General features: G+C 63.6%; 61 protein-coding genes (2 of these 61 only partly in view). 34 read left to right on the forward strand and 27 right to left on the reverse strand.

From position 1 onward, the window contains the following. The 4 genes from ABIB99_RS15120 to ABIB99_RS15135 form a co-directional block, all read left to right on the forward strand. Positions 1-350, forward strand: the final stretch of a protein-coding gene (locus tag ABIB99_RS15120) for an NAD(P)/FAD-dependent oxidoreductase (RefSeq protein ID WP_354176385.1). It extends 979 nt beyond the left edge of the window; 350 of the gene's 1,329 nt are visible here — the last part of the coding sequence; the start codon falls outside the window, past its left edge; it ends in the stop codon at positions 348-350. Between the two features lie 13 nt (positions 351-363). Next, a complete protein-coding gene (locus ABIB99_RS15125; protein WP_354176386.1) occupies positions 364-1,290 on the forward strand; it encodes a 2-hydroxyacid dehydrogenase in 927 nt (308 codons plus the stop codon). 9 nt (positions 1,291-1,299) lie between these two features. Beyond that, positions 1,300-3,168 carry an ABC transporter ATP-binding protein gene (locus ABIB99_RS15130; protein ID WP_175618144.1) on the forward strand — a complete coding sequence of 623 codons (1,869 nt, stop codon included), beginning with the start codon at positions 1,300-1,302 and terminating at the stop codon, positions 3,166-3,168. A 273-nt stretch (positions 3,169-3,441) separates the two neighbouring features. Continuing rightward, a complete protein-coding gene (locus tag ABIB99_RS15135) occupies positions 3,442-4,365 on the forward strand; it encodes a helix-turn-helix domain-containing protein (RefSeq protein WP_354176388.1) in 924 nt (307 codons plus the stop codon). 120 nt (positions 4,366-4,485) lie between these two features. Here ABIB99_RS15135 and ABIB99_RS15140 read toward each other — a convergent pair whose 3' ends face one another. Then, entirely contained in the window at positions 4,486-4,725 is a 240-nt protein-coding gene (locus tag ABIB99_RS15140; RefSeq protein WP_354176389.1) for a hypothetical protein, read from the reverse strand. Between the two features lie 254 nt (positions 4,726-4,979). Between ABIB99_RS15140 and ABIB99_RS15145 the strand changes: the two genes are divergently transcribed. Together ABIB99_RS15145 and ABIB99_RS15150 are read left to right on the forward strand one after the other, a co-directional pair. After that, a complete protein-coding gene (locus tag ABIB99_RS15145) occupies positions 4,980-5,495 on the forward strand; it encodes a hypothetical protein (RefSeq protein ID WP_071910227.1) in 516 nt (171 codons plus the stop codon). Positions 5,496-5,809: 314 nt separating this feature from the next. Further along, positions 5,810-9,139: an adenylate/guanylate cyclase domain-containing protein gene (locus ABIB99_RS15150; protein ID WP_354176391.1), complete on the forward strand. Its 3,330-nt coding sequence runs from the start codon at positions 5,810-5,812 to the stop codon at positions 9,137-9,139. A gap of 42 nt (positions 9,140-9,181) precedes the next feature. On the opposite strand, the gene ABIB99_RS15155 is transcribed toward ABIB99_RS15150, so the two are convergent. Next, a complete protein-coding gene (locus tag ABIB99_RS15155; protein ID WP_187387949.1) occupies positions 9,182-10,405 on the reverse strand; it encodes a polyhydroxyalkanoate depolymerase in 1,224 nt (407 codons plus the stop codon). A gap of 171 nt (positions 10,406-10,576) precedes the next feature. Between ABIB99_RS15155 and ABIB99_RS15160 the strand changes: the two genes are divergently transcribed. Beyond that, on the forward strand, positions 10,577-11,233 hold the full coding sequence (locus tag ABIB99_RS15160; RefSeq protein ID WP_354176392.1) for a glutathione S-transferase family protein: 657 nt from the start codon (positions 10,577-10,579) through the stop codon (positions 11,231-11,233). A 280-nt stretch (positions 11,234-11,513) separates the two neighbouring features. Here the strand turns inward: ABIB99_RS15160 and ABIB99_RS15165 are convergent, their stop codons facing one another. Further along, on the reverse strand, positions 11,514-11,738 hold the full coding sequence (locus ABIB99_RS15165) for a hypothetical protein (protein ID WP_014492853.1): 225 nt from the start codon (positions 11,736-11,738) through the stop codon (positions 11,514-11,516). Positions 11,739-11,925: 187 nt separating this feature from the next. Between ABIB99_RS15165 and ABIB99_RS15170 the strand changes: the two genes are divergently transcribed. Continuing rightward, positions 11,926-12,282 carry a hypothetical protein gene (locus ABIB99_RS15170; protein WP_354176393.1) on the forward strand — a complete coding sequence of 119 codons (357 nt, stop codon included), beginning with the start codon at positions 11,926-11,928 and terminating at the stop codon, positions 12,280-12,282. Positions 12,283-12,291: 9 nt separating this feature from the next. Here ABIB99_RS15170 and ABIB99_RS15175 read toward each other — a convergent pair whose 3' ends face one another. Continuing rightward, the gene (locus ABIB99_RS15175; RefSeq protein ID WP_354176395.1) at positions 12,292-13,395 is read right to left on the reverse strand and encodes a mandelate racemase/muconate lactonizing enzyme family protein; all 1,104 of its coding nucleotides are present in this window, start codon (positions 13,393-13,395) and stop codon (positions 12,292-12,294) included. A 170-nt stretch (positions 13,396-13,565) separates the two neighbouring features. On the opposite strand from ABIB99_RS15175, the gene ABIB99_RS15180 reads away from it, so the two are divergent. The 9 genes from ABIB99_RS15180 (at position 13,566) to ABIB99_RS15220 (ending at position 22,897) form a co-directional block, all read left to right on the forward strand. Continuing rightward, on the forward strand, positions 13,566-14,411 hold the full coding sequence (locus tag ABIB99_RS15180) for a GyrI-like domain-containing protein (RefSeq protein ID WP_354176397.1): 846 nt from the start codon (positions 13,566-13,568) through the stop codon (positions 14,409-14,411). A 239-nt stretch (positions 14,412-14,650) separates the two neighbouring features. Beyond that, positions 14,651-15,577 (forward strand): SMP-30/gluconolactonase/LRE family protein, encoded by a 927-nt coding sequence (locus ABIB99_RS15185; RefSeq protein ID WP_354176398.1) that lies wholly within the window; start codon positions 14,651-14,653, stop codon positions 15,575-15,577. 157 nt (positions 15,578-15,734) lie between these two features. Continuing rightward, entirely contained in the window at positions 15,735-16,328 is a 594-nt protein-coding gene (locus ABIB99_RS15190; protein WP_028147003.1) for a GNAT family N-acetyltransferase, read from the forward strand. Between the two features lie 14 nt (positions 16,329-16,342). Then, positions 16,343-17,989, forward strand: a complete 1,647-nt coding sequence (locus tag ABIB99_RS15195; protein ID WP_063981461.1) for a GMC family oxidoreductase — start codon at positions 16,343-16,345, stop codon at positions 17,987-17,989. A 126-nt stretch (positions 17,990-18,115) separates the two neighbouring features. Next, on the forward strand, positions 18,116-18,397 hold the full coding sequence (locus ABIB99_RS15200) for a YrhB domain-containing protein (protein WP_084794987.1): 282 nt from the start codon (positions 18,116-18,118) through the stop codon (positions 18,395-18,397). A gap of 325 nt (positions 18,398-18,722) precedes the next feature. Next, a complete protein-coding gene (locus tag ABIB99_RS15205) occupies positions 18,723-19,100 on the forward strand; it encodes a hypothetical protein (protein WP_084794989.1) in 378 nt (125 codons plus the stop codon). 28 nt (positions 19,101-19,128) lie between these two features. Then, on the forward strand, positions 19,129-19,539 hold the full coding sequence (locus ABIB99_RS15210; protein ID WP_063981463.1) for a hypothetical protein: 411 nt from the start codon (positions 19,129-19,131) through the stop codon (positions 19,537-19,539). Beyond that, positions 19,521-19,970: a DUF5958 family protein gene (locus ABIB99_RS15215; protein ID WP_283017515.1), complete on the forward strand. Its 450-nt coding sequence runs from the start codon at positions 19,521-19,523 to the stop codon at positions 19,968-19,970. The genes ABIB99_RS15210 and ABIB99_RS15215 overlap by 19 nt, the downstream gene beginning before the upstream one ends. A gap of 836 nt (positions 19,971-20,806) precedes the next feature. Further along, the gene (locus ABIB99_RS15220) at positions 20,807-22,897 is read left to right on the forward strand and encodes a hypothetical protein (protein ID WP_354176401.1); all 2,091 of its coding nucleotides are present in this window, start codon (positions 20,807-20,809) and stop codon (positions 22,895-22,897) included. Between the two features lie 66 nt (positions 22,898-22,963). On the opposite strand, the gene ABIB99_RS15225 is transcribed toward ABIB99_RS15220, so the two are convergent. Both ABIB99_RS15225 and ABIB99_RS15230 read right to left on the reverse strand, forming a co-directional pair. Next, the gene (locus ABIB99_RS15225) at positions 22,964-23,806 is read right to left on the reverse strand and encodes an AAA family ATPase (protein WP_063981465.1); all 843 of its coding nucleotides are present in this window, start codon (positions 23,804-23,806) and stop codon (positions 22,964-22,966) included. 92 nt (positions 23,807-23,898) lie between these two features. Next, on the reverse strand, positions 23,899-24,144 hold the full coding sequence (locus ABIB99_RS15230) for a GlsB/YeaQ/YmgE family stress response membrane protein (RefSeq protein ID WP_063981466.1): 246 nt from the start codon (positions 24,142-24,144) through the stop codon (positions 23,899-23,901). A 123-nt stretch (positions 24,145-24,267) separates the two neighbouring features. On the opposite strand from ABIB99_RS15230, the gene ABIB99_RS15235 reads away from it, so the two are divergent. The 3 genes from ABIB99_RS15235 (at position 24,268) to sseA (ending at position 26,953) form a co-directional block, all read left to right on the forward strand. Then, positions 24,268-25,443, forward strand: a complete 1,176-nt coding sequence (locus ABIB99_RS15235; protein ID WP_028156289.1) for a vWA domain-containing protein — start codon at positions 24,268-24,270, stop codon at positions 25,441-25,443. A gap of 56 nt (positions 25,444-25,499) precedes the next feature. Next, positions 25,500-25,913, forward strand: coding sequence for a rhodanese-like domain-containing protein (locus ABIB99_RS15240; protein ID WP_028152329.1), 414 nt, complete (start codon positions 25,500-25,502; stop codon positions 25,911-25,913). Between the two features lie 185 nt (positions 25,914-26,098). Next, on the forward strand, positions 26,099-26,953 hold the full coding sequence (sseA, locus tag ABIB99_RS15245) for a 3-mercaptopyruvate sulfurtransferase (protein ID WP_354176404.1): 855 nt from the start codon (positions 26,099-26,101) through the stop codon (positions 26,951-26,953). Between the two features lie 2 nt (positions 26,954-26,955). On the opposite strand, the gene ABIB99_RS15250 is transcribed toward sseA, so the two are convergent. Continuing rightward, positions 26,956-27,744, reverse strand: a complete 789-nt coding sequence (locus tag ABIB99_RS15250; RefSeq protein WP_354176405.1) for a hypothetical protein — start codon at positions 27,742-27,744, stop codon at positions 26,956-26,958. A 366-nt stretch (positions 27,745-28,110) separates the two neighbouring features. Here ABIB99_RS15250 and ABIB99_RS15255 point away from each other — a divergent pair, with 366 nt between their 5' ends. Continuing rightward, a complete protein-coding gene (locus tag ABIB99_RS15255) occupies positions 28,111-29,307 on the forward strand; it encodes a L,D-transpeptidase family protein (protein ID WP_354176407.1) in 1,197 nt (398 codons plus the stop codon). A gap of 56 nt (positions 29,308-29,363) precedes the next feature. On the opposite strand, the gene ABIB99_RS15260 is transcribed toward ABIB99_RS15255, so the two are convergent. Together ABIB99_RS15260 and ABIB99_RS15265 are read right to left on the reverse strand one after the other, a co-directional pair. Beyond that, positions 29,364-30,326 carry a D-2-hydroxyacid dehydrogenase family protein gene (locus ABIB99_RS15260; protein WP_354176408.1) on the reverse strand — a complete coding sequence of 321 codons (963 nt, stop codon included), beginning with the start codon at positions 30,324-30,326 and terminating at the stop codon, positions 29,364-29,366. A 145-nt stretch (positions 30,327-30,471) separates the two neighbouring features. Next, positions 30,472-30,687, reverse strand: a complete 216-nt coding sequence (locus tag ABIB99_RS15265) for a hypothetical protein (RefSeq protein ID WP_028152324.1) — start codon at positions 30,685-30,687, stop codon at positions 30,472-30,474. Between the two features lie 236 nt (positions 30,688-30,923). On the opposite strand from ABIB99_RS15265, the gene ettA reads away from it, so the two are divergent. Further along, a complete protein-coding gene (ettA, locus tag ABIB99_RS15270; RefSeq protein ID WP_354176411.1) occupies positions 30,924-32,573 on the forward strand; it encodes an energy-dependent translational throttle protein EttA in 1,650 nt (549 codons plus the stop codon). Between the two features lie 7 nt (positions 32,574-32,580). After that, entirely contained in the window at positions 32,581-33,807 is a 1,227-nt protein-coding gene (locus tag ABIB99_RS15275; RefSeq protein WP_354176413.1) for a lytic murein transglycosylase, read from the forward strand. Between the two features lie 101 nt (positions 33,808-33,908). On the opposite strand, the gene ABIB99_RS15280 is transcribed toward ABIB99_RS15275, so the two are convergent. Both ABIB99_RS15280 and ABIB99_RS15285 read right to left on the reverse strand, forming a co-directional pair. Beyond that, a complete protein-coding gene (locus tag ABIB99_RS15280) occupies positions 33,909-34,190 on the reverse strand; it encodes a hypothetical protein (RefSeq protein WP_063981472.1) in 282 nt (93 codons plus the stop codon). Positions 34,191-34,401: 211 nt separating this feature from the next. Continuing rightward, a complete protein-coding gene (locus tag ABIB99_RS15285; protein WP_063981473.1) occupies positions 34,402-34,728 on the reverse strand; it encodes a hypothetical protein in 327 nt (108 codons plus the stop codon). A 135-nt stretch (positions 34,729-34,863) separates the two neighbouring features. On the opposite strand from ABIB99_RS15285, the gene ABIB99_RS44505 reads away from it, so the two are divergent. From ABIB99_RS44505 to bfr, 3 genes are all read left to right on the forward strand, one after another. Continuing rightward, positions 34,864-35,160 carry a hypothetical protein gene (locus tag ABIB99_RS44505; protein ID WP_224517455.1) on the forward strand — a complete coding sequence of 99 codons (297 nt, stop codon included), beginning with the start codon at positions 34,864-34,866 and terminating at the stop codon, positions 35,158-35,160. A gap of 161 nt (positions 35,161-35,321) precedes the next feature. Next, positions 35,322-35,594 (forward strand): (2Fe-2S)-binding protein, encoded by a 273-nt coding sequence (locus tag ABIB99_RS15290; RefSeq protein WP_166102202.1) that lies wholly within the window; start codon positions 35,322-35,324, stop codon positions 35,592-35,594. A gap of 131 nt (positions 35,595-35,725) precedes the next feature. After that, the gene (gene bfr, locus ABIB99_RS15295) at positions 35,726-36,214 is read left to right on the forward strand and encodes a bacterioferritin (RefSeq protein ID WP_014492874.1); all 489 of its coding nucleotides are present in this window, start codon (positions 35,726-35,728) and stop codon (positions 36,212-36,214) included. 177 nt (positions 36,215-36,391) lie between these two features. On the opposite strand, the gene ABIB99_RS15300 is transcribed toward bfr, so the two are convergent. Next, positions 36,392-36,994 (reverse strand): MSMEG_1061 family FMN-dependent PPOX-type flavoprotein, encoded by a 603-nt coding sequence (locus ABIB99_RS15300; RefSeq protein ID WP_354176415.1) that lies wholly within the window; start codon positions 36,992-36,994, stop codon positions 36,392-36,394. A 170-nt stretch (positions 36,995-37,164) separates the two neighbouring features. Between ABIB99_RS15300 and ABIB99_RS15305 the strand changes: the two genes are divergently transcribed. Together ABIB99_RS15305 and ABIB99_RS15310 are read left to right on the forward strand one after the other, a co-directional pair. Beyond that, positions 37,165-38,601: a S8 family peptidase gene (locus ABIB99_RS15305; protein WP_354176417.1), complete on the forward strand. Its 1,437-nt coding sequence runs from the start codon at positions 37,165-37,167 to the stop codon at positions 38,599-38,601. 45 nt (positions 38,602-38,646) lie between these two features. Beyond that, positions 38,647-38,889, forward strand: a complete 243-nt coding sequence (locus ABIB99_RS15310) for a hypothetical protein (RefSeq protein ID WP_085405162.1) — start codon at positions 38,647-38,649, stop codon at positions 38,887-38,889. Between the two features lie 5 nt (positions 38,890-38,894). Here the strand turns inward: ABIB99_RS15310 and ABIB99_RS15315 are convergent, their stop codons facing one another. From ABIB99_RS15315 to ABIB99_RS15325, 3 genes are all read right to left on the reverse strand, one after another. Continuing rightward, the gene (locus tag ABIB99_RS15315) at positions 38,895-39,248 is read right to left on the reverse strand and encodes a hypothetical protein (RefSeq protein WP_028152315.1); all 354 of its coding nucleotides are present in this window, start codon (positions 39,246-39,248) and stop codon (positions 38,895-38,897) included. Positions 39,249-39,413: 165 nt separating this feature from the next. After that, positions 39,414-39,755, reverse strand: coding sequence for an MmcQ/YjbR family DNA-binding protein (locus ABIB99_RS15320; RefSeq protein ID WP_354176419.1), 342 nt, complete (start codon positions 39,753-39,755; stop codon positions 39,414-39,416). Between the two features lie 18 nt (positions 39,756-39,773). Then, a complete protein-coding gene (locus tag ABIB99_RS15325; protein WP_354176421.1) occupies positions 39,774-40,835 on the reverse strand; it encodes an alpha/beta fold hydrolase in 1,062 nt (353 codons plus the stop codon). A 246-nt stretch (positions 40,836-41,081) separates the two neighbouring features. Here ABIB99_RS15325 and ABIB99_RS15330 point away from each other — a divergent pair, with 246 nt between their 5' ends. Both ABIB99_RS15330 and ABIB99_RS15335 read left to right on the forward strand, forming a co-directional pair. Next, positions 41,082-41,348: a DUF2277 domain-containing protein gene (locus ABIB99_RS15330; protein WP_354176422.1), complete on the forward strand. Its 267-nt coding sequence runs from the start codon at positions 41,082-41,084 to the stop codon at positions 41,346-41,348. A 95-nt stretch (positions 41,349-41,443) separates the two neighbouring features. Beyond that, positions 41,444-41,683 (forward strand): hypothetical protein, encoded by a 240-nt coding sequence (locus tag ABIB99_RS15335; RefSeq protein WP_354176424.1) that lies wholly within the window; start codon positions 41,444-41,446, stop codon positions 41,681-41,683. On the opposite strand, the gene ABIB99_RS15340 is transcribed toward ABIB99_RS15335, so the two are convergent. The 3 genes from ABIB99_RS15340 to ABIB99_RS15350 form a co-directional block, all read right to left on the reverse strand. After that, positions 41,680-42,186 (reverse strand): collagen-like domain-containing protein, encoded by a 507-nt coding sequence (locus tag ABIB99_RS15340; protein ID WP_354176425.1) that lies wholly within the window; start codon positions 42,184-42,186, stop codon positions 41,680-41,682. The two genes, ABIB99_RS15335 and ABIB99_RS15340, sit on opposite strands and share 4 nt — an antisense overlap. A gap of 108 nt (positions 42,187-42,294) precedes the next feature. Beyond that, positions 42,295-42,543 (reverse strand): helix-turn-helix domain-containing protein, encoded by a 249-nt coding sequence (locus ABIB99_RS15345; protein ID WP_071910270.1) that lies wholly within the window; start codon positions 42,541-42,543, stop codon positions 42,295-42,297. A 204-nt stretch (positions 42,544-42,747) separates the two neighbouring features. Next, positions 42,748-43,515, reverse strand: coding sequence for an SDR family NAD(P)-dependent oxidoreductase (locus ABIB99_RS15350; protein ID WP_354176426.1), 768 nt, complete (start codon positions 43,513-43,515; stop codon positions 42,748-42,750). A 111-nt stretch (positions 43,516-43,626) separates the two neighbouring features. Between ABIB99_RS15350 and ABIB99_RS15355 the strand changes: the two genes are divergently transcribed. Continuing rightward, positions 43,627-44,112 carry a molecular chaperone DnaJ gene (locus ABIB99_RS15355; protein ID WP_028156308.1) on the forward strand — a complete coding sequence of 162 codons (486 nt, stop codon included), beginning with the start codon at positions 43,627-43,629 and terminating at the stop codon, positions 44,110-44,112. Between the two features lie 104 nt (positions 44,113-44,216). On the opposite strand, the gene ABIB99_RS15360 is transcribed toward ABIB99_RS15355, so the two are convergent. The 3 genes from ABIB99_RS15360 to ABIB99_RS15370 all read right to left on the reverse strand — a co-directional run bounded on the left by ABIB99_RS15360 (position 44,217) and on the right by ABIB99_RS15370 (position 45,550). Further along, positions 44,217-44,468, reverse strand: a complete 252-nt coding sequence (locus ABIB99_RS15360; protein ID WP_354176427.1) for a hypothetical protein — start codon at positions 44,466-44,468, stop codon at positions 44,217-44,219. A gap of 240 nt (positions 44,469-44,708) precedes the next feature. Then, the gene (locus tag ABIB99_RS15365; RefSeq protein ID WP_085405154.1) at positions 44,709-44,969 is read right to left on the reverse strand and encodes a hypothetical protein; all 261 of its coding nucleotides are present in this window, start codon (positions 44,967-44,969) and stop codon (positions 44,709-44,711) included. A gap of 197 nt (positions 44,970-45,166) precedes the next feature. Further along, entirely contained in the window at positions 45,167-45,550 is a 384-nt protein-coding gene (locus tag ABIB99_RS15370; RefSeq protein ID WP_038941868.1) for a RidA family protein, read from the reverse strand. A gap of 503 nt (positions 45,551-46,053) precedes the next feature. On the opposite strand from ABIB99_RS15370, the gene ABIB99_RS15375 reads away from it, so the two are divergent. Then, positions 46,054-46,488, forward strand: coding sequence for a hypothetical protein (locus ABIB99_RS15375; RefSeq protein ID WP_354176428.1), 435 nt, complete (start codon positions 46,054-46,056; stop codon positions 46,486-46,488). A gap of 109 nt (positions 46,489-46,597) precedes the next feature. On the opposite strand, the gene ABIB99_RS15380 is transcribed toward ABIB99_RS15375, so the two are convergent. From ABIB99_RS15380 to ABIB99_RS15390, 3 genes are all read right to left on the reverse strand, one after another. Beyond that, the gene (locus ABIB99_RS15380; protein WP_354176430.1) at positions 46,598-47,290 is read right to left on the reverse strand and encodes a glutathione S-transferase family protein; all 693 of its coding nucleotides are present in this window, start codon (positions 47,288-47,290) and stop codon (positions 46,598-46,600) included. Positions 47,291-47,301: 11 nt separating this feature from the next. Next, a complete protein-coding gene (locus tag ABIB99_RS15385) occupies positions 47,302-47,694 on the reverse strand; it encodes a hypothetical protein (RefSeq protein WP_354176431.1) in 393 nt (130 codons plus the stop codon). A gap of 190 nt (positions 47,695-47,884) precedes the next feature. After that, positions 47,885-48,535, reverse strand: a complete 651-nt coding sequence (locus tag ABIB99_RS15390) for a glutathione S-transferase family protein (protein WP_354176433.1) — start codon at positions 48,533-48,535, stop codon at positions 47,885-47,887. A 166-nt stretch (positions 48,536-48,701) separates the two neighbouring features. On the opposite strand from ABIB99_RS15390, the gene ABIB99_RS15395 reads away from it, so the two are divergent. Both ABIB99_RS15395 and ABIB99_RS15400 read left to right on the forward strand, forming a co-directional pair. Beyond that, entirely contained in the window at positions 48,702-49,139 is a 438-nt protein-coding gene (locus ABIB99_RS15395; RefSeq protein ID WP_354176435.1) for a VOC family protein, read from the forward strand. A 179-nt stretch (positions 49,140-49,318) separates the two neighbouring features. Next, positions 49,319-50,047 carry an SDR family oxidoreductase gene (locus ABIB99_RS15400; RefSeq protein ID WP_354176436.1) on the forward strand — a complete coding sequence of 243 codons (729 nt, stop codon included), beginning with the start codon at positions 49,319-49,321 and terminating at the stop codon, positions 50,045-50,047. Positions 50,048-50,150: 103 nt separating this feature from the next. Here the strand turns inward: ABIB99_RS15400 and ABIB99_RS15405 are convergent, their stop codons facing one another. From ABIB99_RS15405 to thiC, 3 genes are all read right to left on the reverse strand, one after another. Continuing rightward, positions 50,151-50,663, reverse strand: a complete 513-nt coding sequence (locus tag ABIB99_RS15405) for a mismatch-specific DNA-glycosylase (RefSeq protein WP_354176437.1) — start codon at positions 50,661-50,663, stop codon at positions 50,151-50,153. A gap of 117 nt (positions 50,664-50,780) precedes the next feature. Further along, positions 50,781-51,581, reverse strand: a complete 801-nt coding sequence (locus ABIB99_RS15410) for a Shedu anti-phage system protein SduA domain-containing protein (protein WP_354176438.1) — start codon at positions 51,579-51,581, stop codon at positions 50,781-50,783. 24 nt (positions 51,582-51,605) lie between these two features. Continuing rightward, positions 51,606-53,265: the 3' portion of a phosphomethylpyrimidine synthase ThiC gene (gene thiC, locus ABIB99_RS15415; RefSeq protein ID WP_354176440.1), read on the reverse strand. The gene runs 239 nt beyond the window's last position; 1,660 of the gene's 1,899 nt are visible here — the last part of the coding sequence; its start codon lies off the right edge, out of view — the gene reads right to left on this strand; the stop codon is at positions 51,606-51,608.

Below are 53,265 nucleotides of genomic sequence, written 5' to 3' on the forward strand. Positions count from 1 at the left end.
TCGAGACCGAGCGTGTGCGCGATCCGGCGCCTGACATGTCGCTGGTCAACGCGGCGCTGGCTTCGCTGATCAAGTCGAATCCCGAATTGAAGGACATCGAGATCGCGGAAGCCTGGGGCGGCACGATCGACTGCACGCCGGACACCATTCCTGTGATCTCGCCGGTCGATGCCTTGCCCGGCTTCTTCCTCGCGACGGGCTTCTCCGGCCATGGCTTTGGCATCGGTCCTGCGGCCGGCAAGCTCGCCGCCGACATCGTGACCGGCGCGACGCCGCTGGTCGATCCCGCGGCCTACAGCCACAAGCGCATGATCGACGGCCGGCGTCTCGCGCCGGTCAGCCCGTTCTGAGAGTGCTGGTGGCATGACGGTTCTCTACAAGGCCAACATGGTTCGCGGCGCCGAATGGGCGCGCTTCTTCGCGGAGCGCGCGCCCGATGTGCCGTTCCGGCTCTGGCCCGACATCGGCGATCCCGCCGACGTGCGCTACCTGGTGGCGTGGGTGCCGCCTGATAACATCGCGACGACCTTTCCCAATCTCGAGCTGGTCTTTTCGGTCGGTGCGGGCGTGGATCAGTTCGATGCCACAAAAGTTCCGGCGCACATTCCGCTCGTCCGCATGCTGGAACCCGGCATCGCCGAGACCATGGTGGAGTACGTCACCATGGCCGTGCTCGCGCTGCATCGCGATCTCCTGCACTTCATCAGCCAGCAGAAGGAACAGGTCTGGCGCGAGATTCGGATCACGCCGGCCAAACGTCGTCGTGTCGGCGTGATGGGGCTCGGCCAGCTCGGCCAGGCCGTGCTCGACCGGCTCAAGGCGTTCGACTTTCCGCTTCTCGGCTGGAATCGTTCGCCGCGCGAGATTGAAGGCGTCACCTGTTACGCCGGTACGGACACCTTGCCAGAGTTTCTCGCGCAGGCCGACATTCTCGTCTGCCTGCTGCCGCTGACCGACGAGACCCGCGGCATCCTCAATGCCGATCTGTTCGCGCGCCTGCCGCGCGGAGCAGGGCTCGTCAATGTCGGGCGTGGCCCGCATCTCGTCCAAGCCGATTTTCTCGCGGCGCTCGACAGCGGCGCGCTGTCCGGTGCGGTGCTCGACGTCGCCGATCCCGAGCCGCTGCCCGCCGGCCACCCGTTCTGGAGCCATCCGCGCATCTTGCTGACGCCGCACAATGCCAGCATGACGACGCCTGATACGGCCGTCGCTTTCGTGCTCGACGTCATCGCACGCCACCGCCGCGGCGAAGATCTGCCGGGGCGCGTCGATCGTAGTCGCGGCTATTAGGGCAATCGCATGAGCACCGGCGCAAGCAGGCCTGATCCGATCGTTGCCGAAGCGAAGGCGCCCGTGTTGTCGGTCGCGGGCCTGACCACGTCCTTTCTGCGCGAGCGGCAATGGATTCCCGTCGTCCGCGACGTGTCGTTCGATATCGCGGCCAAAGAAACCGTGGCGATCGTCGGCGAGTCCGGTTCGGGCAAGAGCGTCACCGCGCTTTCCATCATGCGGCTCATTCCGAAGGAGAGCGGCCGCGTCGAGGGGCGCGTCACGCTCGCGGGCCGCGATCTGCTGACGCTGTCCGAAGCGAGCATGACGGATGTCCGTGGCAACGATGTCGCCATGATCTTCCAGGAACCGATGACGAGCCTCAATCCGGTGCTCACCATCGGATTCCAGATCGCCGAAGCGCTGATCCAGCATCGCGGCCTGTCGCGCGCGGCGGCGGAGGCCGAGACCATCCGTCTGCTCGATCGTGTCCGCATTCCCGCGGCGGCATCACGCTTCCACGAGCATCCGCATCGTTTCTCCGGCGGCATGCGCCAGCGCGTGATGATCGCGATGGCGCTCGCCTGCAAGCCGAAGCTGCTGATCGCCGACGAGCCGACGACCGCACTCGACGTCACCATCCAGGCGCAGATCCTGGAGCTTCTGAAGGAGCTCCAGCAGGAGGAGGGGATGTCGATCCTCTTCATCACCCACGACATGGGCGTGGTCGCCGAGATCGCGGACCGTACCGTGGTGATGTATGGCGGGCAGGCCGTCGAGACCGATGCGACCGCGCGCATCTTCGCAGCACCCTCGCATCCCTATACAAGCGCGCTGCTCGCGGCCGTACCGCGTCTGGGCTCGATGGGTGGGCGGACGCGGCCGATGCGTTTTCCGATCGTCGACAAGGTGACGGGCACCTCGGACGAGCCAACGGAGACACCTGAGACGGTCTCAACCGCGGAGCGGCCGCTGCTCGAAGTCGCCAATCTTACCACGCGCTTTCCGATCCGCTCCGGCTTGTTCGGCAAGGTTTCGGGCCGCGTCCACGCGGTCGAGAACATCTCCTTCACCCTGCGCGCCGGCGAGACGCTGGCGCTGGTTGGCGAATCCGGTTGCGGCAAGTCCACGACAGGCCGTTCCATCCTCAAGCTGACGGAGCCGGACAGCGGCACCGTCCTCGTCGACGGCCAGGACGTCCTCGCCATGAACGCCCGGACCTTGCGCGACTTCCGCAAGCAGATGCAGATCGTATTCCAGGATCCGTTTGCGAGTCTCAATCCGCGCATGTCGGTGGGGACGGCGATCGCAGCACCGCTGCTCGCCAACGGGCTCGCCACGGCATCGCAGGCGCGCGACAAGGTCGCCGACCTCCTCGTGCGCGTCGGCCTGACCGCGGATATGGCCGCGCGCTTTCCACACGAATTCTCCGGCGGCCAGCGCCAGCGCATCTGCATTGCGCGCGCGCTCGCGCTCGGGCCGAAGCTGATCGTTGCGGACGAAGCGGTCTCCGCCCTCGACGTCTCGGTCAAAGCGCAGGTCGTCAACCTGATGCTCGACCTCCAGGCCGGCATGGGCCTTGCCTATCTCTTCATTTCCCACGACATCGCGGTGGTCGAGCGCATGAGCCATCGCGTCGCGGTGATGTATCTCGGCGAGATCGTCGAGACCGGCCCGCGCGCAGCCTTGTTCGGCAATCCGCAGCATCCCTACACGAAGAAGCTGATGGCCGCGGTGCCGGTGCCCGATCCATCGCGCCGCGGCACGAAGCGCGAGACCTCGAACGACGAGATCAGAAGCCCGGTGCGCGCACCGGATTATCAGCCGCCGGTCCGGCAGTATCGCGAAGTCTCGCCCGGCCACGTCGTCCAGGTCTGGGGCGAGGAATGGTCGGCCTAGCGGCGCAAAGGCGCGCAGCGGATGTTTTCCAGAACGCACGATAAAATCGTGCCCTGATCAGCCGCACACGTTAACGCTGTTGTCCTTCGCGATGCCAAGCCTGTGAAATCGTGCTGAAATCACAATGAATTCACCTCGTCGCGACGGAGTGCGACCGCCTGCCACAATCTATGTGCTAATCCGGCGAAGCTGGACCGTCGGCCGTCGATCTCTGATAATGCATCGACTCGGAAAGGCCGACGCAGACGTGCCTTTCACGGATGGAATATTGAAATGACACAAGCAGGCGTCTACGGGCAGAGGCTCGGGCGGGGCCTTCACGTGAAGGAAGCTCCGGTTCTGATCACGCGCTCGCTGCGCAGCGCGGAGCTCGCGGTCACCGAAGTCCGCAATGACAAGCCGACGTCCGAACTTTCCGGCTCGTTGCCGGCTGAAGATGCTTACCTCGTCAGCCTGAAGCTCCGCGACTATCCCGCTTGCGAATGTTGGGAGGAAGGCCGCTACGTCACCAGGGAGGATATTCGTGCGGGCGCGACCTATCTGTACGACCTCAAGCGCGACCCGCGCTATGTGATCGACAAGCCGTTTCACTCGCTCTTCTTCTATTTGCCGCGCTCGGCCCTTCACGACATGGCGAGGCAACCCGGCGCGCCGCGCATTGGCGAGCTCAGTTACGAGCCCGGTGTGGGCCATGACGACGGGGTCATCCGTCATATCGGCGCCACGTTGCAGGAAGCACTGCGTCGGCCTGACGAGACCAACCAGCTTTTCGTCGATCATATGATGCTCGCGCTCACCGCGCACGTCGCCCAGACCTATGGCGGGCTGAAGCCTGTCGCAGAGCCTAACCGCGGCGGCCTCGCGCCATGGCAGGTGAAGCGCGCCTGCGACCGGCTCGAATCCGATCTCCCAGGCAAGGTCGCGTTGGAGCAGATCGCGACCGAGCTCGGCCTTTCGGTCAGCCACTTTTCACGCGGATTCCGGATCTCCACCGGCCTGCCGCCGCATCAATGGCTGCTGCGCCAGCGCGTGAAGGCGGCCACGCAGCTGATGACGGTCCGCAACCTGCCGTTGTCCGAGATTGCGATCTCGGCCGGATTTGCCAATCAAAGCCATTTCACGCGGGTGTTCACGCAGATGGTCGGCGTCAGTCCGGGCGCATGGCGCCGCGAAACCCATGGCGGGCCGGACGCGTAGAGCGTTTTTCCGTCAAAATCAGAATCCAAATCTGGGCCGCTTCGCCAGCGAGATCGCCTGCTTCGTGCCCGTGAAATTCGTGAGGCGCTGCGCTTCAGGGCAAGCATCCCGGCCATTCCTTCAGCAGGCGGCTACATCACGCTGAGGGAGGCCGAAGCCAGGGTGAAGTCCACCGATTTCCTGCACGAGGATTTCGCGCGGCGCATCCCAGCCGGCGATATCCACCTCAACGGGATGGCCCTGCTCGACCTTCCCGGCGATCCGCTCCCGAGTATGCAACGATGCAAACTTAGTCCTCCTGAGATCGTGACTGGATGGAGCGACAGGGAACAGGAGTATGTGAACAGTCTCATAGTCCATCACTCTCTTTTCGAGCTAACTCTCCCCCAAGAAATTGCTGCACCCGGAGCTGACTGACAGACACGGGTGAGATGCAATGCCTGCGAAGCCGCGAGCTCGCAGCTTTGGACTGGCTCTCGTCTTGGTTACGAGCAAGCCAGCCCCATCACTCAGCCACATCTTTTGGAAATTGGAATCAAGGGCATCGCGAAGCGCGTCCACGCAGCTTCTAATCGGGGTCGGCCGGTAGGCTGCTACTTATTGAGGAGCCCCCAATGAAGATAGGCAACGCAGTTTCCAGCGCATTTTCCCTAACGAGGTACGCCGGTAATCTTGGGATCGCCCGTTCCAGTCTTATCAAGTCGGCCCATCTCCTCGAAAGAATTGGGCTAGCAGCCGTTGGGGCCTCTTGCGGCCTCTATGTGGGTGCGACCCTGTTGCGTCAGAAAGGCGGGCTTTTTGAAAGCGGCTGGATCGTGCTGCTAACAATGCTCTACGGAGCTCTCAGCTATTATGTTGGAATTGATTTGTCCCGGTCTGTCGCTCGGAGGTCGATTTCGAGCACCTCGGAAGAATACAACGGCTCTGAGGTTGCTGAGATCATGAGTGCGGCCGGTACGTTCGGCGCGGCGATTGCAGCAACTCTGTCCGTCAGCATCCTTGTCCTTGATCAAAGCCTACCCAATGCGCTGATAGCGTTTCTCGCCGGCTGTTGGGTCGTTGGGTCTTCGCTTCAAGTTGCGGCGGGAACGATGGCGCGCAACTACGAAGTGCCCAAGGACGAAGAATGAAGACAATTGTGCTCACGGAAAAACGTCTGCTTGGCGTCGTGATGTGGGCACCAGTGCCAGTGCTGACGTCAGGTCTGAAGGCGAGTGGTTGACGGCTCATCGCAACTTCTGTCGTTCAACGCTGCGTGCAGACGATTTTTAGTAGCGCGACCGTTTGCATCGAGCAATGTCCTTGCTTGGAAGCGGCATCGGTACTGAGCAACCTAAGTTATCGCGCAACAAACAAGACGTGCCATCATGGTGGCGTTGGGATATTGTCCCCGCGCCGTGGTCCAAAATTCTGCTAACCGCCAACCGCACGATCGGTGGAGCCAATGCAGATTGCGGAGTGGCTCGAGAAGCTGGGGCTTGGACAATACGCAGAGCGTTTTGTCCAAAATGGGATCGACATGGGCGTCCTTCCCGAACTGATGGCCGAGGACTTCGATAAGCTCGGAGTCCTGCTTGGCCATCGCCGCAAAATGCTGCGTGCGATTGCCGATCTCGATCCAGCCGCGTTGATCGCATCGCCGGCTCCTCCTCACGACGCCGAGCGGCGTCACCTGACCGTTATGTTTTGCGACCTGGTCGGCTCGACTGCGCTCTCCGCGCGTCTCGACCCCGAGGATATGTGGGAAGTGATCCGGGCCTACCGCGCCGCCTGTGCGAGCGTCATCACTGCTTATGACGGCAGGATCGCCAGGTTCGTCGGTGACGGAATACTGGTCTATTTCGGCTATCCCCGCGCCCACGAGGACGATGCGGAGCGCGCAGTGCGAGCGGGCCTCGACACCATCGCTGCGGTCGGGCGACTCAGGACGGGCGCCACTGAACGGGTTGAACTGCGGATCGCAATCGCGACCGGGCTTGTGGTGATCGGCGACCTCATCAGCGGCGATGCGTCGGAGGAGCACGCAACGGTCGGCGATACACCAAACCTTGCTGCCAGGCTTCAGAGCCTGGCCGAACCGGGAGTGGTCGTCGTCGCCTCGTCGACGCGCCGGCTGCTTGGCGATCTCTTCACTTTTCGCAATCTCGGCCGCCGCGAGGTCAAGGGGATAGCCGAACCCATCGCGGTCTGGGCGGTCGAGGGGGCGGCCGCGTCGGAGAGTCGCTTCGAGGCGGTCCGCGCCACGCGTTCGATCGGCTTTGTCGGTCGCAAGGAGGAGATCGAATTCACGCTCTCGCGCCAGCAGTTGGCATGGCAGGGGCAGGGCCAGATGGTGTTGATCTCCGGCGAAGCAGGCATCGGCAAGTCGCGCATTGTTGCAACGCTGTCCGAAAACCCCGCGTTGGGGGCGCACCGCCGGGTGCGATATCAGTGTTCGCCCTACCACACCAACAGCGCGCTTCATCCCTTTGTCGCGCAGCTGGAGCGCGCGGCCGGTATCCGCTCGCACGACATGCCGGAGCAAAAGCTCGACAAGCTTGAGGCAATGCTGGCGCTTGGAACGCAACAGGTCGCCCGGGCAACACCGTTCATTGCGGCTCTCCTTTCGATTCCAACCGGCGACCATTATCCGCCGCTTGGTTTGAGCCCGGCGCAGCAGCGGCGACAGACATTTGCCTCGCTTCTCGATCAGCTTGAGGGGTTGGCGCGAGAGCAGCCCCTGCTGGTAATCTGCGAGGATATGCATTGGGCCGATGCCACGACACTTGAACTGTTCGATCTCGGCGTCGACCGGATCAGGGGACTGCCGATACTCATGCTCATGACATCCCGGCCAGAGTTCGAGCCCTCCTGGTCGGGGCTCGCCAACGTCAGCCTGTTGCGGCTCGACCGGCTCGACCGGCAGGACACGCGTGCGCTGGTCGAGCAGGTGACCGTTGGCCGCCAGCTGCCGCGGGAGATGATGGAGCAGATCATCGACAAGACGGACGGCATCCCGTTATTCGTCGAGGAACTAACCAAGATGGTGCTGGAGTCCGGACTGCTCGTCGAAGATTCCGGACGCTACCGCCTCGATAGCCCGCTCCCGCCGCTCGCTATTCCCGCGACGCTGCAGGATTCGCTGATGGCGCGGCTCGACCGGCTGGCTCCCGTCAAGGAGGTGGCGCAGATAGGCGCCGCCATCGGCCGCGACTTTTCATACGCGCTGCTAAGATATGTGACAGGACGCGATGATCTGACGCTGAGCGCTGCGCTGGGGCAACTCGAAGAGGCGGAACTGCTGGTGCGTCGCGGGACACCGCCCGACGCAAACTATAGCTTCAGGCACGCTCTCGTTCAGGAAGCGGCCTATGAAGGCCTGCTCAAGAGCAAACGGCAGGTGCTTCACAAGCGCATCGGCGATGTCCTGCGCGAGAAGTTTCCCGTCGTTGCCGAGACTGAGCCGGAAGTTCTGGCACACCACTTCACCGAGGCGGGGTTGAGCGAGATCGCCCTCGAATGGTGGCGCAAGGCGGGCCAGCAAGCGCTGAAGCGCTCGGCCTATTCCGAGGCGATCGCGCATCTCGGCAAGGCGATTGCGTCCGCCGATGAGGTGCCGGATGATCCCCGCCGGATAATGAGCAGGCTGCATCTTCAAATCGAGTATGGCCGTGCATTGCGAGGCAGCCTCGGCCACAGCGCTCCCGAAACGGTAGCCGCATGGACGCGTGCCCGACAGTTCGCTGCCGACATCAATGATCCCGTTGAACTCGCGCCGGTCCATTCGGGTCTCTTCAATGCTTGCCTGACACACGGCGAACTCGCTCCGATGCTGGAGCTGGCGGATGCCATCAGGAGCGCTGCTGACCGACGACCGGACTCACCGGTGGCCGCCGTCGTTGCACATTGGACGGGCGGGGTTACCTGCTGGTTCGGCGGTGACTACTTGAACGCGAGGATGCATCTCGAGCAGGCACTCGAGATCTATGGTGCCGAGCCGGATCCCGCGACGTTCAGGGCTTCGGCACTGGATCTCCCGTTCGTGATCATGAGGTTTCTTGCCCTGGTGCTTTGGCCGCTTGGCAAGATCGCGCGCGCACGCCGCCTCGCCGCCGAAGCGGTGAGTGCTTCGGGAGAAAAGCGGGCGCTGTCCCAGGCCAACGCGCTGGTTCATCGCGCTGTGTTCGACGGACTATGCGGAGGCATGTTGCAGCAAACGGAGACGATCCTGGCGCTCGGTCTCGCGCGCGACCACACGATGCCGTTGTACGTGGCCGCCGGCACCTACCTGAATGGCCTCGCCAAGTGGCGTGCAGGCGACCAAATGACCGGACTGAGGGAAATGCGTCGCGGCTGGACCTTGCTGCACGAGAATGACTGCTATCTCTGTGAGCCGTTTTGGGGGATGCATGTCGCCTTGGCGAACGCAGCGTCGGGTCAACTCGAAACCGGGCTGGAAATCTTGAGCGAATTGATCGCATGGACCGGGCAATCCGGCCAGCATTGGCTTGATGCCGAGCTGCATCGCGCCCGCGGCGAGCTTTTGTCGCGTCTTGATCCTTCGGACGAAGCCAGTGCCGAAGCGTCCCTCAACCGAGCGCTTGAGATCGCACGACACCAGCAGACGAAGACTTTCGAGCTGCGCAGCGCCCTTGGACTTGCACGCCTGCACAAGAGAAATGGCCGAGCAGGCGGGGTATCCGAAATGCTCGCTCCCGTGCTGGCCGAATTCGATGTGGAGCGAAATCTTTCTGAAGTCGTGGAAGCGAAAGAGCTGCTCGAGCAAGTGCATTAGGCACGAGCCGTTTTCCCCCAGTCTGGGGGCGGGGAATGACAGTCAGGAATTCACGTGCACGAAATCCCGCAAGAGCGGATAGATCTCGTTATTCCACCGCTTGCCCGAGAACACGCCGTAATGGCCGACGCCGGCCTGCATGTGGTGGACGCGACGATAGGCGCGCACACCGGTGCAGAGGTCTTGCGCGGCGAGCGTCTGGCCGATCGAGCAGATGTCGTCCTTCTCGCCTTCGACCGTCATCAATCCCATGCGGCTGACGGCCTTGGTGTTCACGGGACGGCCACGGTGCATCAACTTGCCTTGCGGCAACAGGTGCTCCTGGAACACGTCGCGCACGGTCTCGATGTAGAACTCGGCCGGCAGGTCCATCACGGCAAAGTATTCGTCGTAGAAGGTCTTGATGCTCGCGGCCTTCTCCTTCTCGCCCTTGGCGATATGGTTGGCGAGATCCATGTGCTGCTTGATGTGGCGCTCGAGATTCATCGAGACGAACGCCGTGAGCTGCACGAAGCCGGGATAGACCTTGCGGAGCGCGCCGCGGCATTGCACCGGCACGTAGTTGATCAGGTTCTGCTCGAACCAGTCGATCGGCCTGCTCTTGGCGAACTCGTTGACCCTGGTCGGCTGGATGCGCGTGTCGATCGGACCCGCCATCAGCGTCAGCGTCGCAGGCCGCGAGGGGTGGTTGCCCTCGCACATGACCGCGGCGGCCGCGAGTGCCGAGACCGAGGGCTGGCAGATCGCGACCATGTGCGGACGCGGGCCCAATTGGCCGAGGAAGTCGATGAGATGATCGGTGTAATCGTCGAGCCCGAAGCGGCCTTCGCGGCGTGGAATGTCGCGCGGATTGTGCCAGTCGGTGATGTAGACGTCGTGGTCCTGCAGCAGCGTTTTCACGGTGCCGCGCAGCAGCGTGGCGAAATGGCCCGACATCGGCGCCACCAGCAGCATGCGCGGCTGCTCCGGCACGCCGTCCTTCCTGAAGTGCAGCAACGAGCCGAACGGCGTCGCGTAGGCGACCTCCTCGGTGACGCCGACCTCACGGTTGCCCACCATCACGCTGTCGATGCCGTAGGCCGGACGGTGATAGGTGAGGGTGGAGCGGGAGATCAGCTCCAGCGCGGCGGAGAGCCGGCCGACGACCTGATCCGATAGGCCCTGCGGCACCAGATTGAGGAATCTGAGCGCGGACGAAGCTCCCGCCCGCCAAGGCGCGGTGAGGTCCATATGGTTCTGAAAGGCCTGATAATACATCGACATCATACTGAAACGCCCACCTTCCCGTGCTGTCATGCAATATCGAAGCCAAACGGGAGCCCTACCGCCCTCAAAACTGGCACATCGCTTGCTCCTCCTTTTGCGGGAAGCACAGGTCATGAGCACTCCCGCGGGCCGGGCGGGCGTGCAAGTCACAGGCGTAGGGGAATGGGCCATATGGCGAAGGCGACACTGACGATCAGCAGCAAGAACTATTCGTCCTGGTCGCTGCGCGGCTGGCTGCTGACGAAATTTTCCGGGCTCGATTTCGAGGAGATCGTCACCGCGCCGGACGACGCGTCGGCGCGCGCCGAAATCCTGCTGCTGTCGTCGTCGATCCTGGTGCCGTGCCTGCGCCATGAGGGCGCCGTGGTCTGGGATACGCTGGCGATCGCCGAATATCTCAACGAGGCGATGCCGGATGCCGGTCTGTTGCCTGATGACCGCGTCCAGCGGGCGCATTGCCGCTCGATCTGCGGCGAAATCCATTCCGGCTTCGCGACGCTGCGCGCTTCGCTGCCGGTCAATCTGAAGGGGCACTTCCCCGGCTTCAAGATCTGGTCGCGCGCGCAGGCCGACATCGACCGCGTCTGTTCCATCTGGCGCGACTGCCTGGAGAAATCAGGCGGACCCTTCCTGTTCGGCGCGAGGCGCACCATGGCGGATGCGATGTATGCCCCCGTGGTGACGCGCTTCGTGACCTATGACGTCAAGCTCGAGCCGCTGCTGAAGGCCTATGCCGATACCATCATGGCCATGCCCGAGATGAAGGAATGGATCGCGGCGGCCAAGGATGAGCCGGCCGAGATCGAGGAGCTCGAGGTCGAATATTAGGCAGGCCTGGCGCCCGCCTGCCTGTTTTGGGAGCGAGACCCGGGCTGCCGCAGCCGGCCGCCATGTCTTTGAAGCCGTTAACTTTTAGCACCCGCAGCCGGCTCGGGCCGGCCCACGTGCTGCGCAGATATTGTATACGCGTGCGGGCTTGTTGCGACATCTAGCCGTGAACAGCCGCGTACACGGCGTTCCGGCTGATTCGGACGTGATTCGTTCGGGCCGCGTTCCGTTCGTTAAGGCAGAGCGCGGCCCCGTTGCATTTTGAGACAGACGCCGCTCGTCAGGCGAAGCCCGAGTGCTTGACGCGCGGCACGCGCCAGCCGATGACGGTGGCTTCCACCGGGACGCCGGCCGCATCGTTCTGCCAGCGGCCCTCGACATAGCGGCAGGCGAACGGCAGCTGATACGTTCCGCTATGGTCCTCACACAGCACCTCCACCGGCAGGCCAGGTGGCGGTTCGCCGGCGCCATCGAATTCCGCCAGACGTCTATCGCGCGTTGCCATTCCAAAAATCTCCCCTAATCAAAGTCGCGGAAACAGCGCCCACTTCTTCTTCCGCGCACGGTTCACTGCTCCCCGTCCAAGGGAACAAGCCAAGCTCAACGCGAGAATGCGGTACGAGTGTGGTAGCCTCCGGCGTCGGCGAGCAAAAAGCGCACATTGCCGTGATTGATTTGGACGAGGAACCTGCATGTCGCTTCGAAGTGCCGGCGTTTGTTTCGCGATGTTGTTGCTCGCCCCGCTGGCGATTGCGCCGGTCCGCGCGCAAGACGTGCCCGGCATCGAGATCTGTACCGTCGAGAAGACCATGGAGCGGCGCACGAGCTGCCTGCAGAGCAACGTCGACTTCCTGCAGAAGACGATCACCAAGCTGACGCTCGATCATCAGCAGAAGCTCGATGCCGCCAACCGCCAGATCGACGCGCTGAAGACGCTTGTGGCCGGCCTGCAGAAGACGCTGGGCGATCTCCAGGCTGCACAGGTGAAGATCGCGGACGATCTGAAGAAGAAGCAGGACGCGCCGCCACCGAAGGACGCGGCGAAATAGGCGTCGCCGTCACGCCACGCGATAGCGCTCCATCACGCCGCGATCGGGCTCATAGCCGAGCCCGGGTCCCGAGGGCACTGCGACGTGGCCGGTGGCATCGACATCGGCGCGGCCGCCCCAGAGGCACGCTTCGCGTTTCAGATAGAACATCTCGACCAACCCGTCGTCGCGCGTCGCCAGCAGGTGCAGTGTCGCCAGGAGGCCCGGACCGAAATACGGGGAGTGCGGGACGATCTTGACGCCGAGCTGATCGGCGAGTGCGGTGACCTTCAGAAATTCCGTGATGCCGCCGACCTTGGTCACCGACGGCTGGGCATGGCTGACCGCGCCTGCATTCATCATCTGGCGGAATTGATACTCCGTGCAGGCGTTCTCGCCGGCGGCGACGCCGAGCCCGCCCTTGCGGCGGACCTCGGCGAGCGCGGCAAAATCCTCCGGCGGCCAGACCGGCTCTTCCAGAAACATAGGCTGCGCGTCCTCGCACGCCTTCGCGAATGCGATCGCCTGCTCGCCTGTGAGCGGGCAGTTCATGTCGACCATCAGCGGGATGCCGGGCCCGATGGCCTCGCGCGCGGCAAACACCGCCGGCGTCGTGGTCTCGTGCAGCTTGATGGCGCCATAGCCGAGCGCGAGCGCCTTCTTGCATTCGCCGGTGATGTTCTCAGGCGAGCCAATTCGCAACAGGCTCGCATAGGCGGGAATGGACGAGCGCCTGGTCTCGCCGAGCAGGCGATGCAGCGGCGCGCCCTCGATCTTCGCAGCCAGGTCCCACAGCGCGATGTCGAGCCCTGATATCGCGAACATCGTGATGCCGTAGCGGCCGAACAGATGCAGGTTGCGCTGGATCTGTTCCATCACCGCGGGAATGCCGGCGGTATCGGGAACCTTCAGCCCGCGGGCCTGCGGCGCGATCATCTCCTCGACGGCGCTTCGCGTGGTGCGCGGGGAGACATAGGCAAACGCATCGCCCCAGCCGGTCTGTCCGGCATCGGTCGTGACCTCGACCAGCACCATGTCGAGCGCGGAGATTGCGGACGCGCCCTGGCGAAAGCTCGCGACACCGGCGTCATAGGGGATGCGGATATGGTGCGCCCGCACGTCGGTGATTTCCATGACGCGGTTCCTCTTTCTGGTGAGCGGTTGCAACGAGTGTAGCTGCGAATGCCGGGGCGTTGCCAGTGGCTATTCCGGAACTATTCTCAGGCGAGGACAGCAATGCCGATCAAGCGAGGCGGTGGCCGTCAGCGCATCATCGCCAGGCTTCGAACGAGGGCCCTTGACGCATGAACCCAGCCCAGCGCGCGCTCTGGTATATCGAGAGCCATCTGGCCGAGCCGATGACGCTCGACGAGATTGCGGCGATATCTGGCGTGTCGCGGTTCCACATTGTGCGGGCGTTTGCCGCGGCCACCGGACTTCCGGTGATGCGCTACGTGCGCGCGCGGCGGTTGACGGAAGCGGCGCGCAGTCTTGCGAACGGCGCGCCGGACATCCTGTCGCTGGCGCTGGAGGCGGATTACGGCTCGCACGAAGCGTTCACCCGCGCGTTCCGCGACCAGTTTGGCACCACACCCGAAGCGGTGCGGGCGGCAACGTGCCTCGATAAACTCAAGCTTCAGGAGCCGATCCTCATGGATTCCACCATGCTCGACCATCTGGTCCCGCCGCGTTTCGAAGCCGCGAAGGCCTTCCTCGTCGCCGGCCCCGCCGAGCGCATCTCCTGCGACAACGGCGCCGCCATTCCGGGACTGTGGCACCGCTTCCATCAGGAAGTCGCCGACATTCCCGCGCGCGTCGGCCAAGGAAAATCTCAAGTCGCCTATGGCGTCTGCTGCAACGGCGATGATTCCGGCAATTTCGACTACATCGCCGGCGTCGAGGTCGCCGATTTCTCCGACCTGCCGCGCCGCTTCGGTCGCATCCGCATTCCCGAGCAGCGCTACGCGGTGTTCACCCACACCGAGCACGTCGCCTCGATCCGCCGCACCGTCAACACGATCTGGAATCAGTGGCTGCCGGCGTCCGGCCTGAAGGCCGCGGATGCGCCGAACTTCGAGCGCTATGACGAGAAATTCGATCCCGCGACCGGCAATGGCGGCTTCGAGATTTGGATACCAGTGCGGGGGTAAGCACGATCCGGACCCGAAGGGCCGCGGTCGCGCAAGTGCGCGGCGGTTTTCCGAAGAGATCATGCTCGAACAAGACCTAAGGCGCGATATGTCATCGCGCTTTACGTTGCAACGCTGGCATACCATCCCGCTTGCTTGGCAAGCCCCGGCGACTTTGTCATAACCGGAGGCAAATCTTGCGTGTGGGGCCCGTGCCGGACATCCCGTGCAAGCCATAACAAGCAGCCGGGAGGGTCCCCATGTCCAACGTTCGCGTTCTCGCCACCGACCTCGAATTTCCCGAAGGGCCGGTGGTGATGCCGGACGGCTCGGTGGTGCTGGTGGAAATTCGCGGCCAGCGCCTGACCCGAATCCATCCCGACGGCCGCAAGGAGGTCGTCGCCAAGGTGTCGGGCGGCCCGAACGGCGCAGCCCTCGGCCCCGACGGCAAGATCTACATCTGCAACAATGGCGGCTTCTCCTGGATTCCGACCGGCAAGATGATCATGCCCGGCCCGCAGCCGGACGGCTATCTCGGCGGCTCGATCCAGCGCGTCGATCTGCAATCGGGCAAGGTCGAGACCGTCGTGACCAAATGCGGCGAGCACGATCTGCGCGGGCCGAACGACCTCGTCTTCGACAAGCACGGCGGCCTCTGGTTCTCCGATCTCGGCAAGCGCCGCGCCCGCGAGATGGATGTCGGCGGCATGTATTATCTCAAGCCCGGCATGACCGAGATCGTCGAGGTCGTGCATGGCGTTCTGCCGGCCAACGGCATCGGCCTGTCGCCGGACGAGAACACCGTCTACATCGCGGAGACGCCGACGGGGCGGCTCTGGGCCTACGAGCTCTCCGCGCCCGGCACGCTCAAGCCGCGCGAGGTGATCTATCGCGGCGAGCGCGGCAAGCCGATCTGCGGCCTCGGCGGCTACCAGATGTTCGACTCGCTCGCGGTAGAGGCGAACGGCAATGTCTGCGTCGCCACCCTGGTCTCCGGCTGCATCTCGGTGATCGCGCCTGATGGTACGCTGGTGGAGCAGGTCCCGACCGGCGACCGCGTCACCACCAACATCGCCTTCGGCGGCGAGGGGCTGAAGACCGCCTACATCACGCTGTCGGGCAAGGGCGAGCTGATCGCCATGGACTGGCCGCGCGGCGGTTTGCCGTTGAACTTTCTGAATAAGTGATTGTATCTGAGCAGCCGTGCCGATGCGTCGGTCGTCATTCCGGGATGCGTGCGCCAGCACGCAGGCCCGGAATCCATAACCCCGAGCGGTGATTATGGATTCCGGGCTCGCGACGTCGTCGCGCCCCGGAAGGACGGCAGTCATTATGGAGAGAGAAATGCCCTGGCCTGATCCCGTCACCCTGCGTGGGCAGCACGCCCGTCTCGAGCCGCTGTCGAAAGAGCATCGCGAGGGGCTGGTGGAGGCCGTGAAGGACGGCGAGCTCTACACGATCTGGTACACCGCGATCCCGACGCCGGAGAACGTGGCCAAGGAGATCGACCGCCGCTTGGGCCTCCAGGCCGCAGGCTCGATGCTGCCGTTCACCGTGTTCGATGCCGGCGGCAAGATCGTCGGCCAGACCACCTATATGAACATCGATGCCGCCAACCGCCGCGTCGAGATCGGCTCGACCTGGTATGCGAAGAGCGCGCAGCGCGGGCCGCTCAACACGCAGTGCAAGATTCTGCTGCTGACCCACGCCTTCGAGACGCTGAACTGCATCGCGGTCGAATTCCGCACGCATTTCTTCAACCATCAGAGCCGCCGCGCCATCGAGCGCCTGGGCGCCAAGCAGGACGGCATTCTGCGCAGCCACCAGGTCACGCCGAACGGTACGCTGCGGGACACCGTGGTTTACAGCATCACCGCCGCCGAATGGCCGACGGTGCGGACGCATTTGAACTATCAACTCAACGACAAGCCGCGCTGAGCGGCCGAGGCACCATGGACAGATTCGATTATGTGATCGTCGGCGCGGGCTCCGCCGGCTGCGTACTGACCAGCCGGCTCAGCGAAGATCCGAACGTGAGCGTCTGCGTGCTCGAGGCGGGCCCGAGCGACTGGCATCCCTACATCCATCTGCCGGCGGGCTTCATCAAGACGTTCCACATGAAGAGCATCAACTGGGCCTACCAGCAGGAGCCGGGGCCCTACACCGGCGGGCGCAGCATCTATGCGCCGCGCGGCAAGACGCTCGGCGGCTCGTCCTCGATCAACGGCCACATCTACAATCGCGGCCAGCGGATGGATTTCGATACCTGGGCGCAGATGGGCAATCGCGGCTGGGGTTATGCCGACGTGCTGCCTTACTTCAAGCGGCTGGAAAAGCGGGTCGGCGAGGGCGAGGACACCTATCGCGGCCGCGACGGCAACCTCACCGTCACGACCATGGAGTGGCGCGATCCGCTCTGCGAAGCCTTCATGGAAGGCGCGGTCTCGCTCGGCATTCCCCGCAACCCCGATTACAATGGCGCTAAGCAGGAAGGCGTCTCCTACTGCCAGCGCACCATCGACAAGGGCCTGCGCGTCTCCGGCTCGACCGCGTTCCTCAAGCCCGCGATGAAGCGCCCGAACGTGCATGTGCACACCCACGCGCACGCGACCGAGATCATTTTTGAAGGCAAGCGCGCCGTCGGCGTGCGCTACACCAAGGGCGGCCGCGGCGGCACGCCGGTGGAAGTGCGTGCCAACAAGGAAGTGATCCTCTCCGGCGGCACCTATAATTCGCCGCAGCTGCTCCAGCTCTCCGGAATCGGCTCACCCGATCTGCTCGGCGCGCACGGCATCGCGGTGCGCCACGCGCTGCCGGTCGGCGAAGGTCTGCAGGATCATTACGCCCCGCGCACCGTAGCGCGCGTGAAGGACATCAAGACCATCAACGAGCTCCGCCGCGGCTTCTCGCTGTGGATCGAAGCGCTGAAATGGGCGACCGCGCGCCGCGGCCTGCTCTCGCTCTCGCCGACCATGGTGTATTGCTTCTGGCACTCCGGCGAGAGCGCCGACAGTTCCGACCTCCAGCTCACCTTCACGCCGGCGAGCTACAAGGAAGGCGTGCAGGGCCAGCTCGAGGACGAGCCCGGTATGACGGTCGCCTCCTGGCAGCAACGCCCGGAGAGCCGCGGCTATGTCCGCATCCGCTCATCTGATCCGTTCGCGCCGCCGATCATCCAGACCAACTATCTCGACGCCGAGCTCGACCGCCGCGTCATCGTCGGCGGCATGAAGCTCGCGCGCAGGCTTTTGAAGAGCGCGCCGCTGTCGCCCTATTACGCCTACGAGGATTTCCCGGGTCCGAACATCAACACCGACGACGAATTCCTCGCCGCCGCCACCGAACGCGGCACCACCACTTTCCACCCCGGCTGCACCTGCCGCATGGGCCCGGCGGACAGCACGTGGGCGGTGGTCGACGACCAGCTCCGCGTCCACGGGTTGGAGGGCCTCCGCGTCATCGACGCCTCCGTGATGCCGCGTATGATCTCGGCGAATCTCAACGCCTCCACCATGATGATCGCGGATCGTGCCTCGGACCTGATCCGCGGCAAGCAGCCGATGGAATCCGCGCGGATTCCGGACGCGGCGGTAGCGTAGGCACAGCTACGTAGGGTGGGTTAGCGAAGCGTAACCCACCACTTCTCTCGATGCGGAAATAAAAGAGGTGGGTTACGCTGACGCTAACCCTAACCCACCCTACGGTCCCTGAGAACGGACTGAAACATGATCGATTATGGTGAAGCCAAGTTGCTAGCAAGAAATACCGTGGCGGCCATTGCCGCAAAGGTTTGCGATGAGTTTGTTGTGCTTGATGAGTTTACCAAAGAAGTAGAGGAGGGATGGCTCTTCTTCTATGATTCGAAGGAGTTTGTTGAAACGGGCAACCCTAGTTCAACTCTCGCCGGGAATGGTCCCATACTGGTTCGTCGAAATGGAGAAGTCAGAATTCTCCCGAGCGCCAGTTCTTGGCAGGTAGCGATCAAAACCCCTGATGAAAGCTCGTAGCCCATAGGATGTGGTTCGCTTCGCTTTACCCACCCTGCGGTCGCTAATTATGAGAAGCGGCTATGTCGAACGCCAGAAAGAGATCGGGCTACACCCGGAAAGATCTGCGCGAGGTCAGCGAAAATCCGAGGCTGAAAAAAGCTGATATCGCCAAGGTCCAGCCATTCTCCGAAGTCTTCCCTGATCTCAGTGCATCTATCCGAAGGTCCCGTAGCTCGGGTGGAGCGAAGCGCAATCCGGGATAGCTGTATCGATCTGCCTGCATTCCCCGGATTTCGCTGCGCTCCGTCCGGGCTACGATCCCTGCGCATTTGGACGACGTCATTTGAGCACAGAGCACAATCGTCCTCTCACAGATGCCGAGCGCGATCTTGCGCGCTGGATGCTGGAGCATGGCACGGAAGAAGCCAGGCAATATCTGGATCAGCTCAAGCTGGCTGAGGTCACGCCTTGGAGATGTCGATGTGGATGTGCCAGCATCAACTTCCAAATCAAGGGACATGCTGAAGCGCCGCCCGGCGCTGAGATTCTCGGTGAATTCCTGCTGAACGATGGTGATCACCAAAGTGGAATATTCATCTATTCGAGTGGTGGCTTGCTGAAGGGCATCGATGTGTATGGCTTGGCAGGCGATGCGCCGTCTGTGTTACCGCGACCCGAAAACCTGTCTCCCTTCAAGCCTGGCAATCCGCTGCGCACGTGAAGGGGAAATCGGCAATGAGTATCGCGGAATGATGACCTTTGATCGTGTAATTGCTGCGCTTCGCAGCACTGGTGTGCAGGCCGAGGTGCTGAACGAAATTGATAGCCGAGCCATCGTGATCAGGGTGCTGGAGCGACTCGGTGTCGACGTGACGAGCCGCGCGCCGTGGGATCAAGCCACATCCGAAGGGAGGCAAAGGCCCGATGGTTGGGAGCTCATTCCGAAATACGTGGGGACGAACCAATGTTTGATGTTTCTGGAAGGCGCCCGATCGATTTGGAAATTTTCGTGTGGTGCGGACCTGCTTCGGGTTCTGGAGGACTGTCCGGCGCTCGAGATTTATGTCTGTGACGAGGAGGCGAGCTATCTCCTTTGCAGCAATCACCATGACTTTGTCGTGGGCTGGGGTGCAGCGCTGCCATGGGTGGCACGATGTTGAATGTGGACGAAGAAATCTTGTTGAACCAACTGGCGCAGGGGGTCGCAAGCGATTCGGAGGGGGACGCTTGGTTCAACGCGCGGAGCAAGGACGACAAACGCAGGCTGCTTCGTGGCTTAAGTAACTTCATATTGCAGGCAGGGCCGAAGCCAGACGATGTGGCAGGTGCAATTGCCGAGTCGCGGCTGAAGCGGACGCTTACTCCGTGTGTCTTGATCGCGATGCCTAACCTCAAGATTCAATTGGCGAAGCTCTCGACGCTACCAGAGTTTGAGTTGCCTCGAGTGTTTCGGCTCCTCATCAAGTTGCTCGCAGCCGCAGACAACAGGCGTCGCAGGGAACGGCCACTGGATCTCGTAAATCATTGGTGGCACCGCGACTTAAGCGACCCGGAGGTTGTGAATGAGATCAAGCGAGCCAAGGGGGCGTAGCCTCGGTTACTCGCCGCGTGTTGGGCTACGATCTTCTCAAGTTTGCCCGTCGGGCAAAACACCCCGCCACCCGTCAATCCCTCCTCGCGAAAATATTCCACTTTACCGAAATTCGGAATTGCGGCATACATCGAAACAGCCCGGCCCGAGGAAGAGGGGCGGTTCGCGAGTCGTTCGAAACGCGGGCCGGGTTGCGGTGGACGCGGCAGCGTCGGGCGCGAGAGGCTAAGGGCAGGGCGGATTGCTCTCCGTGAGCCCTGAGGCTTCGTGCGGACGAGCGGCGCTGTGTGCGTACGGCAAAACCGTGTGGTCCTGGCCGTCGCTGCTACGGTCAAGCTCTTGCGGATGCGGCATTTGCGTCAACCGGCGCGGTGTCGGCGACTTTCGCAGGGGTGAGGGAGGCCAGAACGAACTCGGCTCCCGGGAGAGCACGGCATACGCCGTCCGACCACTGCGCAGGGAAGGCCGTGTGTTTGGCTTCACCTGTATGCCGCTGTGCAGTTCTTCTGCGTGTGCTTTCGCACAGCGGACCGTGGGTGCCAGCCGGCACCCGGCCTTCCCTGCGCCCTCTTTCCTGGAGGGCGTGACGGAGACAGCAAAGCTCGGGCGAAATGCGCCGCGAGGATGCTGCGGTGTGTCTGCGCTCGCAATGACGATGTGGAGAGCGTGCGCTTTCCCTCTTTCCTCGAGCGCGGGCTCCTCGGGACATTCACCCTTAAATTGCAGGATGCGCCTTGACGTAGTAGAAACAGCAGATGCGCTTCATCTCAATACTCTGCTTCTTGATCCTCACGATCTCTCCCTGCTTTGCCCAGTCTCCCCGGGCTTCCGCAGAGGTGACGACCCTGATCAGCCAGGAACCTCTGCTCGCGGTGCTCGATCATGACAATTCATCCGCGCTTTCGCTGGTGACCCTGTTCCGGAAAGTTCACGCCGCGCAAAAGCTGCTGCAGCCGTCGGTCGCCGACGGCCCGACGCGGGCGAGCGATTTGTCTCAATTCAGTGGGACCTACGCGCAGTTCGCTGCCGTGATGTCCGCCGACATCACGCGTATCACAGCGGGACTCGGCATCGATTGGGAAAAGGAGATCCTGAAAACCTACGACCCGAAGTCGGCCAAAACGGACGCTGGCAAGACGCTGCGGCTGAATGGCAATGTTGCGCGCGTGTTTAACGAGAAATGGCTCGGTTCCAGCGACGGATTGTTCTTCCTGTCGGGTGTGGTCAATCGGATGGACCGCCGCGATTTCGATTCCGCGCATTGCGGCGAATTGCGCTTCATCTACCGGCTCGGCTACGAAGTGAGGATGAACGGCAAGACTTACGCGTCGCGCATGCCGTTCACCGTGAACATGGTGTTCAGTTACGCGGATGACGGCAGGAATTGCCAGGACGTCGCCTCGCTCTGGCGCGTCGCCGGGATCGATGCTGACGATCCGGCAGTGGTTGCCCAACGCCTGCTGCAGGGGCCGCTGGATTTTTCGCGACTCATCTTCAAGCAGATGGAGATCAATGCGCAGGTGGTGCGCTTCCCATCAGACCTCGAAAACATGGAGAACCGCAAATTCGCCGGACAGGCGATCTACTGGATGCGGATCTTCGCGCTGAGGGATGGCAAGTTTCAGCCGACACGGCTGGAAAATACGCCTGATGTGCAGGCAATCCTGAAGGATCCCGCCAAGCAGAAGCAGTTGCAGGACTATCTCGCCGGCCACATCGCCGAGATCGACAACGGCACCTTCAGGATACCGGAGAGCCTGGAGGCCGACATCGCACTGAGTTTTTCCACTGCCGGCAGCGCGCGCATGGCCAATCGTCCCTTCGATCTCGCAATCGGCAGCGAGCAGGCGGCACGGATCGTCGCGGCGGCGGGTGTCCCCGGGAGGTCACCAAAATTCGTGCAATCCGGCGCGGGTCTGCTCGAACGCCTGAACACGTCGTCCTGCATGGGCTGCCATCAATCATCCTCGACCGCCGGATTCCATCTTCTCGGCGTGGACCGGTTCGATTTCGGCCGCGACGCGGACGCGATCAGGAGCGCGCTTGACGGTAACCAGTTGCAATTGCCGTTCTCGCCCCATGTCTACGCGGAACTTGTTCGCCGCAAGGACTATGTCGAGCGGGTTTCGCTCGGTCAGGCGCCGAACAGTTTTCGCCCGCATCCTTCGGCGCCCCCGGCGGCCTGGGAAAGCGGAAATCCGGCCTATGTTGTCGCCGGTGACAACATGCCGTGCCCTTTGAATGCGGATCTGGCGCAGGCCGCGAAATGGAGCTGCAATGCCACGCGTAACCTCACTTGTCAGGCGTTGGTGACGAACGCTGCGACTTCCTCCAATCTCGGCCAATGCGTGCCCGCGGCACAGAATGTCGCCGCGGGTTTGAGCTGCCGCTCAAACGTCATCGAGGACTCCACAGCGAAGACCGCCGCCAACAACCCGCTCGGCTTCAACCTGCGCGCGTTCAGCGACCGCGTCAGCAAGGAAGAACTCGTCTACAAGCTGTCGGAAGGAAAATTGAGCGGCTACGGCTACAACTGCCGTCCAACGAAGATCGGCGTGCCGCTGGGCCGCGTCACGCGTCCCTGCAAGCCCGAGGAGGCGTCGCTGGCGGTGATCCGGCCGGGCAGCGTGCCCGAGGAAATCTGCGCGATCGTCGGAGGCAAGGGCTTTGAGCAGATGGCCAAGGGATATTTCGACAGCGGCATTTTCGCCGCTGGCGTCGGCCGCGGCCTCCTGAACACATGCTCGCCGTCGCGGTTTTGCCGCGAGGACTATATTTGCCAGCAGATGCCGGATTTTGTCACGAGTGCAAGGTTCAACGTCAGTGCCCCGGCGTTGAATAACTTGAGAAGCCGAAAGATCGGGTTCTGTACCCCAACCTATTTCGTTTATCAGCTCCGCCTTGACGGTCATCCGAATCCGAGATGACGCGGGGAAGCGCGGCCCAGAGTAGCGGTAGGAATTGCGGTCAGGTTGTCTCTGCGCGCTTGCAGATCAAACCTCCCTCCGGCTCAAAAACGCCAGCCGCTCGAACAGGTGCACGTCCTGCTCGTTCTTGAGCAGCGCGCCGTGCAGCGGCGGGATCAGCTTGCGCGGGTCGCGTTCGCGCAGTTGCTCGACGCTCATGTCCTCGTTGAGCAGCAGCTTGAGCCAGTCGAGCAGCTCGGAGGTTGAGGGCTTCTTCTTCAGACCGGGCACCTCGCGCACTTCGAAGAAGATGCGCAGCGCTTCCTCGACCAGGCGCTTCTTGATGCCGGGGAAGTGGACGTCGACGATGCGGCCCATCGTGTCGGCGTCGGGAAACTTGATGTAGTGGAAGAAGCAGCGGCGCAGGAAGGCGTCCGGCAGCTCCTTCTCGTTGTTGGAGGTGATCATCATGATCGGGCGCTGCTTCGCCTTGATCGTCTCGCCGGTCTCGTAGACATGGAATTCCATGCGGTCGAGCTCGAGCAAGAGGTCGTTCGGGAATTCGATGTCGGCCTTGTCGATCTCGTCGATCAAGAGCACCGGGCGCTGCTCGGCGGTGAAGGCGTCCCACAGCTTGCCGCGCTTGATGTAGTTCCTGATGTCGGAGACGCGGGCATCGCCGAGCTGGCTGTCGCGCAGGCGCGACACTGCATCGTATTCGTAGAGGCCCTGCTGCGCCTTGGTGGTGGACTTGATGTGCCAGGTCAAAAGCGGCGCGTTCAGCGCCTTCGCCACTTCCTCCGCCAGCACGGTCTTGCCGGTGCCGGGCTCGCCCTTGATGAGCAGCGGGCGCTCCAGCACGATCGAGGCATTGACGGCGACCTTGAGATCGTCGGTCGCAACATAGTCCTTGGTGCCGGTAAATTTCATCGCGCGTCCTTGTTGGTCGTCGGCCGGGCATCGCCCTGGTCCAACAAACGGAACGGCCGCTCATGGCGGCCGTTCCTGGTTCGGTCAGGCTTTCAGACCCGTTTTATCAGCGAAAGGATGACGAGCACAATCACCGCGCCGATGGTGGCATCCACGATGGCGCCGACCGTGCCGGTGGCCAGCGCAATATGCAGTTGCGGCAGCACCCAGCTCGCAACCAGCGCGCCGATGATGCCGACGACCATGTTGCCGATCAGGCCAAATCCCGCCCCATGGACAATCTTGCCGGCAAGCCAGCCGGCGATCGCGCCAATGATGAGCGCTGCGAGAATTCCCATTGCAAACGTCCCCAAAACAACCCCGTGAGACGGTCAATTCTAGAGCAAAAAGCCGACCGGTCCAGCGTCCCGCGGCGGGCTCGGCCCCTTGACGTTCGCCCCCCGACGGGCAATCTGTCACCCATGTTCCTGCAATTCTTCACTTCTCTGCGCGATGCGCAGGTCCCCGTGACGCTGCGCGAATACCTCACGCTGATGGAGGCGCTCGACGCTGATCTGTCGGACTACTCGGTCGAGAATTTCTACTATCTGTCGCGCACCTCGCTGGTGAAGGACGAGCGCAACCTCGACAAGTTCGACCGCGTCTTCGGCACGGTGTTCAAGGGGCTGGAAAGCCTGCTCGACGCCATGGAGAAGGCGGAGATCCCCGAGGAGTGGCTGAAGAAGCTCGCCGAAAAATACCTCAGCGAGGAGGAGAAGAAGCAGATCGAGGCGATGGGCTGGGACAAGCTCATGGAGACGCTGAAGAAGCGGCTCGAGGAGCAGAAGGGCCGGCACCAGGGCGGCTCGAAGTGGATCGGCACCGCGGGCACCTCGCCGTTCGGCGCCCACGGCTACAATCCCGAAGGCGTCCGCATCGGCCAGGAGAAGAACCGCAACAACCGTGCCGTGAAGGTGTGGGACAAGCGCGAGTTCAAGGATCTCGACGGCAATGTCGAGCTCGGCATCCGCAACATCAAGGTGGCGCTGCGGCGCCTGCGCAAATTCGCGCGCACCGGCGCGCCTGATGAGCTCGATCTCGACACCACGATCCGCGAGACCGCCAATCACGGCTATCTCGACGTGCACATGCGGCCCGAGCGGCGCAATGCGGTGAAGCTGCTGGTGTTCTTCGACATCGGCGGCTCGATGGATTCGCATATTGAGCAGGTCGAGGAGCTGTTCTCGGCGGCGAAGAGCGAGTTCAAGCACATGGAGTATTTCTACTTCCACAACTGCCTCTACGAAGGCGTGTGGAAGCAGAACAAGCGCCGCTTTACCGACCGCACGCCGACCTGGGATGTGCTGCACAAATACCCGCACGACTACAAGGTCGTGTTCGTCGGCGACGCATCGATGTCGCCTTACGAGATCATGGTGCCCGGCGGCTCGGTCGAGCATGTCAACGAGGAGCCCGGCTCGGTCTGGCTCGACCGCATCATCCGCACCTATCCGCATACGGTGTGGCTCAATCCGGTGCAGCAGAAGCACTGGGACTATTCGGAATCGACCACCATCATCAAACGCATCTTTGCCAACCGCATGTACCCGATCACGATCGAGGGGCTCGAGGGTGCGATGAAGGAATTGACGCACTAGCTGTACGCGCCGTCAGTCCGGACGGCCGCGCAGAGGCCGACAAGAGGGAGAACCACATGCCCCAGACCATCACCCGCGGCATCAAGGCGCTGATCGACGAGGCCAATGCCGAGATCGAGACGCTCAACGCCAAGGAGGCCATCGAGATCTCCAAGAACGGCGATGTCGTCATCGTCGACATCCGCGACCCCCGCGAGATCGAGCGCGACGGCCGCATCCCCGGCGCGTTCGCCTGCACCCGCGGCATGCTCGAATTCTGGATCGATCCGCAGAGCCCCTACGCAAAACCGATCTTCCAGGAAGACAAGAAATTCGTCTTCCATTGCGCCGGCGGCATGCGCTCCGCGCTCGCGGCGAAGACCGCCAAGGACATGGGCCTGAAGCCCGTCGCCCACATCGCCGGCGGCTACGCCGCCTGGCGCGATGCCGGCGGTCCGGTGGAGCAGTGGGAGCCGAAGAAGAAGGGGTGAGAAGTGCTGCGCTGTCGCGTCAATCTCCGCTGTCATTCCCCGCGAAGTGGGGAATCCAGTCCGCCGCAGCGTCTCGACTCAATCACAACCGCCTCTGGAATACTGGATCGCCCGGTCAAGCCGGGCGTTGACAGCGGAGTTTGATGCGCATTGCTTCAACTTCGGAATGACAAGAAAGACCTCGCATGACCGTCACCGACCCCCTCGTCTCCACCGAATGGCTCGCCGCCCACATTGGCGACGCCAACGTCAAGATCCTCGACGCCAGCTTCAAGCTGCCGGGCGTGCTGCCGCTGCCGAAGGACGACTATCTCGCCGCGCATCTGCCGGGCGCCGTGTTCTTCGACGTCGACGCGGTGTCGGATCATTCCAACCCGCTGCCGCACATGTATCCGAGCGCCGAGCAGTTCGGCCGTGACGCAGGCCAACTCGGCATCTCCAATGCCGACACCGTCGTCCTCTACGATGCCGGCGGATGGGTCGCTGCGCCCCGCGCCTGGTGGATGTTCCTGGCCTTCGGCCACAGCAATGTACGCATTCTCAATGGCGGGTTGAAGAAGTGGCGCGCCGAGGGGCATCCGGTCGAGAGCGGCGAGGTAAAGCCGAAGCCCGCGACGTTTAGGGCGAGCTACGACTCAAAACGCGTGCGCAGCATGCAGCAGCTGATCGCCAACGTCGAAAGCAGCGCAGAGCAGGTGATCGACGCACGCGCCGCCGACCGCTTCGAGGGCCGCGCGCCTGAGCCGCGCGCGGGCATCCGCTCGGGCCACATCCCCGGCGCGCGCAATGTGCCCTACAATCAGCTGTTCGATGCCGCGACCGGCGAGATGAAGCCGCTCGACGATCTCCGCGCCGCCTTCGCGAACGCCGGCGTCAGGCTCGATGCGCTGATCGTGACGAGCTGCGGTTCGGGCGTGTCCGCCGGCGTGTTGACGCTCGCACTCTATCGCCTCGGCATCACCGACACCGCGCTCTATGACGGCTCGTGGTCGGAGTGGGGCCAGGCCGGCGGCCCGCCGGTCGCGACCGGGCCGGCGTAGCCTTACTGGCGCGTGCGCGTGGCCGTTGTCGCCAGCATCTGCTGCTGGCCGAACGGATCATAGCTCTGCCGCAACTGCTGGGGCGGAGGACGCTGCACCATGCGGTGCCGCTTCTTCGCCTTCGCCTGGCGCTTGGCCGCCTTGCTGTCCGGGGCGCTGCTGTCCGCCTTCGCGTCTCCCTTGGTGTCCCCCTTGGCCTTCGCCGGCGCATCCTTCAAGGCCGGCGCCGCCGGATCGTTCAGCGCGGCCACCTTGGCCGGGGCAATGTCGGGCGCCGGGGAGGCGAGGGCCGCACCGGGATCGGGATCGGCCGGCGCCGGTTCGCTGGCGGTCACGGCAGGCGTGGGCTCGGGGATCGATGCCGTTGTGTCGGCCGGGGTGAGTGTGTCGGCAGGAGCCGGCGCGATGGCTTCCGTCGTGGCCTCGGCCTGCACCGGCTCGGTGGCCGGAGGCGCGGCCTCGGTGACCTGCGGCGGCACGTTAGCCTCGGTCGTCAGGGCGGCCACCTGTTCGGGCTCGTTCACCGGCAAGCCGATGGTCGGCACCCGGTCGCGCAGCGATGGCGCGGGCTCGGCGGCCGCCTCCGGCTCGGCGCGGAGCGCCGCTAGCACCGGCTGGGCCGGCTCTGGGCTTTGCGCAAACACCTTTTCCTGCGGGCCGTTCCGCCAGGAGGGGTTGCTGACATACTGCTCGTGGGTGGCCCGCAGCAGCGCGGCGGCACCTAGGCCGAACACCAGGATGGAGGTTGACAGCAGGATCGCGGCAAACAGGAAGCGAAAGCCGGGAAGCATCGGACGGGTTACGAATTTCCGCCCCGGCGGGTGGCGGCCGGGACCCAAGAGCCATCTGAACGCGGTGACGGTACTGATTGCCGTTCGCCACGCCGGGACAGAAGCTCAAAGCGGAGGCGAATCAGGCTGATTCGAACATATCGCAACGCCTCCGCGCCGTTCCCTTAAATTCGGGGCTAGAGACTCCGGCAATCTACGGCCGGATGCGATTTCCGCCCCGTGATGCAACGGGGCAACTGTGTGTACCTGCATCACAAATCGCTAACTCAGGCACAAATCAGCCTGTAATGTCTTGAATGTGCCGCTATCTTCGGTCATCTGGCCGTTAACGGTCCGGATGGGCTCGGGGACTATACAAGAGCGATGATGATCAAACATTTTCTGACGATATGCGCTGCCGCAACAGTCGCTGCGGCGGGAACCTCGCTCGCACAGGCTCAGAGCTATCCGGTCCAGCAGGCGCCGAGCTATGGCGCGCCGGCCGAATATCGCCCCGGCGACCGCACGCCGAATTTCGACTCGCTGGACGACGAAGACGACGCGATGCCGCAGGCGTCGCTGCCGCCGCCCGGTCCGGCCGACGATCCGCGTTACGGCCGCCCGGCTGGCCCTCCGCCGGTCTATTCCGCCGCCCCGCCGCAGGGGCCGGTGATGTCGCCCGATGATCCGCGCTATGGCCGTCCGGCTGGCGCTCCGCCGGTCTATTCGGCGGCGCCGCCGCAGGGTCCCGTGATGTCGCCCGACGATCCCCGCTACGGCCGCCCCGCCGGCCCGCCCGCGGTGATCTATGCCGATCGCCCGGGTCAGGCACCCGGCAGGGACGGCCTGCGTCCGCCGGAGGCCGTCGGTGGTCCCGCCGCGACCGGAACGGTTCAGTCCGGCCAGCCGCCCGTGGGCAACGATGGCCGGCCGATGGCGATCGCTTCGCTGCCGCCCGAGGAGCAGCCCGACGCTGCCCCGGCGCAGTTGGCGCCGAACCTGCGCCGCCAGGAAGTCTCGCTGGCGACCAAGGAGCCGGCTGGAACGCTCATTGTCGATACCCCGAACACCTACCTCTACTACGTGCTCGGAGGCGGCCGTGCGATCCGCTACGGCGTCCGCGTCGGCCGCGATGGCTTCACCTGGACCGGCGTGCAGAAGATCACCCGCAAGGCCGAGTGGCCGGATTGGCATCCGCCGACCGAGATGATCGAGCGTCAGCCCTATCTGCCGCGCTTCATGGCCGGCGGCCCCGGCAATCCGCTCGGCGCACGCGCGATGTATCTCGGCTCGACCGTCTACCGCATCCACGGCACCAACCAGCCTTCGACCATCGGCAAGTTCGTGTCGTCGGGCTGCATCGGCATGCTGAACGAGGACGTCTCCGACCTGTTCGACCGCGTCAAGGTCGGCACCCGCGTGGTGGTGATGCCGGGTGGCCCGCCGCCGGGAACGGCGACCGCCTCCGCTGCGCCGACGTCGGGCGCTGCCGGTCCGGCTCCGATGGCCGCCCAAGCCGGCCCCGTCCCGGGCACCCAGCCGACGGTGGTGCCGCCGCTGCCCGCGCCGGTCACCGTGCGCTAAGCGCTTCGAAACAGCTCAAATCGCGAAGGGCGTGCCGTCGGCACGCCCTTTTCGTTTCAGGCCAGCTTGCGCGGCAGCTCGCGACCCCCGGTGAAGGCGTCGATCGCCTCGACCATCTGCCCGTAATGGATGCGCAAGCCGTCCTCGGTGGCGTAGCCGAGATGCGGCGTCAGCACGAGATTGTCGAGCTTGCGGAAGGGATGGTCGACCGGCAGCGGCTCGACCGAGAACACGTCGATGCCGGCGCCCGCGATCTTCCGCTGCTGCAAGGCCTCCAGCAGCGCCTGCTCGTCCACGATCGGACCGCGCGCGGTGTTGACGAGGAAGGCCGTCGGCTTCATCCGCGCGAGATCGGCAGCTCCGACCAGTCCGCGCGAGCGATCGCTCAGCACCACATGGATGGTGACGATATCGGCCTTGGCGAACAGCTCCTCCTTGGTGGCGTAGCCGACGCCGGCCGCCGCGCACTTCTCCGGCGTGAGGTTCGGGCTCCAGGCGATCACGTTCATGCCGAACGCTTTCGCGATACCCGCCATCTTGCTGCCGAGCTTGCCGAGCCCGACGACGCCGAGCGTCAGTCCCTCGATCTCGACACCGGCAAAGGTCTGCCAGGGCTCGCCGGCATGCATGCGCGCGTTCTCGCGGCCGATGCCGCGGGTCAGTTCGAGGATCAGGCCCATGGTCAGCGGCGCGGTCGGATCGCGGGAGTATTGCGTGCCGCTGATGGCAACGCCTTGCGCCTTCGCAGCCTCCATGTCGATCGAGGCGTTGCGCATGCCGGAGGTCAAAAGCAGCTTCAGCTTCGGCAGCGACGTGAACAGGCTCTTGGGGAACGCCGTGCGCTCGCGCATCGCGCAGATGATCTCGAAATCGGCCAGCGCGCTCGCCGCGGCCTGCTCCGAGGCAAAGGGATGGCTGAACACGGTGACGTCGACGCGGTCGGACAGTTTTTGCCAGTCGGCGACGTCGAGGGCGAGGTTGAAATAGTCGTCGAGAATTGCACAGCGCAGCCGCGTCATCAGCTTTCATCCATGGCGAGAGGTGACGGCGCCAGGCGGGGAGCGCCATCGTCGGAACCTGGCCATGGTTGCGCGCAATCACGCCTGCGCGCAAGCAGCTGACGTGTTCAAAAATCCGATAGGAGATCCGATAGGGGAGAAGGGTTCAGAGGTCGCGGGGCTTGAGGCGGAACGGCGTATCCATGCCGTGCTTGGCGCGCCAGGCGGGACCGGGACCACGCATGTAGTGCAGCTCGGGGCGGTAAGGGTTGAAAGCGGTGGCGAAGAAGCGCTTCCAGAAACCCTTGATCTCCGTGACGAGTCCGGAAGCGCTACCGGCTCGTGCCGGTACGGCTATGGAATTGGTCTCGATCAGAGCCATGATGCGGCCTCGCTGTTCTCCCCGTCGCTTCTGCCGCGGGTGGCGTCTTTTTCGGCGCCATGACGAGCTTTGGCCCACTTTATTAAAAAATGGTTTCAATTGTCCGGATCGGCGGCCGGATGGTGTCCATTCCGTATTGATCCGTGGTGAACGGAGGGAAAACATTGCCCTTTGGGGGCGGGATCGTTACATCGGCGGCAAGCAAATTTCCTCAAATCGAAGGTTTCACGGGACCGATGGCGCGCCAGTTCATCTATTTCATGCAGGGCCTGACCAAGAGCTACCCGACCCGGAAGGTGCTCGATAACATTCATCTGTCGTTCTACCCGGACGCCAAGATCGGCGTGCTCGGCGTCAACGGCTCGGGCAAGTCGACGCTGCTCAAGATCATGGCCGGCCTCGACAAGGAGTATAACGGCGAGGCCTGGGTCGCCCAGGGCGCCCGCGTCGGCTATCTCGAGCAGGAACCGCATCTCGATCCGGCGCTCTCCGCGCGCGAGAACGTCATGCTGGGTGTCGCCAAGCAGAAGGCCATCCTCGATCGCTACAACGAGCTGGCGATGAACTATTCGGAAGAAACCGCCGACGAGATGACCAAGCTGCAGGACGAGATCGAGGCCCAGGGCCTCTGGGATCTCGACAGCAAGGTCGACCAGGCGATGGACGCACTGCGCTGTCCGCCCGACGATGCCGATGTGACAAAACTCTCGGGCGGTGAGCGTCGCCGCGTCGCGTTGTGCAAACTGCTGCTCGACCAGCCGGAATTGTTGCTGCTCGACGAACCGACCAACCACCTCGACGCCGAGTCGGTGTCGTGGCTCGAAGGTCATCTGCGCAACTATCCCGGCGCGATCCTGATCGTCACCCACGACCGCTACTTCCTCGACAACGTCACGAGCTGGATTCTCGAGCTCGACCGCGGCAAGGGCATTCCCTACGAGGGCAACTACTCGTCCTGGCTGGTGCAGAAGCAGAAGCGGCTCGAGCAGGAAGGCCGTGAAGACGCTGCGCATCAGAAGACGATCGCGCGCGAGCAGGAATGGGTCGCGTCCTCGCCGAAGGCGCGCCAGGCCAAATCCAAGGCGCGCTACCAGCGCTACGAGGATCTGATCAAGCAGGCGAGCGAGAAGCAGACCCAGACCGCGCAGATCATCATCCCCGTCGCCGAGCGGCTCGGCGCCAACGTGGTCGATTTCGAAACGCTCAGCAAAGGCTATGGCGATCGCCTGCTGATCGACGATCTTACCTTCAAGCTGCCGCCAGGCGGCATCGTCGGCGTGATCGGCGCCAACGGCGCCGGCAAGACCACGCTGTTCAAGATGATCACCAAGCAGGAAACGCCGGACAAGGGCACCATCACGGTCGGCGAGACCGTGCATCTCGGTTATGTCGACCAGTCGCGCGACGCGCTCGACGGCAACAAGAACGTGTGGGAGGAGATCTCCGGCGGCAACGAGCTGATCCTGCTCGGCAAGAAGGAAGTGAACTCGCGCGGCTATTGCTCGTCGTTCAACTTCAAGGGTGCCGACCAGCAGAAGAAGGTCGGTGCGCTCTCCGGCGGTGAGCGCAACCGCGTGCATCTCGCCAAGATGCTGAAGTCCGGCGCCAACGTCCTGCTGCTCGACGAACCGACCAACGATCTCGACGTCGACACGCTGCGCGCGCTCGAAGAGGCGCTGGAGGATTTTGCCGGCTGCGCCGTCATCATCAGCCATGACCGCTGGTTCCTCGACCGCATCGCGACCCACATCCTGGCCTTCGAAGGCGACAGCCACGTCGAATGGTTCGAAGGCAACTTCCAGGACTACGAGAAGGACAAGATGCGCCGCCTCGGCCAGGACAGCATCATTCCGCACCGCGTGAAGTACAAGAAGCTGACGCGGTGATGAGGGCATGATGCGGCGGGCGCTCATAGCTGCGGTGATCACGATCATCTGCGGCCTGTCGCCCGCCCGCGCTGCCGACGCCGCCTTCACGCAGTTCATCGCCTCGCTCTGGCCGGAGGCGCAGGCCGCCGGCGTGTCGCGCGCGACATTCGATGAGCAGACGCGCGGGCTCGAGCCTGATTACAAGCTGCCCGACCTGATCCTGCCCGGACGGCCCGCGACCGGCGCACCGTCGCAGGCCGAGTTCGTGCAGGTGCCGGCCGACTACGTCAAGGAAGCCTCGATCGCGCGGCTTGCGGGCGAGGGGCAGCGGCTGCTGCAAAAATATCGCCCGGCGCTGAGCGAGATCGAGAAGAAATCCGGCGTGCCGGCCACCATCATGCTCGCGATCTGGGGCCGCGAGACCGATTACGGCCGCTACACGCTGCCTTACGATCTCGTGCGCGTGCTGGCGACGCAGGCCTATGTCGGGCGACGCAAGGACACCTATCGGAATGAGTTCATCCTGTCGCTGAAGATCCTCGGCGAGGGCGTGGTGACGCGCAAGGACATGCGCTCGTCCTGGGCGGGTGCCACCGGGCTCACGCAATTCCTGCCGTCCGAATATTACAAGCACGGTGTCGACTTCGACGGCGACGGCCGCATCGACATCTGGCATTCGGTGCCGGATGCGCTGGCCTCGGCCGCGCAGCAGCTCGTCAACAAGGGCTGGCAGAGCGGTGTGCGCTGGGCTTACGAGGTGCAGGCGCCGGCCAAGGTCGATTGCACCAGCGGCGTGCCCGAGGTGACGAAGCCGATCGGCCAGTGGCTGCGCGAAGGTTTTGTGCCGGTGCGTGGCGAGAAGCTGAGCGCTGCCGAGCAGGCGCAGCCGGCCTCACTGCTGCAGCCGGAAGGCATTTACGGCCCGTCGTTCCTGACGACGAAGAACTACTTCGTCATCAAGGAGTACAATTTCTCCGACCTCTACGTGCTGTTCGTCGGCCATCTCGGCGACCGCATGACGAGCCCGCTGCCGTTCGCGACACAATGGGCGGCCTCCAAGCAGTTGCGCACCAAGGACGTCGAGACCATGCAGCGCGGGCTCACGCGCGTCGGGCTCTACAAGGACAAGATCGACGGCAAGGCCGGGATGCAGACGCGCGCGGCGCTCGGCGCCTACCAGAAGTCGGCAGGCCTCAAGGTCGATTGCTGGCCGAGCGAAGAGGTGCTGCGCTCGATCCAGGCGGCGCGGTAAACGGCCTTAACTCTTCGCCAAAGAAAAAAGCCCGGCCGAGGTGCTCGGCCGGGCTTCGATCGCGGCGCGGATGCGCCATGCGATCGGATCTTGCGATCAGATCAGTAGCAAACGCGAACCGGGCGGATGACCCAGCCGTAACCGTCCCAATAGCGCTGGCGCTGCCAGTAGCAGGGCGCGGGCGGCGGGGGCTCGGCAATGTAGACCGGTCCGCCATAGGCGGGACGGCTCGACGCGATGGCGCCGCCGACGATGGCGCCACCGATCAGGCCGGCTGCGATGCCGGCGCCGACGCCGTCATGGGCCTTCGCGGACGGAGTGGCGGTCACCAGCGAACCGGCGATCGTCGCAACCGTGAGGGCGGCAACAAAAGTCTTCTTCATGCTCTTGGCTCTCCTGGGAGATGGACGTCCCTTGTTAGGAGCGCCCGGGTTTCAAAGGTTCACGCACACTCTGATGAAATCGACCGTGCAGCTAGGAAGCGCGCAATTGGTCAATCCACGGTAAACGCGCACGGAGCTGTGACGAGAAAAAGCGGTCTTTTTCGGGCCCGGAGATGAACGGCGCGTGCGTAATCAACCGGTTCAACGCGCCTCAGCCACAGACTCTGACGCGGCGGGTGCGCCAGGCGTAGCCATCCCAGAAGCGCTGCCTCTGCCAGACGCAGCCGTCACCGTAATAGTCGTCGGCGACATAGCCGGGACCCGGCGCGTAGTAGCGGGGCGGGTAATAGCCGGGGCCATAGGAATAGCCCGGGCCGGGTCCGTAATAATACGGGGAAGCCAGCGCGCCACCGACAATGGCGCCACCGATGATCCCGGCGGCCACGCCGGCGGCGACACCACGCTGCGCGTGGGCCGGTGTTCCGGCCGTGAGGGCCAGGGTGGCGACGGCGGCGACCGTCAGTAAGAACTTCTTCATTGGCGTGACCTTTCGCACAAACAGGCGGGAACCCTTTGGGGGCTAAAGTTCCATACTTCGTTTGAATGATCAATGAACGGCACCTTTGCCGGGGGCGACCAATTAATGGATCGCAGGTCCGCGAGGGAGACAACGATGGGAAACGCGATGATGAATACTCTGATCGCTGCCGGGGTCATTTTCGCGATTGGCTATGGTTGGTTCACCCATCTCCAGAACCGCGGACGGCGCTCGCGCGCGGGGGCCGGCAGTGACGGAAGGAGTAGCGGCGACGGCTATTCAGGGGCCAGCGACGGCTTCTCGCTGGGGAGCTGGTTTTCCAGCGACAGCTCTGGGAGCTCGAGCGACAGCTGTTCCAGCAGCGATAGCGGTAGCAGTGGCGGGGATTGCGGAGGTGGCGGCGATGGTGGTGGAGGCGGTGGCGGTGACTAGGTCCGCCAAGATCTTGATCCAGCACAATTCCCTATTTTAGAGCCGTTCTAGGCTGTTTCCGGGCCAGTTTGGAATAGCTTCAAATACCGGTTTTTCCCTTTGCATCCGGACGGCCCCTTAAATATCGATGATGACGCATCACCGAAGGGCCTGCCGCTTCCATGATCGTTTGTTCCTGTAACGTGCTGAGCGATGACGACATCCGCGCCGCGGTCGCCGAGTCCGACGACGCCGTGCGTCATGCCAAGCAGGTCTATGGATGCCTCGGCTGTAGCGCCGAATGCGGCCGTTGCGCCCGTACCATCAAGACCATCATCGACGAAACGCTTGGCCCCTGCGCCAAGTCCTGCTGCTCGGGCTGCCCGCACAGCCACACCGTGGCCGCCAATGACGAGACGGCCGAGCTCACCCGGTTCGCCCTCGCGGCCTGCTGAAAACTTCCGCAATTTCGGCTGAGCTTTTCCCCGGCTGCGTCCCCGTGGCCGGTTGCTCTCGTCCTTAAACTGATTTAGAAGCGTTCTAAAGTCGGTTAGGGCCGATTTGGACGCAAGATTTGGAGTGCATCATGCAGGGCGACGCAAAAGTCATCGACTATCTCAACAAGGCGCTGCGCCACGAGCTGACTGCAATCAACCAATACTGGCTGCACTACCGCTTCCTCGACAATTGGGGCCTGCGGGACATGGCCAAGGTCTGGCGCAAGGAGTCCATCGAAGAGATGGAGCACGCCGACAAGCTCACCGAGCGGATCCTGTTCTTCGACGGCTTCCCGAACATGCAGGTGCTCGATCCCCTGCGCATCGGCCAGAACGTCAAGGAGATCATCGAGTGCGATCTCGCCGCCGAGATGAGCGCGCGGGCGCTCTACCAGGAGGCCGCCGGCTATTGCAACGGCGCCAAGGACTACGTCACGCGTGACCTGTTCGAGAAGCTGATGAGCGACGAGGAACACCATATCGATTTCCTCGAAACCCAGCTCGACCTGATCGGCCGCATCGGTCTCGAACTCTATACACAGAAGCACGTCGGTGGGCTCGAGGGCGAGGGGCACTAGGCTCCGGCGTTAGCCGCATACTCGGTGTCGTCCCCGCGAACGCGGGGACCCATAACCACAGGGAGTAATTGCGGCGCGAGCTGGTAACTCCGAGTCTTCGCCAAACCACTTCCTGTGGCTATGGGTCCCGGATCTGCGCTTCGCTTGTCCGGGACGACACTGTGGTTGGGGCCAGAGCTACAACTGCGTCTTGTAGCGCTCTTCCACGATCTCCTGGCTCTCCGGTTCCCCCAGGCCCGTCTGGTCGTGAATGACCTGGCCGATGCTGGGCATCACCGAGCGCTGCACCTTCTCCGGTGACCACAGCTTCGAGCGCATCAGCGCCTTGCCGCAGTGGAAATAGACTTCGCTGACCGCGACGTTCAGGACCGCGCGCGGCGGCTTGCCGAATTCCACCATCGATGCAAGCAGATCCGGATCGGCCGAGAGCGTGCCGCGTCCGCCGACGCGCAGCGTCTCGTCGATGCCGGGGACGAAGAACAGCAGATGCACGAAGCCCGAGCCTTCGACGACGTTGCGAAAACTGTCGATCCGGTTGTTGCCGGCACGGTCGGGCATCAGCACCCGATTAGGGCCGGCGACATGGACGAAGCCAACCCCTCCGCCGCGCGGCGATGCATCGACGCTGCCGTCGACGCCTGACGTAGCGAGCACGCAGAACGGCGACATCTCGATGAATTTCTTCGCATGCGCATCGATCGCGAGACGCGCCTTTGCGATCACGCGTGGGCTCGGCTTGGCATAGATGGTGGCGAGGTCTTCGGCGCAGAGATCGGTCACGAAGGTCTCCCTGATTGAGGGGCACAGGATAGCATTCTCCGGCTCGACCGCTATCCCCGAAATAGCAGGTGCGGCCCGGTGTAGCCACGGCATGACGCAGGTGGCGTAGACCAGAAATTTCGCTTATAACGGGTGTCGTATTTTGTTGCTTTTCAAGCGAGGAATTCGTCATGGCCTCAACGCAGGCAATGCGGGTCGCGGGCGATCGGCCGCGCCGTCGCAAGCATGTCCCGGGACAATTGATCGTTCGGTTGAAGCCGGCCGCTGTCCGGCAGATCGCGGCAGCCTCGCTTCAGGCGACCACGTCACGCGCGCTGATGGCTGCAATGCCCGACGACGTCAGAGGTCCGATCGATTTCCTGCGCGACAATTTCGGGCTTCAGTCGATGAAGCCGCTGTTCGTGGTCGGCGACGATGAGGCACCCGCGCAGCCCCAGGCGATGGCTTTGGCCGCGGTTCATCGCTCGATAGCACGCTCCGCAACGGCGCCGGCGCGGGAGGCGCTGGCCGGATTTCAGATCGTGCAGTTGAAGGACGGGAAGGTAGATGCAGGCCTCCTGAAGCGCCTGCGTGCCTCCAGGGCGGTGGATCTGGTCGAGCCCGTTCCCAACCGGTGGCTCAGTGCCGCCGCCGATCCCATGAAGATCAGGCAGTGGGGGCTTCGCGCCATCAGATGGTTCGATCGACCGCGGCCAGGTGCGGGGCGGGTTCATGTCGCTGTGCTCGATAGCGGTGTCGATGTCGGACATCCCGATCTCGTAGACGCGATCGAGGACTACAGGCACGACGGCAACGGACCGCGTGATTTTCTCGGTCATGGCACCCATGTCAGCGGCACGATCGCGGCCGTGGTCAATAACTCGGCCGGTATCGCAGGCCTGGCCAATTGCCGGTTGCACTGCTGGAAGGTGTTCGACGATCCTAAGCGCGCAGGCGACGACGAGAATTTCAACTTCGATTTCTACAGCAAGGCACTCGCGGCCGCGCTCGATTCCAACATCAAGGTCATCAACCTCAGCATTGGCGGCGAGGACCATTCAAAGACGGAAGCGACGGCCTTCGCCGAACTGATCGAAGCCGGCGTCGTCATCTCCACCGCGATGGGAAACGAGTTCGAGGACGGCAATCCGAAGGAATACCCGGCGGGCTACGCGGACACGATCGGAGTTGGCGCCGTCGACGAGTCCCATCGGCGTGCCTCGTTCTCCAATACGGGGAAGCACATCAAGCTGGTCGCGCCGGGCGTCAACATCCTGTCGACGGTGCCCCGGGTGAAGGCAAGCTTCGCCGACCATACCAGCTACGATTCCTGGCCCGGGACGTCGATGGCAACACCGCATGTGACGGGCGCTGCTGCACTCGTCTACATCAGCAAGACGAAATCCAGGACGGCCGGGCTTGCGGTCGCGAGCCGCCTGATCGCGACTGCGACCAAATTGCCGGCGATGCGAGGCAAGGATTTTACGCCGGAATACGGCGCCGGCCTGCTGGATGTTGCCGCTGCACTCGGCCGCGTGAAACCGGCGAGGAAATCGGGCAGGAAGGCTGCCAAGAAAACTGCCAAGAAAACTACAAAGGCGAAGCCGGCGAGAAAGGGACGAAAATAGATTCCGCGGCCTTGATCGGGCGCCGGGAGCGGCTAGCTTCTCAACATGTCGGTGCAATTCAAATTCCACGACCATGTCGATCAGCGCCGGCGGCGCAAGATCATCAAGACGCTCGGCGATGCCGGTTATGCCGCCGAGAGCCTGTTTCCGGGACAGAAGCGGCAAAACCTGGCGGCGATCTTCACCGTCGCCGAGGCCGACGCCAAATCCGTTCGTGCCGCGCTCGACGATTTCGGCGATGACATCGAATATGTCGAGGCCTCGCCCAGGCGAGACCTCAAGGCCTGAGCGGCCTACACCGCATCGGCCGGCACGAAGCAACTGATGATGATCGCGCCGCGGTGGTGGACGTACCACACCACGGCCTGGCCGACCGGATTGCCGCGATCGCGGATGATGGCGCGCTCGGGCACCTCCATCCACTGTCCCTCGATCGGTACCCAATAGGTGCCGCCTCGCACATCGTAGTCGGTGCGATGGCCGTCGGAGATGTCGCAGCAGGGCACGCCGTTCGGCGCGATCACGCTCTTGAACCAGGCGCGGATGTCGGGCGGCACATGGTCGTATTGGCCGTTGTCGAACGCGAACGCGGCGCTCGTCTGCGCCATCGTCGCGGCCAGCCAAACGCACAGCGCGAGCCTGTGCATGCGATCCTCCGTCGCGTTCGATTCGTATCGTTGATGCGATTAAGCCCGAGCTGTCAGCGCAATGCATGCTCAAATAATATGCGGCGCGAGAGGCGCCGCATATGATGCGTTGCGGTATGGGCGGCCAGCCAGACGCACAGTGCGAACCTGCACGTACGGTCCTTCCTATCGCGTCTCAAGCGATGCAAGCAGCGACTTCGGCGCGACATTGCGCCATGCCATCTCGAGTGCGCTCCGCAACGTCACCCGATCGATCTTCGCCAGCTTCACATTCGTGCTGCCGCTCCTGCCCCAGGCGCCGGGGACCGGACGAAACATCTCCGGTTCCGCGTCGATGAGCACGGCCTGCTGGTCGGGAGTGAGCTTCACCATGCCCCATTTTTCATCGGGATAGCCCAGCGTCGCGAACACGCGCTTGCCGACGCGAAAGTCGGCATGGCCGTGATGTGCGCCCTCGATGACGCTGGGAAGCGCGAGCGCAGCTTTGCGAAAGCGAGCGTTCGACATGCGGTCTTGCTGCTCGGCTCACATCGTCCGCTGCGGCGCGGTTTGCAGCAATTGCCTGACCTGCTCGACGTAGAATTTCGCGTTGCCGGTGGTGCCGTGGCCGCGCGTCTCGGTGCTCGCGGGGATCAGATACAGCTTGCCGTTCTTGACCCGCTTCATCGCGGCGTCCGTGATGCCGGTCTCCGGCGGGTTGCGCTCGTCGTCGGCGGAGTTGATCAGCAGCAGCGTCGCCTCGATCTGCTCGAGCTTGTCGCCGGCATTGTAGTCTTGCGAGGAGCCCCACTGGTAGAGGAAGTCGTTGGCATCCGCCGTGATCGGTGTCGCCAGCCGCTCGTCGACGATCTTGTCGGCCTTGGCCGCGGTCGGCGCCTGCTGCTGATAGGCGAGCGTGCCGCCGATGCTGGCGATGCCGTAGGCGGTGATGGCGTATTTCATCAAGCGGGGCTGGCTGGTGTAATTGCCGCCATTGTAGTCGGGATCGTTGCGGATGGTGTCGAGCATGATCCGTCGCATCATCCAGTTGCGCGAGGCCATCTCGGTCGGCTGCGAGGCCATCGGCACCAGCACGTCCATCTCCTGCGGATATTTCTCGCCCCACAGCCAGGTTTGCATGCCGCCCATCGAATTGCCGATCACGAGCCGCAGATGTTTGACGCCGAGGCCTTCCTTCACGAGGCGATGCTGCGCCTCGACCATGTCGTCGTAATTGTATTTCGGGAAGCTCGTCTTCATGCCGTCGGACGGTTTTGACGATTTGCCGTGGCCGATCGCGTCGGGGATGATGATGTAATATTTGGACGCATCGAGCGGCTGTCCCGCACCGAACAGCTCGCCGGCGAAGGCGGGCGACAGCATGCTCGCGCCCGAGCCGCCGGTGCCGTGCAGCACCAGCACGGGCTGGCCAGAGGGCTCGCCGACAGTGGTGTAGTGCAGCTTCAATTCCGGCATGGTCTCGCCGGTGTGCAACTTGAAGTCCTTGGCGATCCAGTCGCCTTGCTTCGGCGCCGGATAATCGGCGGCCATAGCCGGCATTGCGATGGACAGCAGGATGGCCGCTAGCGCCGCGCAAGACGTTTTCATGTTTCTCTCCCCATGCGGCTCATGGTCGGCGGCCGCGTTGGACGCGATCTTTATCAGCTGGTCACGGAGGATCGAGACCGGACCCATCATCGCCCCCCGAAAAACATTCCCCGATGGTGCGACGCGCAAGGGGAATAATTGCGGATCAGATATGGCTGGTCCTGCCTATGACACGGCTGCTCCCGGGATGTAGGATTTGGGCCTCGCCGATCGTCCTCAGGGGAACACCGCGACGGGAGAGCCTGCATGTGCCGCAACATCAAGACGCTGTTCAACTTCGAGCCGCCCGCGACGGAGGACGAGATCCACGCCAGCGCGCTCCAGTTCGTGCGCAAGCTTTCCGGTTTCAACAAGCCGTCGCAGGCCAATGAAGAGGCCTTCGAGCTTGCGGTCGCGGAAGTGTCGGAGGCTGCGCGAAAGCTCCTGACTTCGCTGCACACCCATGCGCCGACGCGGGACCGTGAGATCGAGGCAGAGAAGGCCAAGGAGCGTTCGCGGCTGCGGTTCGGTTAGGCGGTCCTGCGTCCATTCCGTGATCTGGCTCACGGTGAGAGCGGCCTCAAATTGCGATGATGTCCGCCGGGGTTTTGACAGCCCGGAGCGCGACCATGAGCCGCCCCCTTATTCCTCTCAGAGCAGGTGCCGTCACCTTCACTGTGCTGTGGACCGCATGGATGATGTGGTGGAGCGGCTCCTATAGCAGCGTCAACCTCGTCATCCTGACGCTGCTCGGCACGCTGGTCGGCCATCTCTGGTACCGCGCCATGCGCTGGCAGTTCGAGCGCATGGGCATGCTGCCGCGCAAGGATGAGTCCTCCGGGGCGTCGAAGCAACTTCCGCCCGGCTAGTCCTTGTGGCCGTGCTTCTTCTTTTTCTTCTTCTTCCGGTGATCGTCGCCTTCGCCTTCGCCGTCGTCGGCCTCGTCATCGACGATCGCCTCTTCAACCTCATGCACGGCGGCTTCCAGCGCCTCGCGCTCGGCGGCTTCACGCTCGCGCTGGCGGCGGCGTTCGTCCCAGGCGTCGAAGAGTTGATCGAGCCACGGCAGCACCTGCTCGATCGACGGCAGCTGGCCGGGCGGTCCGGCCTCGCCGCGTGGGCCTTGCGGCCCCGCCGGCCCCTGCGACCCGGCCGCGCCCCGCGCGCCGGCTTCGCCTGGCTTGCCCGGCAGACCGGCCTTGCCCTGCGCGCCTGCCTTTCCGGCCGCCCCGGGCTTGCCTTGCGGTCCCGGCTTGCCGCGCTGGCCGTCCGGGCCGCGCCGGCCGGGATGCCCCTGCGGCCCCGGCCGTCCCGGTTCGCCCTGCCGTCCGCGCGGACCTTGCGATCCCTGCCGTTTCTGTTCGTCTGCCACGCCGCTGCTCCCTTGACCGGAAGCAAGCTACTTAGCGGCGTTTGACGACAGCAGCAATTCCGCCGGCGCCTTGCGCCGGGCTTGATCAACACCAATCGTGCCCGCGTGCTAGTCGTGATACGCGGGCACGTCGATGCCGGACGCTGCATAGATCCTGATCTTGTTGCGCAGTGTGCGCACCGACAGGCCGAGCACGCGCGATGCGCGCGTGCGGTTGCCGTCGCAGCGTGCGAGCGTCTGGAGCACGAGCTCGCGCTCGACCTCGTCGACGGTCGCACCGATCAACAGCGGAACGATTTGGTTAGGGGCAAGAAATTGCGCGCCCGGATCGGACGCAGCGACATGAACAGTGGTCATCAACACACCTCCCGATCAACGCCCGCTTCCATCTTGGAAGCGATCGAGAACCAACGGCCCCCTAGCCGTAGATCTACGGTGGGCGGGTTTGGTTAATCAAAGGTTAATCGCAGGCGATCGCACCAATTGACCTTGGGATTGCCGCGAAGGTGCCGCGATTGGCACGGGATGCATAGCGATGCGGGCCGATTTTGCGCGCCCCGCTCACACGGTCCGATACCCGCCGTCCACCATCACGATCGTCCCCGTGACATACGCCGACAGATCCGACGCCAGGAAGATCGCGGGGCCCACGATGTCCTCGGGCTTGCCGGTGCGCGCCAGCGGCGTGTGATCGACGAAGGCCTGCACCAGCGCCGGATTGGTCGCGCGCACGTTGGCGTTGATGTTGGTCTCGATGAAGCCCGGCCCGATCGCGTTGACGCGCACGCCTTCCTTGCCGAGCTCGGCCGCGAGCGCCTTGGTGAAGCCGAGCACGCCGTGCTTCGAGGTCGTATACGCCGCCGAGCTCGGCGTGCGCAGATGCACGAAGGACTGGATCGAGCCGATGTTGACGATGCGGCCCCTGGCGGCCCGCAGCGGCGCGAGGAACGCCTGCGTCACGTTGAAGACGCCGTTGAGGTTGAGCGAGATGATGTCGTTCCAGTCCTTCGCCACCGTCTCCGTGTCCGCGGTGAAGGCGTTGCGGCGAGTGATGCCGGCATTGTTGACGAGGATCGAGACCTGCCCGACCTTGTCGGCGATCTGCCTGGCGAGCGCAAAGCAGTCGTCACGCTTTGTCACATCGAGCGCAAAGCTCTCGGCCTTGCCGCCGGCCTTGCGGATCTCCTGCGCGGCCTCCGCGACCGTGTCGGCGTTGACGTCGAGCAGCACCACTTGCGCGCCCTCGCGGGCGTAGCCGGCCGCGATCGCCCGGCCGATGCCGGATCCGGCGCCCGTGACGACGGCGATGTGGTTTGCGAGCAATGCCATGACAATTTCCTCCCGGATTCGTTTCGAAGTTTCATGAAAGGCTAACTCGAAATTAAGGGGTCGGAAACGGCCGCCTTGGCATACTGATCTTCATTGCTAAACGTTGCGCGCATGATGGGACGGCTTGAATCCTGGAAACTCGCTCTCGAACGCCTGCGGTCGGCGCAGCCGGCCGACTGGGCCGAGGCGGGCCGGCTCGTCGCCGAGATCGTGCGCATGAGCACGGATGCCACGCTGCGCCAGGCGGCCGAGCAGGCGCTTCCGGTGCTGCGCCAGGCCGCGGACAATGACGATCACAGCGTCACGCTGGCGGCCCAGCGCCGCGTCGGCGTGATCCTCGAGGTCGTCCATGATCTCACCGCGCCGCGCTTCGGCCGCCGCAACGCCATGCCGAAGCAGCTCTCGAGCGAAGATCGTGCCCGCAGGATGCTCGGCCTGCCGCTCGCCGTGCAGCTCACCTGCGACGACATCAACCAGGCCTACCGCCGCGCCGCCAAGGGCAAGCATCCCGACCAGGGCGGCAGCGCGCAAGCCTTCATCGACCTCGCCGCCGCGCGCGACATCCTCATCCATCCCGGCGCGCACAAGGACGCGTGAGCGCGCGCTGGCGCTGCGCCTCGCCGATCCGCCATGTGCTGACAAAAAAGAGCGGGCAAGAACGCGTTGCGCCCTTGCCCGCTCGTCGTCCGCCGATCGAAGTTTTACCAGGTGCAGTGGCCGTTCTTCAACGCGTGATCCTTCAGCACGAGTGCGTCGACGAAGGTCGGCACCGTCGTGCCGACGCGGGCGTAGTCGGAGGGCCACGGCGCGGTCGGGATGCTCTCGTCCCAGATCTGGCAGAAGCCGGTGTCCTGCCAGCGGATCAGGTGATAGCTGGCTTCGGCAGGGCTCGCGGCGACGAAGGCAGTGACGGCAAGACCCGCAGCAGCGCACAGCACGGAAATACGACGCATGATCAGCTCCTCAAATGAAAGATGTGATGCACCTCCCGACTATGACGGGGAGGGATGGTGTGGGACGCTTTTGGGGATGCGCCCCGGACAAGATGTGAGTAGTTCCGTCGGCTGATCAGGTTCAAAGCGTGCGCGCAGGAAATGCGTCATTTGAGCCTCAAAAGCGAGCGCGCGCCTGCAAAGGAAAAGGGCGGGTCGCTCGCGCGGCCCGCCCTCAAAATCAAATTCGTCGCGTGACGCTCAGAGCGTGCAGCGGCGCTCCGAGCGCAGCTTGATCTGGAGATCCGAAGCCGCGGTGAAGGTCGGGACCGGCTTGCTGACGACCTTGTAGGTCGACGCGCCCCACTGGAACGGCTTGTACTTCAGGTCCTCGTTCCAGACCTGGCAGATGCCGGTGTTGTCCCAGCGGATCACGTAATAGCCGACCGCCGCCGAGGCCGGCACGGCAAACACGGAGGTGGCGATGCCGGCAACGGCACAGAGGGCGAGAACGCGACGCATGGAAAATCTCCTTGTGGGGATGTGTGACCCGAAAATCCGTGCGGTAAATGCAGGTCCTTGGCAAGCCGAGGGGCGGCCGTTTCACGGATATGTCAGATCGAGTCGTGCACTTGGTTCGGCCGAGTGCCCGGCAAGACACATACGCCAAGACTCATACGCCAAGACACATGCGCCAAGACACATACGCTAAGCGTGGCTCACTTCGCCAGCGATGCAACCGCCTCGATCTCGATCAGCATCTTCGGGTCGGGCAGGGCCTGCACCACGCAGGTGGTGCGCGCCGGGTAGGGCGGCGGGCCGAACGCGCCGGCATAGAGTGCGTTCATCGCGGCGACGTCCGAGGCGCGCGTGAGCAGCACGTTGACCTTGACGAGATCGCGGACCGTCGCGCCGGCCTCGTCGAGCACGCGCTTGATGTTGACGGCGACGTTGGCGAACTGCGCCTCGAAACCGTCCGGCAGCGCGCCATTGCCGTCGAAGCCGGGAATGCCTGAGACGAACAGGAGATCGCCGACGCGCGTGGCAAAGGACAGCGGCGGCGCCTTGACGTGCGGCGGGGGTGCGAAATGCTGGATCGACATGGGATCACCTCGGATGGAACGGTCGCGTCGCGCGCACGAGCGTAGCGACATGCGGGGGAGTTGCAATCGGCATTGGGGAAGGCGGGTAAAACAAAAACGCGAAAACAACCCCATGCACCGTAGAAATCGTGAGTGTTTCAAATTCGGTATAGCCGAACAATTCACTTGCTCCGTCGGGCAAAACAGGGGCAGGATGGCATCATGGCGGTGGTGCTTGTTTGCGCGGACTCTTCCTTCGCCTCGCCCCGCTTGCGGGGAGAGGCCGACGCGCGCAGCGCACTTGCGCGCCTGAGCGCGGCGGGTGAGGGGGACTCTCCGCGAGTCCAACTCCTACCGCTTATGCCGAAGCAGCCCCTCACCCCAACCCTCTCCCCGTAAGAACGGGGCGAGGGAGCGCACCGCGCAGGCCTCACGCTCCATCATGTTGCCGCCGCGATCCATCGGATACATTCGCTGCATCTGATTCGAATCCTCCCTTGAAAAATAGCCACCGGAGACGCCCCATGAAGCTCGCTACCACCTTCCGCGCCGCGCTGGTCGCCATTGCCGCTCTGGCCGGCATTTCGACCTCGGCGATGGCCGACGGCGGCACCGTGGTGCTGACGATCTACAAGGCGGGCTGGATCATCGGCGGTTCGGGCGGCTCGGGCGTGCTGAACTTCCGCGGCCGCTCCTATGGGCTCTCGACCGGCGGGCTCGACTACGGCCTCGTGTTCGGCGGCTCCAAGACAGTGCTGCGTGGCCGGGTCTCCAACATCAACCGCCCCTCCGACGTCGCCGGCGTCTATGGCGCGGCCGGTGCCGGCCTTGCCATCGGCCGTGGCGCTCGCGCCATCGTGCTGACCAACCAGAAGGGCGCGGTGCTGGAGCTGTCGGGCTACCAGACCGGCCTGATGGCGAATGCGGATCTGAGCGGGCTCGCGATCACGATGCGGTAGGGCGCGGTGTGTAGGCGTAGGGTGGGCAAAGCGAAGCGTGCCCACCATTCGTGCTGCAAATGCGGATGCATGGTGGGCACGGCGCGCAATGAGCGCGCCTTTGCCCACCCTACGAACTCACCGCCGCATGAATCCTCTCGCAATGCGCGACGAGATTGGCGTGCGCATCGACAAAAGCCTTCAGCGGCGTCGGGATCGGAAAATAATAGATGTTGGCGATGAAGCCGTAGATGCCGGCATCACAGCTGGTCGGTGCCGCGCCGTGAACGAAGCCCGCGGCGGGAACGATCTCCGCCAGCACTTCCAGATCGACCAGGCCCCGCGCGGAGGCTTGCTCGGGCGTGTAGCGGCCGATGCCCTGGAAATAATAGCGCTGCGAATTATACGCCTTCGCCTTCTCCAGTCCCTCGGCATCGAGTTGCGGATGCTGCGCGATGAAGGCGTCGCGGAATGCCGGATAGAAGCGATCGTCCTTCCAGCGCGAATACGACATCACCCAGTAGAGATCGTCCAGCATGCGGGTGACGAGATGATTGGTCCGCCGTGCGTCCGGCGACAGCGCGGCATCGATGCTCAGACGATATTTGGCGATCGCATGCGCAATGATTGTCTCGCTGTCGCCGATGGTCTCGCCGTCGTCGACGACGTAAGGCAGCTGCCCGCGCGGCGCGGCAGAGGCATCGAAGAGATGCTCGTGCACGAACGGCTGGCCTGCGAGCTTCAGGAACGCGTAGACCTTGAGGCCGTAGCCGTTGTTGTCGGCGACGCCGAACAGTTCCGGATAAGAATAGAGCGTCAGCATGGTTGCTCCCTTCAGCGCGATGGCACCTTGGCGTGTTGCTCCGTCGTGGCCGCTTGCGCGGCCTTGCTGGCGCGGATCATCAGGAACGCGCCGGAAGAGCCAGGCAGCCGCCAGCGCCCGTCGATTTCGGTCGCCTCGGCGTTCACCGTGCCTTCGTAATGGACCGTGTCGTAGCCGTGGCCGGGCGGCTCGTAGTGTTTGACGAACGAGACCGCGTTGCCGGAGCGCTGACCCGCGATCGAGGCGTTGTGGGTGCGGAGCGGGCATCGCGGGTTCGAGCAGGGCTCGGTCACGCTTCCGCTGAGCGCGCCGCCGGTTTCGACCAGAGTTGCGGTGAAGGTGACCATTCCGGTGCTCGGTTGAATGTAGCTGCCATTCCAGACGCCGGAGAGATCGTCGCTCATGCGGTGCCTTCCCTGGATGATGCGGGCCGGTTGATATCAGGCTCTTCCATCTCAAGTCGTATCGCCGGAGCGACGGGCTGGCAACAGTCCTGCGCATTGTGCGCAGCGTCATTCGATCGGAGGACGCCCGGCGTCGCCCGTTCGACGTATGGGATCGGAAATGTACCGGCTTCAGTGAGAGGCGCGGGCTCTATTTGCCGGTCGATGCGGCGGTGAACACCGCCAGTTGCGCATCGAACGCCCGCCGGAATGCAGGCCGCGCTTCGCCGCGGGCGACATAGGCCGAGAGGTCGGGATATTCCTCCAGCAGGCGAGATGCATTCAACCGGCGCAGCACCGTCACCATCATGAGATCGCCGGCGCTGAACGCGCCGTCGAGCCACTCGGCCTCGCCGAGGCGACGGGACAATTCGCCGAGCCTGATGCGGACGCGATCCTTCAGGACGGGCAGCCGCTCCTCGTACCAACTCTTGTCGCGCTCGAACAGCATCGTCATCCCGAACTCGACGATCGACGGCTCCAGCGTGTTGAGCGCGGCAAACATCCATGCGATCGCGCGGCTCCTCGCATTCGCATCCTTTGGCAACAATCCATCGTGGCGTTCGGCGATTTGGAGCACGATCGCGCCCGACTCGAACAAAGCGAGATCGCCGTCCTCATAGGTCGGAATCTGCCCGAACGGATGCAGCGCAAGATGGGCGGGGTCCTTCATCGCCGCGAACGACACGAGGCGGACGTCGTAGGGCAGGCCCACTTCTTCCAGCGCCCAGCGAACCCGCATATCGCGGGCCTGTCCCTTGCCGCGGTCGGGTGAGTTTTCGAAGGCTGTGATGGTGGGCATCTGGCGGCTCCGGGGTGATCGGCGTTGCATTCAAAGGACGAACGGCCGGCTCGGGTTCCGACAGGGGCGCTGCAAAAAGACCAGCGCCCGTGTCGGAACACGGTCCCGCCGCTCGTCCTTGGAGCGATGGTCGCACGTCCGGTCCAGGACGAAAGGATACAACTTCATGACGTCAATCACGCCGTTCCTCTGGTTCGCCAACAACGTCCCGGAAGCCGTCGCCTTCTACAAAGCGGTGTTCCCCAACGCAAAAGTCGAGACCGTCAGCGACTCCATGGCGGTGTTCGAACTCGAAGGCCAGCGCTTCCACGCGCTCAACGGCGGCCCGCAATACCGCTTCACCGAGGCGGTCTCGTTCTTCATCAGCGTGGAGACGCAAGCCGAGGTCGACTACTTCTGGAGCCGCCTCACTGCCGACGGTGGCGAGGAATCCCGATGCGGATGGCTCAAGGACAAATTTGGACTGTCCTGGCAGGTGATCCCGTCGGCGCTCGGCCGCTACCTCGGCGATTCCGACCGCACCAGAGCGAACCGCGTCATGCAGGCGATGATGGAGATGCGGAAGATTGTGATCGCGGACCTCGACAGGGCGTATGCGGGGTGACGTGCCGCAGGGTGGGTAAAGGCGCGCTCTTCGCGCCGTGCCCGCCGTTCCTCCGGATTTGTGAAGAGATGGTGGGCACGGCGCAAGAGCGCCTTTGCCCACCCTGCGAAGCCGGCGATCCGCATCGCCAATTCGCCTTGCATCGCTATACTGCCGACCATCAGCAGGATGGTGACCCCATGGGAAACGAATTGGAAGGCAAGGTTGCTGCCGTGACCGGGGCCGCGTCGGGCATCGGGTTGGCGAGCACTGAAGCAATGCTGGCCGCGGGCGCGCGCGTGGTGATGGTCGACCGCGACGAGGCCGCGCTGAAGGTGCTCAGCAGCAGGCATGGCGACGCCGTGATCCCGCTGGTCGTCGACCTCCTGGATCCCAGGGACTGCGCATCGTTGCTGCCGCGCGTCCTGGAGCAGGCAGGCCAGCTCGACATCCTGCACGCGAATGCGGGCACCTATGTCGGTGGCGATCTGGTCGATGCCGACAATATGGCCATCGACCGGATGCTGAACCTGAATGTCAACGTGGTGATGAAGAACGTGCACGACGTGCTGCCGCACATGATCGCGCGCCGGAGCGGCGACATCATCGTCACGAGTTCGCTGGCGGCGCATTTTCCGACGCCCTGGGAGCCGGTCTATGCGTCGTCCAAATGGGCGATCAACTGCTTCGTCCAGACGGTGCGGCGCCAGGTCTTCAAGCACGGCATTCGCGTGGGCTCGATCTCGCCCGGCCCGGTCGTCACCTCACTGCTCGCGGACTGGCCGCCCGAGAAGCTGCAGGAAGCCAGGGAAACGGGCAGCCTGCTGGAGGCCAGCGACGTGGCTGAGGTCGTGATGTTCATGCTGACACGGCCGCGCGGCATGACCATTCGCGACGTGGTCATGCTGCCGACCAATTTCGATCTTTAGGGCGCATGCTCTCGTCGTGCCGTAGGGGGGTTAGCGCAGCGTAACCCACCACTTCTGTCTCCGCGGGGACAGACCTCGGTGGATTACGCTGCGCTAATCCACCCTACGATCTGATCCACGCCGCGAGTTCTCGCCACGGCTCCAGCGTCCAATGCCCGGACGCGGCGCCGGACGGCGAGGGAAGCACGAACACGTCGGGCAGCTTCTCGTTGCGTTGCTGCCGCCCAAGCGCAATCCGGCTCGATGGCCTGCCATAGAACAAGCTCGCGGCCTTCTTGCTCGTGAACGCAATCGTCCGCGGCTGATACTTCACGATCTTGGCCTTGAATCCGGGCACGTCGATCGTGTCAGCCGCGATCTGATAATCCATCCCGGCGCCTGACTTGGAGAGATCGGTGAAGCCGATCCCGAGCTCGAGCAGCATGGCGAATTCGCCCGGCTGATACCGCCGCGCCGTGATCCCGGCCTCATGGATCGCGCGCCAGAAGCGGTTGCCGGGATGGGCGTAGTAGTGTCCGACCGCGGCCGAGCGCGTGCTGGCGGCGGTGCCGACGAAGACGAGGCGGAGGTTGGGAAGGAGTTGGTCGGGAAGGCGGTGTGGGGTGGTGTCGGGCACGTCAATTATCCGCGGCTGTAGCCCGCATGAGCGGAGCGATATGCGGGTCGGCAAAGACCCCGGATGTCGCCGCGCTCATCCGGGCTACGCGTTACTGAGTTCTGAAAAACCTGCGAGTTATGATCCGGGCTCGTCCGAATTGGCCATGCTCCAGAAGGCATTCTCGTCGTGCCACTCGTCACGCTCAAGTCGAAAATTTGCCAAACGCGCGACTTGCTCGTAAGTGAATATCCGCAAATGAGAATTTCCGTGCCGGTTTCGACTGATCAGTCGCTCTTTGTCTTGAGAGCTTAAGTCCGACCACCGTCCAATTATTATTGTGTAAGAAAAGTAGGGCTCATTAAATCCTCCGAATGAGGACCATGTGGCCTCGAGGCGACTTTCGTCCGTCAAGCGAAGTCCACGCCCGTCAATTGTGCTTGCACCAAGTAGGGGAACTTCCTGAGCTTTGCGAATTAGTTCTTTTGAGAAGTGAACAGGGTTGCGATTGATCCAGATGCGCCAATTTTCAATTTGGCTCTCAGCTAATGCCAGCCTTCGGGCTGAGTTTCCCTTCTGAGTGAAAAGTGGTTCGTGGCTAGTCTCTATCTCAAAGAGGTGAGCTAGCGCGCCACCTTGCGAAGCTTGGAGCACACAAAAGTCTGCGCGATATTGTGTTCCGACTGCAGGCTTGAAAAGTACCGCCAAATCGCTGTTGTCGGGGGTCCCGAGTAGGCCAGTTAGGAAGCCAACATTCCGTTCTAGAAAATTCTGCAACTCTTCCTCGCGCGGGCATTTGGCGAGCAGTTCGCAGATGGCATATAGCTCAGGAGCCGCTGGAGCTGGAACGCGTAGTCGCCGTCCGATGCCAAGCGCGCGATCCGGGCCGGCGCCCAAGATCGCACGCAGAACTTTTTCACCTTCGGGAGATAGCGCCATAGCTCGCTGGGAATCGCGGATAGTCTACAGCACCCGGTTACTCTCCTTCACCTTCTCCGCATCCAGATACACGCTTGAGCCCATCTCCTTGAACTTCGCGCTCATCTGCTTCATGCCGTCCTCGGCTGTCCCGCTCATCGACATGCCCACGCTGTTCGGGTCGTTCAGCGTCGCCGCATAGTCCCGCACGTCCTGGGTAATCTTCATCGAGCAGAATTTTGGCCCGCACATCGAGCAGAAATGCGCGACCTTGTGGGCTTCCTTCGGCAGGGTCTCGTCGTGGAAGTTTTTCGCGGTATCCGGATCGAGGCCGAGGTTGAACTGGTCGCTCCAGCGGAAGTCGAAACGGGCACGGGAGAGCGCGTCGTCGCGCAGTTGCGCGGCCGGGTGGCCCTTGGCGAGATCGGAGGCGTGGGCGGCGATCTTGTAGGTGATGACGCCGACCTTGACGTCGTTACGATCAGGCAGGCCGAGATGCTCCTTCGGCGTGACGTAGCAGAGCATGGCGCAGCCGAACCAGCCGATCATGGCGGCGCCGATGCCCGAGGTGATGTGGTCATAACCCGGCGCGATGTCGGTCGTCAGGGGCCCGAGGGTGTAGAACGGCGCCTCGCCGCATTCCTTGAGCTGCTTGTCCATGTTGATCTTGATCTTGTGCATCGGCACGTGGCCGGGGCCTTCGATCATGACCTGGCAGCCCTTGTCCCACGCGATCTTGGTCAGCTCGCCGAGCGTCTCCAGTTCGGCGAATTGCGCGCGGTCGTTCGCGTCGGCGATCGAGCCGGGACGCAGGCCGTCGCCGAGCGAGAACGAGACGTCATACTTGCGCATGAGGTCGCAGATCTCGTCGAAGTGCGTATAGAGGAAGCTCTCCTTGTGATGCGCCAGGCACCACTTCGCCATGATCGAGCCGCCGCGGCTGACGATGCCGGTGACGCGGTTGGCGGTGAGGTGGATGTAGGACAGGCGCACGCCGGCGTGGATGGTGAAATAGTCGACGCCCTGCTCGCACTGCTCGATCAGCGTGTCCTTGTAGAGCTCCCAGGTCAGCTTGACCGGATCGCCTTCGCACTTCTCCAGCGCCTGGTAGATCGGCACGGTGCCGATCGGGATCGGCGCGTTGCGCAGAATCCATTCCCGGGTGGTGTGGATGTTGCGGCCGGTGGAGAGGTCCATCACGGTGTCGGCGCCCCAGCGGATCGCCCACACCATCTTGTCGACTTCCTCTTCCACCGACGACGTCACGGCGGAGTTGCCGATATTGGCGTTGATCTTGGTCAGGAAGTTGCGGCCGATGATCATCGGCTCGAGTTCGGCGTGGTTGATATTGCAGGGGATGATGGCGCGGCCGCGCGCGATTTCGCTGCGCACGAATTCAGGGGTGATGAAGGCGGGGACTTCGGCGCCAAAGCTTTCGCCGTCGGCGAGCGCAGCCTCGGCGCGATCGAGCTGCTGCTTGCGGCCGAGATTTTCGCGTTCGGCGACGTAGATCATCTCCTTCGTGATGATGCCGGCGCGGGCGAATTCGAGCTGGGTGATCTTGTGGCCGTCGAGGCCGCGTAGCGGCTTGTGGTGCGCGGTGAAGGCCTTTGCGGCATGCGAGGCGCCGACGTTGCCATTGTCCTCCGGCTTGATATCGCGGCCCTGATACTCCTCGACGCCGCCTCGCTCCTTGACCCAGGCG

The sequence above is a fragment of the Bradyrhizobium sp. LA6.1 genome (assembly GCF_040547805.1).
Lineage (GTDB): Bacteria > Pseudomonadota > Alphaproteobacteria > Rhizobiales > Xanthobacteraceae > Bradyrhizobium > Bradyrhizobium barranii.

Excerpts from the sequence above, each read along its gene's own strand:
- ABIB99_RS15125 (WP_354176386.1), top strand. The coding sequence starts at position 364 with ATGACGGTTCTCTACAAGGCCAACATGGTTCGCGGCGCCGAATGGGCG.
- ABIB99_RS15130 (WP_175618144.1), top strand. The coding sequence starts at position 1,300 with ATGAGCACCGGCGCAAGCAGGCCTGATCCGATCGTTGCCGAAGCGAAG.
- ABIB99_RS15135 (WP_354176388.1), top strand. The coding sequence starts at position 3,442 with ATGACACAAGCAGGCGTCTACGGGCAGAGGCTCGGGCGGGGCCTTCAC.
- ABIB99_RS15140 (WP_354176389.1), bottom strand. The coding sequence starts at position 4,725 with ATGGACTATGAGACTGTTCACATACTCCTGTTCCCTGTCGCTCCATCC.
- ABIB99_RS15145 (WP_071910227.1), top strand. The coding sequence starts at position 4,980 with ATGAAGATAGGCAACGCAGTTTCCAGCGCATTTTCCCTAACGAGGTAC.
- ABIB99_RS15150 (WP_354176391.1), top strand. The coding sequence starts at position 5,810 with ATGCAGATTGCGGAGTGGCTCGAGAAGCTGGGGCTTGGACAATACGCA.
- ABIB99_RS15155 (WP_187387949.1), bottom strand. The coding sequence starts at position 10,405 with ATGATGTCGATGTATTATCAGGCCTTTCAGAACCATATGGACCTCACC.
- ABIB99_RS15160 (WP_354176392.1), top strand. The coding sequence starts at position 10,577 with ATGGCGAAGGCGACACTGACGATCAGCAGCAAGAACTATTCGTCCTGG.
- ABIB99_RS15165 (WP_014492853.1), bottom strand. The coding sequence starts at position 11,738 with ATGGCAACGCGCGATAGACGTCTGGCGGAATTCGATGGCGCCGGCGAA.
- ABIB99_RS15170 (WP_354176393.1), top strand. The coding sequence starts at position 11,926 with ATGTCGCTTCGAAGTGCCGGCGTTTGTTTCGCGATGTTGTTGCTCGCC.
- ABIB99_RS15175 (WP_354176395.1), bottom strand. The coding sequence starts at position 13,395 with ATGGAAATCACCGACGTGCGGGCGCACCATATCCGCATCCCCTATGAC.
- ABIB99_RS15180 (WP_354176397.1), top strand. The coding sequence starts at position 13,566 with ATGAACCCAGCCCAGCGCGCGCTCTGGTATATCGAGAGCCATCTGGCC.
- ABIB99_RS15185 (WP_354176398.1), top strand. The coding sequence starts at position 14,651 with ATGTCCAACGTTCGCGTTCTCGCCACCGACCTCGAATTTCCCGAAGGG.
- ABIB99_RS15190 (WP_028147003.1), top strand. The coding sequence starts at position 15,735 with ATGCCCTGGCCTGATCCCGTCACCCTGCGTGGGCAGCACGCCCGTCTC.
- ABIB99_RS15195 (WP_063981461.1), top strand. The coding sequence starts at position 16,343 with ATGGACAGATTCGATTATGTGATCGTCGGCGCGGGCTCCGCCGGCTGC.
- ABIB99_RS15200 (WP_084794987.1), top strand. The coding sequence starts at position 18,116 with ATGATCGATTATGGTGAAGCCAAGTTGCTAGCAAGAAATACCGTGGCG.
- ABIB99_RS15210 (WP_063981463.1), top strand. The coding sequence starts at position 19,129 with ATGATGACCTTTGATCGTGTAATTGCTGCGCTTCGCAGCACTGGTGTG.
- ABIB99_RS15215 (WP_283017515.1), top strand. The coding sequence starts at position 19,521 with ATGGGTGGCACGATGTTGAATGTGGACGAAGAAATCTTGTTGAACCAA.
- ABIB99_RS15225 (WP_063981465.1), bottom strand. The coding sequence starts at position 23,806 with ATGAAATTTACCGGCACCAAGGACTATGTTGCGACCGACGATCTCAAG.
- ABIB99_RS15230 (WP_063981466.1), bottom strand. The coding sequence starts at position 24,144 with ATGGGAATTCTCGCAGCGCTCATCATTGGCGCGATCGCCGGCTGGCTT.
- ABIB99_RS15235 (WP_028156289.1), top strand. The coding sequence starts at position 24,268 with ATGTTCCTGCAATTCTTCACTTCTCTGCGCGATGCGCAGGTCCCCGTG.
- ABIB99_RS15240 (WP_028152329.1), top strand. The coding sequence starts at position 25,500 with ATGCCCCAGACCATCACCCGCGGCATCAAGGCGCTGATCGACGAGGCC.
- sseA (WP_354176404.1), top strand. The coding sequence starts at position 26,099 with ATGACCGTCACCGACCCCCTCGTCTCCACCGAATGGCTCGCCGCCCAC.
- ABIB99_RS15250 (WP_354176405.1), bottom strand. The coding sequence starts at position 27,744 with ATGCTTCCCGGCTTTCGCTTCCTGTTTGCCGCGATCCTGCTGTCAACC.
- ABIB99_RS15255 (WP_354176407.1), top strand. The coding sequence starts at position 28,111 with ATGATCAAACATTTTCTGACGATATGCGCTGCCGCAACAGTCGCTGCG.
- ABIB99_RS15260 (WP_354176408.1), bottom strand. The coding sequence starts at position 30,326 with ATGACGCGGCTGCGCTGTGCAATTCTCGACGACTATTTCAACCTCGCC.
- ABIB99_RS15265 (WP_028152324.1), bottom strand. The coding sequence starts at position 30,687 with ATGGCTCTGATCGAGACCAATTCCATAGCCGTACCGGCACGAGCCGGT.
- ettA (WP_354176411.1), top strand. The coding sequence starts at position 30,924 with ATGGCGCGCCAGTTCATCTATTTCATGCAGGGCCTGACCAAGAGCTAC.
- ABIB99_RS15275 (WP_354176413.1), top strand. The coding sequence starts at position 32,581 with ATGATGCGGCGGGCGCTCATAGCTGCGGTGATCACGATCATCTGCGGC.
- ABIB99_RS15280 (WP_063981472.1), bottom strand. The coding sequence starts at position 34,190 with ATGAAGAAGACTTTTGTTGCCGCCCTCACGGTTGCGACGATCGCCGGT.
- ABIB99_RS15285 (WP_063981473.1), bottom strand. The coding sequence starts at position 34,728 with ATGAAGAAGTTCTTACTGACGGTCGCCGCCGTCGCCACCCTGGCCCTC.
- ABIB99_RS44505 (WP_224517455.1), top strand. The coding sequence starts at position 34,864 with ATGGGAAACGCGATGATGAATACTCTGATCGCTGCCGGGGTCATTTTC.
- ABIB99_RS15290 (WP_166102202.1), top strand. The coding sequence starts at position 35,322 with ATGATCGTTTGTTCCTGTAACGTGCTGAGCGATGACGACATCCGCGCC.
- bfr (WP_014492874.1), top strand. The coding sequence starts at position 35,726 with ATGCAGGGCGACGCAAAAGTCATCGACTATCTCAACAAGGCGCTGCGC.
- ABIB99_RS15305 (WP_354176417.1), top strand. The coding sequence starts at position 37,165 with ATGGCCTCAACGCAGGCAATGCGGGTCGCGGGCGATCGGCCGCGCCGT.
- ABIB99_RS15310 (WP_085405162.1), top strand. The coding sequence starts at position 38,647 with ATGTCGGTGCAATTCAAATTCCACGACCATGTCGATCAGCGCCGGCGG.
- ABIB99_RS15315 (WP_028152315.1), bottom strand. The coding sequence starts at position 39,248 with ATGCACAGGCTCGCGCTGTGCGTTTGGCTGGCCGCGACGATGGCGCAG.
- ABIB99_RS15320 (WP_354176419.1), bottom strand. The coding sequence starts at position 39,755 with ATGTCGAACGCTCGCTTTCGCAAAGCTGCGCTCGCGCTTCCCAGCGTC.
- ABIB99_RS15325 (WP_354176421.1), bottom strand. The coding sequence starts at position 40,835 with ATGAAAACGTCTTGCGCGGCGCTAGCGGCCATCCTGCTGTCCATCGCA.
- ABIB99_RS15330 (WP_354176422.1), top strand. The coding sequence starts at position 41,082 with ATGTGCCGCAACATCAAGACGCTGTTCAACTTCGAGCCGCCCGCGACG.
- ABIB99_RS15335 (WP_354176424.1), top strand. The coding sequence starts at position 41,444 with ATGAGCCGCCCCCTTATTCCTCTCAGAGCAGGTGCCGTCACCTTCACT.
- ABIB99_RS15345 (WP_071910270.1), bottom strand. The coding sequence starts at position 42,543 with ATGACCACTGTTCATGTCGCTGCGTCCGATCCGGGCGCGCAATTTCTT.
- ABIB99_RS15350 (WP_354176426.1), bottom strand. The coding sequence starts at position 43,515 with ATGGCATTGCTCGCAAACCACATCGCCGTCGTCACGGGCGCCGGATCC.
- ABIB99_RS15355 (WP_028156308.1), top strand. The coding sequence starts at position 43,627 with ATGATGGGACGGCTTGAATCCTGGAAACTCGCTCTCGAACGCCTGCGG.
- ABIB99_RS15360 (WP_354176427.1), bottom strand. The coding sequence starts at position 44,468 with ATGCGTCGTATTTCCGTGCTGTGCGCTGCTGCGGGTCTTGCCGTCACT.
- ABIB99_RS15365 (WP_085405154.1), bottom strand. The coding sequence starts at position 44,969 with ATGCGTCGCGTTCTCGCCCTCTGTGCCGTTGCCGGCATCGCCACCTCC.
- ABIB99_RS15370 (WP_038941868.1), bottom strand. The coding sequence starts at position 45,550 with ATGTCGATCCAGCATTTCGCACCCCCGCCGCACGTCAAGGCGCCGCCG.
- ABIB99_RS15375 (WP_354176428.1), top strand. The coding sequence starts at position 46,054 with ATGAAGCTCGCTACCACCTTCCGCGCCGCGCTGGTCGCCATTGCCGCT.
- ABIB99_RS15380 (WP_354176430.1), bottom strand. The coding sequence starts at position 47,290 with ATGCTGACGCTCTATTCTTATCCGGAACTGTTCGGCGTCGCCGACAAC.
- ABIB99_RS15385 (WP_354176431.1), bottom strand. The coding sequence starts at position 47,694 with ATGAGCGACGATCTCTCCGGCGTCTGGAATGGCAGCTACATTCAACCG.
- ABIB99_RS15390 (WP_354176433.1), bottom strand. The coding sequence starts at position 48,535 with ATGCCCACCATCACAGCCTTCGAAAACTCACCCGACCGCGGCAAGGGA.
- ABIB99_RS15395 (WP_354176435.1), top strand. The coding sequence starts at position 48,702 with ATGACGTCAATCACGCCGTTCCTCTGGTTCGCCAACAACGTCCCGGAA.
- ABIB99_RS15400 (WP_354176436.1), top strand. The coding sequence starts at position 49,319 with ATGGGAAACGAATTGGAAGGCAAGGTTGCTGCCGTGACCGGGGCCGCG.
- ABIB99_RS15410 (WP_354176438.1), bottom strand. The coding sequence starts at position 51,581 with ATGGCGCTATCTCCCGAAGGTGAAAAAGTTCTGCGTGCGATCTTGGGC.